General features: G+C 54.3%; 52 protein-coding genes and 5 tRNA genes (1 of these 57 only partly in view). 36 read left to right on the forward strand and 21 right to left on the reverse strand.

Features of this window, described 5'->3' with window-relative positions:
• The 5 genes from sucA to OGV83_RS06725 form a co-directional block, all read left to right on the forward strand.
• Positions 1 to 431 carry the end of a 2-oxoglutarate dehydrogenase E1 component gene (sucA, locus tag OGV83_RS06705; protein ID WP_012133275.1) on the forward strand. Its footprint begins 2,371 nt before the window's first position, so only the last 431 of its 2,802 coding nucleotides appear in the window; its start codon lies off the left edge, out of view; its stop codon occupies positions 429 to 431.
• A gap of 14 nt (positions 432 to 445) precedes the next feature.
• Positions 446 to 1,666: a 2-oxoglutarate dehydrogenase complex dihydrolipoyllysine-residue succinyltransferase gene (gene odhB / locus OGV83_RS06710; protein ID WP_047458082.1), complete on the forward strand. Its 1,221-nt coding sequence runs from the start codon at positions 446 to 448 to the stop codon at positions 1,664 to 1,666.
• A 129-nt stretch (positions 1,667 to 1,795) separates the two neighbouring features.
• Positions 1,796 to 2,962 (forward strand): ADP-forming succinate--CoA ligase subunit beta, encoded by a 1,167-nt coding sequence (gene sucC, locus OGV83_RS06715; RefSeq protein ID WP_012133271.1) that lies wholly within the window; start codon positions 1,796 to 1,798, stop codon positions 2,960 to 2,962.
• Positions 2,962 to 3,831 carry a succinate--CoA ligase subunit alpha gene (sucD, locus tag OGV83_RS06720; protein ID WP_130028158.1) on the forward strand — a complete coding sequence of 290 codons (870 nt, stop codon included), beginning with the start codon at positions 2,962 to 2,964 and terminating at the stop codon, positions 3,829 to 3,831. The genes sucC and sucD overlap by 1 nt, the downstream gene beginning before the upstream one ends.
• 589 nt (positions 3,832 to 4,420) lie before the next feature.
• Complete coding sequence (locus tag OGV83_RS06725; protein ID WP_024130527.1) at positions 4,421 to 5,329, forward strand: LysR family transcriptional regulator; 909 nt, start codon at positions 4,421 to 4,423, stop codon at positions 5,327 to 5,329.
• A gap of 140 nt (positions 5,330 to 5,469) precedes the next feature.
• Here OGV83_RS06725 and cobO read toward each other — a convergent pair whose 3' ends face one another.
• The 10 genes from cobO to OGV83_RS06775 form a co-directional block, all read right to left on the reverse strand.
• On the reverse strand, positions 5,470 to 6,072 hold the full coding sequence (gene cobO / locus OGV83_RS06730) for a cob(I)yrinic acid a,c-diamide adenosyltransferase (protein ID WP_012133266.1): 603 nt from the start codon (positions 6,070 to 6,072) through the stop codon (positions 5,470 to 5,472).
• A gap of 9 nt (positions 6,073 to 6,081) precedes the next feature.
• Positions 6,082 to 7,734, reverse strand: coding sequence for a class I fumarate hydratase (locus OGV83_RS06735; RefSeq protein ID WP_071259700.1), 1,653 nt, complete (start codon positions 7,732 to 7,734; stop codon positions 6,082 to 6,084).
• A gap of 108 nt (positions 7,735 to 7,842) precedes the next feature.
• The gene (locus tag OGV83_RS06740) at positions 7,843 to 9,150 is read right to left on the reverse strand and encodes a dicarboxylate/amino acid:cation symporter (protein WP_012133264.1); all 1,308 of its coding nucleotides are present in this window, start codon (positions 9,148 to 9,150) and stop codon (positions 7,843 to 7,845) included.
• 167 nt (positions 9,151 to 9,317) lie between these two features.
• Complete coding sequence (locus tag OGV83_RS06745; RefSeq protein ID WP_012133262.1) at positions 9,318 to 9,635, reverse strand: DUF4387 domain-containing protein; 318 nt, start codon at positions 9,633 to 9,635, stop codon at positions 9,318 to 9,320.
• Complete coding sequence (locus OGV83_RS06750; protein ID WP_286463320.1) at positions 9,632 to 11,002, reverse strand: acyclic terpene utilization AtuA family protein; 1,371 nt, start codon at positions 11,000 to 11,002, stop codon at positions 9,632 to 9,634. Before OGV83_RS06750 ends, OGV83_RS06745 begins: the two co-directional genes overlap by 4 nt.
• Positions 11,003 to 11,005: 3 nt before the next feature.
• Entirely contained in the window at positions 11,006 to 12,247 is a 1,242-nt protein-coding gene (locus OGV83_RS06755) for a methylaspartate ammonia-lyase (protein WP_012133260.1), read from the reverse strand.
• Positions 12,247 to 13,692, reverse strand: coding sequence for a methylaspartate mutase subunit E (locus OGV83_RS06760; protein ID WP_012133259.1), 1,446 nt, complete (start codon positions 13,690 to 13,692; stop codon positions 12,247 to 12,249). Before OGV83_RS06760 ends, OGV83_RS06755 begins: the two co-directional genes overlap by 1 nt.
• Before the next feature lie 18 nt (positions 13,693 to 13,710).
• Positions 13,711 to 15,099, reverse strand: a complete 1,389-nt coding sequence (glmL, locus tag OGV83_RS06765) for a methylaspartate mutase accessory protein GlmL (RefSeq protein WP_104868910.1) — start codon at positions 15,097 to 15,099, stop codon at positions 13,711 to 13,713.
• Positions 15,099 to 15,548: a methylaspartate mutase subunit S gene (gene glmS, locus OGV83_RS06770; protein ID WP_012133257.1), complete on the reverse strand. Its 450-nt coding sequence runs from the start codon at positions 15,546 to 15,548 to the stop codon at positions 15,099 to 15,101. The genes glmL and glmS overlap by 1 nt, the downstream gene beginning before the upstream one ends.
• 490 nt (positions 15,549 to 16,038) lie before the next feature.
• Positions 16,039 to 16,758 carry a GntR family transcriptional regulator gene (locus tag OGV83_RS06775; protein ID WP_047458069.1) on the reverse strand — a complete coding sequence of 240 codons (720 nt, stop codon included), beginning with the start codon at positions 16,756 to 16,758 and terminating at the stop codon, positions 16,039 to 16,041.
• Between the two features lie 177 nt (positions 16,759 to 16,935).
• On the opposite strand from OGV83_RS06775, the gene mngA reads away from it, so the two are divergent.
• From mngA to pnuC, 20 genes are all read left to right on the forward strand, one after another.
• A complete protein-coding gene (mngA, locus tag OGV83_RS06780; protein WP_286463392.1) occupies positions 16,936 to 18,852 on the forward strand; it encodes a PTS 2-O-a-mannosyl-D-glycerate transporter subunit IIABC in 1,917 nt (638 codons plus the stop codon).
• Between the two features lie 21 nt (positions 18,853 to 18,873).
• Positions 18,874 to 21,507, forward strand: coding sequence for a mannosylglycerate hydrolase (gene mngB, locus OGV83_RS06785; protein WP_286463322.1), 2,634 nt, complete (start codon positions 18,874 to 18,876; stop codon positions 21,505 to 21,507).
• 682 nt (positions 21,508 to 22,189) lie between these two features.
• On the forward strand, positions 22,190 to 23,758 hold the full coding sequence (gene cydA, locus OGV83_RS06790) for a cytochrome ubiquinol oxidase subunit I (protein WP_024130525.1): 1,569 nt from the start codon (positions 22,190 to 22,192) through the stop codon (positions 23,756 to 23,758).
• 15 nt (positions 23,759 to 23,773) lie between these two features.
• Complete coding sequence (cydB, locus tag OGV83_RS06795; RefSeq protein ID WP_012133250.1) at positions 23,774 to 24,913, forward strand: cytochrome d ubiquinol oxidase subunit II; 1,140 nt, start codon at positions 23,774 to 23,776, stop codon at positions 24,911 to 24,913.
• A 14-nt stretch (positions 24,914 to 24,927) separates the two neighbouring features.
• Positions 24,928 to 25,041, forward strand: a complete 114-nt coding sequence (gene cydX / locus OGV83_RS06800; protein WP_003022970.1) for a cytochrome bd-I oxidase subunit CydX — start codon at positions 24,928 to 24,930, stop codon at positions 25,039 to 25,041.
• Entirely contained in the window at positions 25,041 to 25,334 is a 294-nt protein-coding gene (ybgE, locus tag OGV83_RS06805) for a cyd operon protein YbgE (protein WP_012133248.1), read from the forward strand. The genes cydX and ybgE overlap by 1 nt, the downstream gene beginning before the upstream one ends.
• Positions 25,335 to 25,483: 149 nt before the next feature.
• Entirely contained in the window at positions 25,484 to 25,882 is a 399-nt protein-coding gene (ybgC, locus tag OGV83_RS06810) for a tol-pal system-associated acyl-CoA thioesterase (protein ID WP_012133247.1), read from the forward strand.
• Positions 25,879 to 26,571, forward strand: coding sequence for a Tol-Pal system protein TolQ (gene tolQ / locus OGV83_RS06815; RefSeq protein WP_024130524.1), 693 nt, complete (start codon positions 25,879 to 25,881; stop codon positions 26,569 to 26,571). The genes ybgC and tolQ overlap by 4 nt, the downstream gene beginning before the upstream one ends.
• 3 nt (positions 26,572 to 26,574) lie before the next feature.
• The gene (tolR, locus tag OGV83_RS06820) at positions 26,575 to 27,003 is read left to right on the forward strand and encodes a colicin uptake protein TolR (RefSeq protein WP_012133245.1); all 429 of its coding nucleotides are present in this window, start codon (positions 26,575 to 26,577) and stop codon (positions 27,001 to 27,003) included.
• 63 nt (positions 27,004 to 27,066) lie between these two features.
• Entirely contained in the window at positions 27,067 to 28,293 is a 1,227-nt protein-coding gene (gene tolA / locus OGV83_RS06825; RefSeq protein ID WP_047458058.1) for a cell envelope integrity protein TolA, read from the forward strand.
• A gap of 132 nt (positions 28,294 to 28,425) precedes the next feature.
• On the forward strand, positions 28,426 to 29,718 hold the full coding sequence (tolB, locus tag OGV83_RS06830; protein WP_115609480.1) for a Tol-Pal system beta propeller repeat protein TolB: 1,293 nt from the start codon (positions 28,426 to 28,428) through the stop codon (positions 29,716 to 29,718).
• 34 nt (positions 29,719 to 29,752) lie between these two features.
• The gene (gene pal / locus OGV83_RS06835; protein WP_003022983.1) at positions 29,753 to 30,271 is read left to right on the forward strand and encodes a peptidoglycan-associated lipoprotein Pal; all 519 of its coding nucleotides are present in this window, start codon (positions 29,753 to 29,755) and stop codon (positions 30,269 to 30,271) included.
• A gap of 9 nt (positions 30,272 to 30,280) precedes the next feature.
• Complete coding sequence (cpoB, locus tag OGV83_RS06840; RefSeq protein ID WP_012133241.1) at positions 30,281 to 31,069, forward strand: cell division protein CpoB; 789 nt, start codon at positions 30,281 to 30,283, stop codon at positions 31,067 to 31,069.
• 164 nt (positions 31,070 to 31,233) lie between these two features.
• Positions 31,234 to 31,309: transfer RNA gene (locus OGV83_RS06845), tRNA-Lys, on the forward strand.
• A gap of 36 nt (positions 31,310 to 31,345) precedes the next feature.
• Positions 31,346 to 31,421: transfer RNA gene (locus OGV83_RS06850), tRNA-Val, on the forward strand.
• 3 nt (positions 31,422 to 31,424) lie between these two features.
• Positions 31,425 to 31,500: transfer RNA gene (locus tag OGV83_RS06855), tRNA-Lys, on the forward strand.
• Between the two features lie 145 nt (positions 31,501 to 31,645).
• Positions 31,646 to 31,721: transfer RNA gene (locus OGV83_RS06860), tRNA-Lys, on the forward strand.
• A gap of 132 nt (positions 31,722 to 31,853) precedes the next feature.
• Positions 31,854 to 31,929: transfer RNA gene (locus tag OGV83_RS06865), tRNA-Lys, on the forward strand.
• A gap of 397 nt (positions 31,930 to 32,326) precedes the next feature.
• Entirely contained in the window at positions 32,327 to 33,370 is a 1,044-nt protein-coding gene (gene nadA, locus OGV83_RS06870; protein ID WP_024130522.1) for a quinolinate synthase NadA, read from the forward strand.
• Between the two features lie 31 nt (positions 33,371 to 33,401).
• On the forward strand, positions 33,402 to 34,121 hold the full coding sequence (pnuC, locus tag OGV83_RS06875) for a nicotinamide riboside transporter PnuC (protein ID WP_275055155.1): 720 nt from the start codon (positions 33,402 to 33,404) through the stop codon (positions 34,119 to 34,121).
• Here the strand turns inward: pnuC and zitB are convergent.
• Together zitB and OGV83_RS06885 are read right to left on the reverse strand one after the other, a co-directional pair.
• Positions 34,118 to 35,059 carry a CDF family zinc transporter ZitB gene (gene zitB, locus OGV83_RS06880; protein WP_047458052.1) on the reverse strand — a complete coding sequence of 314 codons (942 nt, stop codon included), beginning with the start codon at positions 35,057 to 35,059 and terminating at the stop codon, positions 34,118 to 34,120. The genes pnuC and zitB overlap by 4 nt on opposite strands.
• A gap of 112 nt (positions 35,060 to 35,171) precedes the next feature.
• Positions 35,172 to 35,546 carry a YbgS-like family protein gene (locus OGV83_RS06885; RefSeq protein WP_110494523.1) on the reverse strand — a complete coding sequence of 125 codons (375 nt, stop codon included), beginning with the start codon at positions 35,544 to 35,546 and terminating at the stop codon, positions 35,172 to 35,174.
• A gap of 315 nt (positions 35,547 to 35,861) precedes the next feature.
• Here OGV83_RS06885 and aroG point away from each other — a divergent pair, with 315 nt between their 5' ends.
• The 5 genes from aroG (at position 35,862) to OGV83_RS06910 (ending at position 42,116) form a co-directional block, all read left to right on the forward strand.
• A complete protein-coding gene (gene aroG, locus OGV83_RS06890) occupies positions 35,862 to 36,914 on the forward strand; it encodes a 3-deoxy-7-phosphoheptulonate synthase AroG (RefSeq protein ID WP_012133235.1) in 1,053 nt (350 codons plus the stop codon).
• A gap of 183 nt (positions 36,915 to 37,097) precedes the next feature.
• Entirely contained in the window at positions 37,098 to 39,266 is a 2,169-nt protein-coding gene (locus tag OGV83_RS06895) for a TonB-dependent receptor (protein WP_049009618.1), read from the forward strand.
• Positions 39,267 to 39,277: 11 nt separating this feature from the next.
• Positions 39,278 to 40,264 carry an ABC transporter substrate-binding protein gene (locus tag OGV83_RS06900; protein WP_286463325.1) on the forward strand — a complete coding sequence of 329 codons (987 nt, stop codon included), beginning with the start codon at positions 39,278 to 39,280 and terminating at the stop codon, positions 40,262 to 40,264.
• A complete protein-coding gene (locus OGV83_RS06905; RefSeq protein WP_052194398.1) occupies positions 40,261 to 41,343 on the forward strand; it encodes a FecCD family ABC transporter permease in 1,083 nt (360 codons plus the stop codon). The genes OGV83_RS06900 and OGV83_RS06905 overlap by 4 nt, the downstream gene beginning before the upstream one ends.
• The gene (locus tag OGV83_RS06910; protein WP_286463327.1) at positions 41,340 to 42,116 is read left to right on the forward strand and encodes an ABC transporter ATP-binding protein; all 777 of its coding nucleotides are present in this window, start codon (positions 41,340 to 41,342) and stop codon (positions 42,114 to 42,116) included. Before OGV83_RS06905 ends, OGV83_RS06910 begins: the two co-directional genes overlap by 4 nt.
• 102 nt (positions 42,117 to 42,218) lie before the next feature.
• Here the strand turns inward: OGV83_RS06910 and gpmA are convergent, their stop codons facing one another.
• The 7 genes from gpmA to modE all read right to left on the reverse strand — a co-directional run bounded on the left by gpmA (position 42,219) and on the right by modE (position 49,998).
• Positions 42,219 to 42,971: a 2,3-diphosphoglycerate-dependent phosphoglycerate mutase gene (gpmA, locus tag OGV83_RS06915; protein ID WP_012133230.1), complete on the reverse strand. Its 753-nt coding sequence runs from the start codon at positions 42,969 to 42,971 to the stop codon at positions 42,219 to 42,221.
• Positions 42,972 to 43,192: 221 nt separating this feature from the next.
• Positions 43,193 to 44,233, reverse strand: a complete 1,041-nt coding sequence (gene galM, locus OGV83_RS06920) for a galactose-1-epimerase (protein ID WP_275055151.1) — start codon at positions 44,231 to 44,233, stop codon at positions 43,193 to 43,195.
• Positions 44,227 to 45,375, reverse strand: coding sequence for a galactokinase (gene galK, locus OGV83_RS06925; RefSeq protein WP_275375891.1), 1,149 nt, complete (start codon positions 45,373 to 45,375; stop codon positions 44,227 to 44,229). The genes galM and galK overlap by 7 nt, the downstream gene beginning before the upstream one ends.
• A gap of 3 nt (positions 45,376 to 45,378) precedes the next feature.
• The gene (galT, locus tag OGV83_RS06930) at positions 45,379 to 46,425 is read right to left on the reverse strand and encodes a galactose-1-phosphate uridylyltransferase (protein ID WP_286451403.1); all 1,047 of its coding nucleotides are present in this window, start codon (positions 46,423 to 46,425) and stop codon (positions 45,379 to 45,381) included.
• A 9-nt stretch (positions 46,426 to 46,434) separates the two neighbouring features.
• Positions 46,435 to 47,451: a UDP-glucose 4-epimerase GalE gene (gene galE / locus OGV83_RS06935; RefSeq protein WP_024130520.1), complete on the reverse strand. Its 1,017-nt coding sequence runs from the start codon at positions 47,449 to 47,451 to the stop codon at positions 46,435 to 46,437.
• Between the two features lie 218 nt (positions 47,452 to 47,669).
• Positions 47,670 to 49,142 (reverse strand): molybdate ABC transporter ATP-binding protein ModF, encoded by a 1,473-nt coding sequence (modF, locus tag OGV83_RS06940; RefSeq protein WP_286463328.1) that lies wholly within the window; start codon positions 49,140 to 49,142, stop codon positions 47,670 to 47,672.
• A gap of 67 nt (positions 49,143 to 49,209) precedes the next feature.
• Positions 49,210 to 49,998, reverse strand: coding sequence for a molybdenum-dependent transcriptional regulator (gene modE / locus OGV83_RS06945; protein ID WP_012133223.1), 789 nt, complete (start codon positions 49,996 to 49,998; stop codon positions 49,210 to 49,212).
• 128 nt (positions 49,999 to 50,126) lie between these two features.
• Between modE and OGV83_RS06950 the strand changes: the two genes are divergently transcribed.
• The 4 genes from OGV83_RS06950 (at position 50,127) to modC (ending at position 53,040) form a co-directional block, all read left to right on the forward strand.
• Positions 50,127 to 50,276: an AcrZ family multidrug efflux pump-associated protein gene (locus tag OGV83_RS06950; RefSeq protein WP_024130518.1), complete on the forward strand. Its 150-nt coding sequence runs from the start codon at positions 50,127 to 50,129 to the stop codon at positions 50,274 to 50,276.
• 240 nt (positions 50,277 to 50,516) lie between these two features.
• Complete coding sequence (modA, locus tag OGV83_RS06955; protein WP_012133221.1) at positions 50,517 to 51,290, forward strand: molybdate ABC transporter substrate-binding protein; 774 nt, start codon at positions 50,517 to 50,519, stop codon at positions 51,288 to 51,290.
• Positions 51,290 to 51,979, forward strand: a complete 690-nt coding sequence (modB, locus tag OGV83_RS06960) for a molybdate ABC transporter permease subunit (protein WP_012133220.1) — start codon at positions 51,290 to 51,292, stop codon at positions 51,977 to 51,979. The genes modA and modB overlap by 1 nt, the downstream gene beginning before the upstream one ends.
• Positions 51,980 to 51,981: 2 nt before the next feature.
• Positions 51,982 to 53,040 (forward strand): molybdenum ABC transporter ATP-binding protein ModC, encoded by a 1,059-nt coding sequence (modC, locus tag OGV83_RS06965; protein WP_012133219.1) that lies wholly within the window; start codon positions 51,982 to 51,984, stop codon positions 53,038 to 53,040.
• Here modC and OGV83_RS06970 read toward each other — a convergent pair whose 3' ends face one another.
• The gene (locus tag OGV83_RS06970; protein ID WP_012133218.1) at positions 53,041 to 53,859 is read right to left on the reverse strand and encodes a pyridoxal phosphatase; all 819 of its coding nucleotides are present in this window, start codon (positions 53,857 to 53,859) and stop codon (positions 53,041 to 53,043) included.
• A 163-nt stretch (positions 53,860 to 54,022) separates the two neighbouring features.
• Here OGV83_RS06970 and pgl point away from each other — a divergent pair, with 163 nt between their 5' ends.
• Complete coding sequence (gene pgl, locus OGV83_RS06975; protein ID WP_198448343.1) at positions 54,023 to 55,018, forward strand: 6-phosphogluconolactonase; 996 nt, start codon at positions 54,023 to 54,025, stop codon at positions 55,016 to 55,018.
• Between the two features lie 59 nt (positions 55,019 to 55,077).
• Here the strand turns inward: pgl and OGV83_RS06980 are convergent, their stop codons facing one another.
• A complete protein-coding gene (locus OGV83_RS06980; protein WP_047458020.1) occupies positions 55,078 to 56,016 on the reverse strand; it encodes a LysR family transcriptional regulator in 939 nt (312 codons plus the stop codon).
• 198 nt (positions 56,017 to 56,214) lie between these two features.
• Between OGV83_RS06980 and OGV83_RS06985 the strand changes: the two genes are divergently transcribed.
• Positions 56,215 to 57,270 carry a 4-oxalomesaconate tautomerase gene (locus OGV83_RS06985; protein WP_130028166.1) on the forward strand — a complete coding sequence of 352 codons (1,056 nt, stop codon included), beginning with the start codon at positions 56,215 to 56,217 and terminating at the stop codon, positions 57,268 to 57,270.
• The last annotated feature ends 80 nt before the right edge of the window (positions 57,271 to 57,350 follow it).

The following is a 57,350-nucleotide window of genomic DNA, read 5'->3' on the forward strand; positions in this document are numbered from 1 at the left end:
TGGACGAACTGGCCAACGGCGCCTTCCAGCCTGCGATTGGCGAGGTTGATGAGCTCGATCCGCAAGGCGTGAAGCGCGTGGTGATGTGTTCTGGTAAGGTTTATTACGACCTGCTGGAACAACGCCGTAAAAACGATCAGAAAGATGTCGCCATTGTGCGCATTGAACAGCTCTACCCGTTCCCGCACAAAGCGGTTCAGGAAGCGCTGAAACCGTACGCCCACGTACATGATTTTGTCTGGTGCCAGGAAGAGCCGCTCAACCAGGGCGCATGGTACTGTAGTCAGCATCATTTCCGTGAAGTGATTCCATTTGGGTCTGCTCTGCGTTACGCAGGTCGCCCGGCCTCCGCCTCCCCGGCGGTAGGGTATCTGTCCGTTCACCAGAAACAGCAACAAGATCTGGTTAATGACGCGCTGAACGTCGATTAATTAAAGGATAAATAATGAGTAGCGTAGATATTCTTGTTCCCGACCTGCCTGAGTCCGTAGCGGACGCAACCGTTGCGACCTGGCACAAAAAACCGGGCGATAGTGTCCAGCGTGATGAAGTGCTGGTAGAAATCGAAACTGACAAAGTGGTACTGGAAGTACCGGCATCGGCTGACGGCATTCTGGATGCGGTTCTGGAAGATGAAGGTACGACGGTAACGTCTCGCCAGATCCTGGGTCGCCTGCGTGAAGGCAACAGCTCCGGTAAAGAGACCAGCGCCAAATCCGAAGAGAAAGCGTCTACACCGGCGCAGCGCCAGCAGGCGTCGCTATCCGAGCAGAACAACGATGCCCTCAGCCCGGCGATCCGCCGTCTGTTGGGTGAACACAACCTCGACGCCAGCGCCATCAAAGGCACGGGCGTAGGCGGTCGCATCACGCGCGAAGATGTGGAAAAACATCTGGCGAAGGCACCGGCGAAAGCGGAAGCCAAAGCGCCGGAAGCCGCGCCTGCCGCACAGCCTGCGCTTGGCGCTCGCAGTGAAAAACGCGTCCCGATGACCCGTCTGCGCAAGCGCGTAGCCGAGCGTCTGCTGGAAGCGAAAAACTCCACCGCGATGCTGACCACGTTCAACGAAGTCAACATGAAGCCAATCATGGATCTGCGTAAGCAGTACGGCGACGCGTTTGAAAAACGTCACGGCATTCGTCTGGGCTTCATGTCCTTCTACGTGAAAGCGGTGGTTGAAGCGCTGAAACGCTACCCGGAAGTGAACGCCTCCATTGATGGCGACGACGTGGTGTATCACAACTACTTCGACGTCAGCATGGCGGTTTCCACGCCGCGTGGTCTGGTAACGCCGGTACTGCGTGATGTCGATACCCTCGGCATGGCGGATATCGAGAAGAAAATCAAAGAACTGGCCGTGAAAGGGCGTGACGGTAAGCTGACGGTGGACGATCTGACCGGCGGTAATTTCACCATCACCAACGGTGGCGTGTTCGGCTCGCTGATGTCTACCCCGATCATCAACCCGCCGCAGAGCGCAATCCTCGGCATGCATGCGATCAAAGATCGTCCGATGGCGGTGGATGGCAAGGTTGAGATCCTGCCGATGATGTACCTGGCGCTGTCTTACGATCACCGTCTGATCGATGGTCGTGAATCAGTGGGCTTCCTGGTCGCCATTAAAGAGCTGCTGGAAGATCCGACGCGTCTGCTGCTGGACGTGTAGTCACTTTTTAGTGTCACCTGCCCTGTAGGCCGGATAAGGCGCTGGTGAGATGCCTGATGGCGACGCAGCCGCGTCTAATCAGGCCTACAGGTTTAAAGATAACGATTACCTGAAGGATGGACAGAACACATGAACTTACATGAATATCAGGCAAAACAACTTTTTGCCCGCTATGGCTTACCGGCGCCGGTGGGTTATGCCTGTACTACTCCGCGTGAAGCAGAAGAAGCCGCTTCAAAAATCGGCGCGGGTCCGTGGGTAGTAAAATGTCAGGTTCACGCAGGCGGCCGTGGCAAAGCGGGCGGTGTGAAGGTTGTTAACAGCAAAGAAGAGATTCGCGCGTTTGCGGAACACTGGCTGGGTAAACGCCTCGTGACCTACCAGACAGACGCTAACGGTCAACCGGTCAACCAGATTCTGGTTGAAGCGGCGACTGATATCGATAAAGAGCTGTATCTTGGCGCGGTTGTTGACCGTAGTTCTCGCCGCGTGGTCTTTATGGCCTCCACCGAAGGCGGCGTGGAAATCGAAAAAGTGGCGGAAGAGACCCCGCACCTGATCCACAAAATCGCCCTCGATCCGCTGGCGGGTCCAATGCCGTATCAGGGCCGCGAACTGGCGTTCAAACTGGGTCTGGAAGGTAAGCAGGTTCAGCAATTTACGAAGATCTTTATGGGTCTGGCGACCATTTTCCTTGAGCGCGATCTGGCGCTGATCGAAATCAACCCGCTGGTGATCACTAAGCAGGGCGATCTGATCTGTCTCGACGGCAAACTGGGCGCTGACGGCAACGCGCTGTTCCGCCAGCCGGATCTGCGTGAAATGCGCGACCAGTCTCAGGAAGACCCGCGTGAAGCGCAGGCGGCGCAGTGGGAACTGAACTACGTGGCGCTGGACGGCAACATCGGCTGCATGGTTAACGGCGCAGGTCTGGCGATGGGCACGATGGACATCGTTAAACTGCACGGCGGCGAACCGGCTAACTTCCTCGACGTAGGCGGCGGCGCGACCAAAGAGCGCGTAACCGAAGCGTTCAAAATCATCCTCTCTGACGACAACGTGAAAGCGGTTCTGGTTAACATCTTCGGCGGCATCGTCCGTTGCGACCTGATTGCCGACGGTATCATCGGCGCGGTAGAAGAAGTGGGTGTTAGCGTACCGGTTGTCGTACGTCTGGAAGGCAACAACGCCGAACTCGGCGCGAAAAAACTGGCTGACAGCGGCCTGAATATTATTGCAGCGAAAAGTCTGACGGATGCAGCTCAGCAGGTTGTTGCCGCAGTGGAGGGGAAATAATGTCTGTTTTAATCGATAAAAACACCAAGGTTATCTGCCAGGGCTTTACCGGTAGCCAGGGGACTTTCCACTCTGAACAGGCGATTGCTTACGGCACGCAGATGGTGGGCGGCGTAACGCCAGGCAAAGGCGGCTCCACGCATCTGGGTCTGCCGGTGTTCAATACCGTGCGTGAAGCGGTAGAGGCCACTGGCGCCACCGCAACGGTTATCTACGTTCCGGCGCCGTTCTGCAAAGACTCCATTCTGGAGGCTGTCGACGCGGGCATCAAACTGATTATCACCATCACTGAAGGCATCCCGACGCTGGATATGCTGACCGTGAAAGTCGCGCTTGACGAAGCGGGCGTGCGCATGATCGGGCCGAACTGCCCGGGCGTGATCACCCCTGGCGAGTGCAAAATCGGCATCATGCCGGGCCACATCCACAAGCCGGGCAAAGTGGGCATCGTGTCCCGCTCCGGTACGCTGACCTATGAAGCGGTTAAGCAGACCACTGACTACGGTTTCGGCCAGTCCACCTGTGTGGGCATCGGCGGCGACCCGATCCCGGGCTCTAACTTCATCGATATCCTGAAACTGTTCCAGGAAGATCCGCAGACTGAAGCGATCGTGATGATCGGTGAGATCGGCGGTAGCGCGGAAGAAGAGGCGGCGGCATACATCAAAGAACACGTAACCAAGCCGGTTGTCGGTTACATCGCGGGCGTTACCGCGCCGAAAGGCAAGCGTATGGGTCACGCGGGCGCGATTATCGCGGGTGGTAAAGGTACGGCGGATGAGAAATTCGCCGCGCTGGAAGCCGCAGGCGTGAAAACCGTTCGTAGCCTGGCGGATATCGGCGAAGCGCTGAAAGCCGTAATGAAGTAATTCTCAAAAAGCAGCAATAAGGCCCGACTCCTTCGTGCGACAGGGGAATACCTGAAGCGCGGAGGATGCAGGGCTGGTCCGTTTTCGACATGGTTGGTCACCTTCTGGTGACCTTTTTTTTGCCTGTTTTGCCGCTTAACCGTGTTGAAAATAAGCATCTTGCTGCGGTAAACGTTTACCCGCGCTTATTGTTATTAATATCATCCTGCCAGCAGGTAACGAACAGAAAATTATCAGACACATAAACAGTCGCTTTCTGTTATGCCGCGTGTTAAATCCTCCTTAAATAAACCACAAATAATATTGATTCACCTCGCAACATTTTTTCTCCATAAAACAAGTTAACATGAAAAATTATTAAGAACTTATTAGCACTATTTGCCTGTAATTAACCGCGTTTAAATTGTGTTTATTGTCGGGGTTGAGTATTATTGCTTAATATTTAAACACTGGCAGTGTGCGTAAATCATGGAGTGGATCAATGACATTAGCGGAGAAAATAAAATATAACTCTCGGGGATAATCTGGAGGGTTTGCATTAATTTTTTATAAATTAAACTATTTTTGTACGCTGCATATGGAAGACGTTATGAGAGGAAAGATACCCAAGACCGAATTACTGGTGACTTTTGAAGTGGTGGCGCGTCACGAAAGCTATACCCGGGCAGCAGAAGAGTTGGCGTTGACTCAGAGTGCCGTGTTCCGGCAGGTGAATGCGCTGGAGGATTTTTTACATACCTCGTTATTTAACCATGCCAAAAAGCGAATTTTTTTAAATGCAGCCGGTAAGCATTATCTGAGCATTGTTAAAGAAACACTTAACAAACTTGAACGCGATACCAATACGATAATGACCTGGCAACCCACCGTTCAGGTCATTGAGCTGGCGGTGAACCCAACGTTCAGTACCCACTGGCTGATTCCGAATTTACGTGAATTTAATAAAATAAATCCTGACATTATCGTTAATATTCATTCGCTGGCGAATATTGGCGATTTTCTTAACCGTGAGTATGACGCCGCCATTATGCGGGAAGATTTTTGCTCGCCCTGGTCAGAGGTGGAGTATTTATTTGAAGAGGAAATTTTACCCGTATGCAGTGGCAGCCTTTTACCTCAGCCGAATCAAAAACTGACCGTAGAAGAGTTGCTCAATGAATTTCCCCTTTTGCATCAAAGTACGCGCATCAAAGGCTGGCAGGAATGGTTCGCGCTGTCGGATATCAACAGTCCGCTGGTGAATAAAGGCCCGCGCTTTGATTTATTGTCGATGCTGATTGCCGCCGTGCGTTCTAATCTGGGCGTGGCGCTATTGCCCCGGTTTGCGATCCAGCACGATCTGGATAACGGTGAGATGGTGATTCCCTGCGATGTGCCGATGCGTACAGGGAACCGGTTTATTATGACGTGGCGCGAAGAAAAAGCGGAATCCCGGTATTTACAGATCTTCCGTGACTGGCTGCTGCAAAAATCGGTAATCTCAGCGGTGGAGCGCTGATGCCGGATGGCGGCCAGTGGCCTTATCCGGCCTGCAAACGGTGAGAACTGATGCCGGATGCCGGCCAGTGGCCTTATCCGGCCTACAAACGGTGAGGGCTGTAGGCCTGATAAGCGCAGCGCCATCAGGCAAAGGCGCGGCTACCAGTCTATCCCGGCCTGCGCCTGAATGCCGCTATCGAATGCATGCTTCACCGGGCGGACTTCGCTGACCGTATCGGCGAGTTCCAGTAACTGCGTATGACACCCGCGACCGGTAACGATCACGCTCTGCTGTTCGGGACGATTCACAATCGCGGCGATCACGTCCTGGGTGTCCAGGTAGTGATAAGCCAGCATGTATGTCAGTTCATCCAGCACCACCAGATCGTAACGCGGGTCGGCGAGCATACGCCTGCCTTCCTGCCAGACGGCTTCCGCCGCCTGTATATCCGCTTCCCGGTCCTGCGTCTCCCAGGTAAAACCGGTGCCCATAATGTGAAACTCAACGCCAAGCGGTTGCAGCGTGTTGTATTCACCGTTATCCCACTGACCTTTAATAAATTGCGCGACGCCAACGGTTTTGCCGTGACCGACCGCGCGGGTCGCGGTGCCAAAGGCCGCCGTCGATTTTCCTTTACCGTTCCCGGTGAAAACAATCAGGACTCCTTTCTGTTCCGTGGCCGCTGCCACACGGGTGTCCACCTGTTCTTTCAGTTTTTGCTGCCGCTGGCGGTGCCTGTCAGTATTGGCTCGCGCTTCCATAAATGCTCCTTAATGTCCTGCCGGACAGGTCGCGCAGCGATGTTGCTGCTCAAACTGGCTGAAGAAGTTATTGCCTTTATCATCCACCAGCACAAAGGCGGGCAGGTTTTTGACCTCCATCATCCACACGGCTTCCATCCCCAGTTCGGGATACTCAAGGCAGCGTAAGCTTTTAACGTACTGCTGCGCCAGAAGCGCGGCGGCGCCGCCAATGCTGCCAAGATTGAAGCCGCCATGCTTGTGGCAGGCCTCGGTTACTTGCTGACTGCGGTTGCCTTTCGAAAGCATGATCAAACTGCCGCCCGCCGCCTGGAAGGCGTCAACATAGCCGTCCATGCGCCCGCCGGTGGTCGGGCCGAGCGAGCCGCAGGCCTGTTTTTCCGGCGTTTTGGCTGGCCCCGCGTAATAAACAATGTGATTTTTCATGTAGTCCGGCATCGGTTCGCCGTTATCCAGACGCTCTTTAATTTTGGCGTGCGCGATATCGCGGGCGACGACAATCGGGCCGTTCAGCGACAGTCGGGTGCCGACAGGCAGCGTGGAAAGGTTATGCAGGATCTCGCGCAGCGGACGGTTGAGATCGAGCTGTACGGTCTGGGCGCTGTTTTCCACGCGCAGGGATTCAGGAATAAATTTTCCCGGATTGTGTTCGAGTTTTTCCAGCCAGATGCCGCGCTTGTTGATTTTCGCTTTAATATTGCGGTCGGCAGAGCAGGAGAGCGCCATTGCGATGGGGCAGGAGCCGCCGTGACGCGGCAGGCGGATAACGCGGATATCATGAGCGAAATATTTGCCACCAAACTGTGCTCCGATGCCAAACTCGCGGCTGGCATTGAGCAGGGTTGTTTCCAGCGCCGTGTCGCGAAACGCCTGGCCCAGCTCGTTTCCGCTGGTCGGCAGGGTGTCGTAATATTTGGTTGAGGCCAGCTTCGCCACTTTCAGCGCCTGGTCGGCAGACAATCCGCCAACCACAAAAGCGATATGGTAGGGTGGGCAGGCTGCTGTTCCCAGCGACCGCATTTTTTCGATCAGGAAAGCGGTGAGTTTTTCGGGTTGCAGAATAGATTTGGTTTCCTGAAACAGCGCCGCTTTGTTGGCGGAACCGCCGCCTTTATTGACGAAGAGAAACCGGTATTCGTCACCCGGCGTCGCGCTGATATCAATCTGGGCGGGCAGGTTGGTTTGGGTATTCACCTCGGTGTACATGTCCAGCGGGGCGTTCTGGGAGTAGCGTAAGTTATTTTCCTGGAAAGTGATGTACACGCCTTTGCTCAGGGCTTCGGCATCGTTGCCGCCTGTCCAGACGTGCTGACCTTTGCTCGCCACAATGGTTGCCGTTCCCGTGTCCTGGCAGTTTGGCAGTACGCCTTTCGCCGAGACTTCGGCATTGCGTAACAGTTGCAGCGCGACGTACTTATCATTACTGCTGGCCTGCGGATCGTGCAGGATGCTGGCAATCTGCTTCAGATGCGCGGTGCGCAGGAAAAACGAGGCTTCATAAAATGCCTGTTGGGCCAGCAGAGTCAGCGCTTCAGGCGCGACTTTGATAACCTCTTCACCGTCTAACTCCGTTACCGTAATGTGCTTGTCGCTGAGTAATTCATATTCCGTCGTATCTTTGCTTTGAACAAACGGTTCCTGCCAGACAAATGGTTTAGACATATTAACTTCTCACCTTTAAGTTATTTTTGCCGGACGGCTGTCCGGCCTACAACAATGCGCAAACCGTAGGCCGGATAAGCGTTAGCGCCATCCGGCATCGCTGTGGTATCAGGACATCGCCACTTCTGAGTGTTCGGTTGCCGGGCGCTCCTGTTCCGGGGTTTTGACCGGCGCTTTGCCACGGCAGCCTGCGCCGAAGTGCTCGCCTTCCCAACGACCGACAATCGCCGCACCCATCGCATTACTCATCACGTTGGTGGCAGAACGGCCCATATCGAGGAACGGATCGACGCCCATCAGCAGGATCAGACCGGCTTCTGGAATGTTGAATTGGTTGAGGGTAGCGGCGATAACCACCATTGACGCACGCGGCACGCCTGCCATTCCTTTGGAGGTCAGCATCAGAATCAGCAGCATGGTGATCTGCTCGCCCATGCTCAGTTCAATGTTGCACGCCTGGGCGATAAACACGGTGGCAAACGAGCAGTAGGCCATTGAGCCGACGAGGTTAAAGGAGTAACCGATAGGCAGTACGAAGCTGGCAATCTTGGAAGAGACGCCAAACTTCTCCAGTTTGTCCAGCGTACCAGGGAAAGCCGCCTCCGAGCTGGACGTGGTAAAGGCCAGCAGCGCGGGTTCGAAGATTGCTTTGGTCAGACGACTGATGCACGGCCCGACAATCATTGTCGACAGGCCAATCAGGATCGCCCACAGCATCCCCAGCGTCAGGTAGAACTCGCCCATGAAGATCCCGGCGCTGACCATCACGCCCAGACCGCGTTCAGCAATCAAACCGGAGATGGCGGCAAAGACGGTCAGCGGCGCAAACAGCATCACGTAACCTGTCAGCTTCAGCATGACGTGCACCAGCGAGTCGAGCACTTTAACGATGGCGGCGCCTTTTTCACCAACAGCGGCCAGGCTGCAACCGAGGAAAATGGAGAACACCACAATTTGCAGGATCTCGTTGCGCGCCATCGCATCGATAATGCTGGTGGGCACGGCGTGTGAGATAAAGACTTTCAGCGTGAAGGGTTCAGACTGCACGGCGGCAACCGCGCCTGCGTCGTGTGCCACAAAGTTAATGCCTGCGCCTGGCTGGAACATATTGACGATGACCAGACCCAACGCAATAGACAACAATGAGGCGCAAATAAACAGGAAAAAGGTTTTAGAGAATATACGCCCCAGCGTTTTGGCATCGCCCATTTTGGCGATCCCCACCACTAACGTTGAAATAACCAAGGGGGCAATAATCATTTTTACCATGCGCAAAAATATGGTGGTAAAAATAGAGATGTCCTGGGCGTACGATTTTGCTGTTTCAGCCGATGCCATATTATTAATGGCCACCCCGGCAATCATGCCGAGTATCAGGCCTAATATGATCATTTTGGTTAAACTTATTTTTTTCATGTTTGCTCCATCGGATAATGGTTGGAGAATAATGTGTAGGGCAGCGCATACCCGAACGCAGACAACCGCTCAGGTACGCGCTTGTTATGACCAACCGCATGAATAATCAGGAAAACAGTGATACAGCAAAATCCTGTATCCTGATGGCTGTTGTTGTATTGTTATGACTACAAGTCGAAGGTAATACTTAATAGCGGCGCGTGTTGCTGCGCGCCATAAACATCATTGTCACCAACGTTGCCGGAAATAATATCGCGCGGCATGACAATTTTTACCGCATTTGCCGGATCAAACCAGACAATGCGATGAATAAAATCAGGCTCGACGTTATATAAACGGGCAATAAGCTGCGGCGTTAATTGTTCCGATGCTTTTACCCGCTGATAGTCTTCCCGGGTTTTAAACAAAATATCTAAAACCAGTTCGTACGGTCCGGCGTTTTTGGAACGGATCACCTGCGCCAGTGAGCAAATCGAGTGTTTCATGCCTGAACTCCTTCCGGCGTCACCTGTTCGATGTGGAAATCAAATTGCAGCGCGTCGCTCGCTTCAATCAGGTGATAGATTGAAAACTCATACACTGGCCCGCTTTGAATATCGGAAGGCGAGAACGGGAAGGCGAGGTTGCCCGCTGTCGCAATCCGGTTTTCATAGCCATAGTGCAGGAGGGTGGAACGCACCAGCGAACAGGCGCTGTTGGCGATATCCTGCGTCGGCGCGACCACGTCGAGCAATATGCCCAGTTCGTGCCCGGCGCTCTGCATCGGTTCGTGATTGCCCATCACCCCGTTCTTACCGTACAGGTGGAACGTCATGCGGATGCTGTCATCATTCAGCGAGAGGTTACGTGCCACGCTGGTCTTCACCTCTTCGAGAATGGTGTCAATGCTGGCAATCATGATCGGGTCGCGCGTCCCGGCGATGGTCAGACAGCGGAAGCCCACCTGACGCGCGCCTTCCAGCTTCAGCGCGTACGGCGTCTCTTCGTGACGGGAACCGCTGACGTAGACCTCGCCCTCGTTGACCGCTTTGAAGCTGCACCCTTTCAGATTCAGCACGCCGCCCGGCCCCGGCAGGTAGTACGGATCGGATTTCTCATACAGGGTGTGCGCCGCCGCAGAGGTTTCGGTGAACTTGCGCTTTGGATTGAACGTTTTAAGCGTAAAGCCGTTATCGTCAATGATCCCCATCGCGCAGTCGGAACCGGAACCCGGCGTCGCGGCGATGGCCGCGCACTCAAGGATCTTGCCGCAGTGCAGCGCCAGACCTTCATCAAAGCCCTGCATGATCGGCAGCGCCGCGAAGCAGGCCGGATCGTAAGCGCGTCCGCCCAGCACCACCTGCGCACCGGCTTTCAGCGCCCGCTGGAAAGGTTCGATGCCCATTTGCGCGACGATATAGGTGCTTTGGTCGATCGCGTCGTGGGTCAGTTCCGGGACGAAATCCAGCGCGGTGATTTTGCCGTTATCCAGCGCCTGGTGAACGATCGCTTTATCAACATCTGACGGGATAAGCGCCATCGAAAACGACAGCTTCTCTTCCTGCGCAATCTCAAGGATTATCTGGCGACACCACTCCAGATGCGGCGCCGCGCCGGAGCCTCCGGCAGTGCCGATCACCACCGGGATGTTGTTTTTCACGCCTGCGGTGATCATATAGCGCAGATCGCGTTTCACTCCCGCCCTGTCGGTAAAGGGTTTCCCTGCCCCCAGGTAGTGGGGGCCAGGATCGGAGGAACCGGCGTCAACGGCGATCAGATCCGGCGACTCCTCCATCGCTTTGCGAAAGCTCTCTTCCGGGAAGCCATAGCCCAGAATGGCCGTCGGCGATAAGATCTTAAATGTGCGTGCCATTTCTCAATCCTTTGTCTGCAACAGCGCGATGGTACGGTTCATCTCGTTAAACACGATGTTGAGACCTTCATCGAAGCCCATACCCGGTTTCACCAGCATCCGCATCGGGCGCGCGGCCAGCGCGACATGTACGCAGGTGCGGGCGCTGATCTCGGTTTCGTTACAGGTGCCGCCCTGATAGGCTTCCATCCCGTGTTTGTTGCAATAGAGCACGGCGTCAACGATGTTGTGAATGCCGCCGAGATCCGGGGTTTTGATCTGCACCATGTGGCAACTGCCCGCGTCAGTGAAATCGACGATGTCCTGATAGGTGTTACACCATTCGTCAGCGACAATTTTCACGCCGGAACCGAGGCGGGTCAGCTCTTTGGTGATGGCGGTCAGCAGACGGATCTGATCCGGTTTGTTACCGGCATCCACCGGGCCTTCAATGTACAACGGCAGACCCTGCGCTTCTTTCTCCAGGCTGGCGATGTACTCCGCGCAGCGTACCGGGTCCATATCGAAGATCAGACCGATAGTGCCGTAGACATCAATATGCAGCGTCGGGTGATAGCGTGGGCTGGTGCGCAGGCTCAGGATGCGATCGGACAGCCAGCGTACATACTCACGCAGTTTCTCGCCCTGAAAGCCCAGTTTCTCTTCCACGTTGTTGATCAGCGCATGCGGCAGCACGTCAACGCCTTTGAGGATCATCTTATCGACGGCGATATAGCGATCGTCGCCGCTCTGACCAAATAACGGAATCGCTTCCGGGACGCACGGTAACTGCCATTCATCGCAAACCACTTCTGCTTTCAGACGACCGGACGCCAGCGCGGTGGCGTCGAGCAGCGCCTGCGACAGGCCGTAACGCACGGCGGTGTGCAGCAGATTGCCGTCAATGCGCAGCTTGTCGAAGAAGCGGGCGTTCGGCAGGAACGCATCGACATCACGGCCTTCCAGCAGCGGTTTAATATGATCGTTCAGGAACGGAATAAAGTGCTCCGCCAGGAACAGCGGGTCACGACCACCAGCGCCGGAATACTGCACGGCGGCGCAGTCACCGACCGCTACCGCGCCATTTTCCAGAATCAGCTGTACCGAGATGCACTCGCCCGCCTGACGCACAGAGGTAAAACCGGGCGTGACCGGCGCGCCGGTATAAATGAATCCATCATGACCCGCGCCGTTTTTAATCGCCTGCTGATCGTCGAAATAGAATGAGGAGTAGCCAGCGGTGAAAAGGGCCTGTTTAATTTTCATTATGGTCTTCCTATTAATTGACTGTGGGATACCGCGTTGATGTCATCAACAACCATCTGGAATGAGGGCTTGCGTCCTTCAAAATGGGCGCGCTCAGCGACGTAATCGTGGTGCAGGGCGAGGATATCTTTCGGCAGCGGAACCGCACCGGCTTCAAGGATGCGAATGGCGCCGGAGTTATCGCGAACCGGCAGGATTTTGCCTGCGTTACAGGAGGCCGGGGCGAAAGGGACGTCCAGCACGCCGGCTTCAAAAGCCAGCACCGTGCCGCGCGCCACATCGCCGTTACCCAGCTCAAAGACTTTTTTCAGCACCGCACGGACTTCGCACTTAATCAGTTCGACTTCCTGTTCCACGGCCGCGCACGGCGGGAACTTCTGGTCGCTGACCATATTGAGCATCTGGCGAGAGGCTTTAAGCCCCTGGGCGTTTGCGGCGGCCGTTGGGATACCGAAGGCTTCGTGCGGACTCTTGGTGATCACTTTGGTCGCGCCGGACATACCCGCCACCGCCGCGCCCCAGGAGATAATGGCGAACGCTTTGGATTCATCTTCCGGGAAGCCGCCCATCCACTGGTGGAAGACGGTGCTCAGTTCGTAATCATCAAAGCCGTAGTTCTGGAAATATTCGTGGGACAGTTCGCGCAGTGACTGAATGGCGGCGATATCCTGCGTCAGGCTGCCCACCTGGCCATAGCCGACGGTAATCGACTTCACGCCCTGTTCCAGCGCCAGCAGACCTTCGATGATGGCGACCGCGTGGGACATAAACGGCGGGATCAGCGTGCCGGTCAGCGGGCCGAACGGCTCGCGGTTAATGCGGATGCCGTGTTCTTCATACATTCCCATCAGACGGTCGCAGTACTGCCAGTCGCGAATTGATTTTTCCAGCGTGACGCGCTTGGCGTAAGGAATGTTGTAGGAGATGCCGCCGCCTTCATAGCTGGTGAAGCCGCTGGCCATCGCGATTTCCGCCAGCAGTCGCGCATCCGGCGTACCGTGACGAACCTGAATGGGTTTTTCCAGCGCTTCCGTCATCCGGCGGCAGGCAGCAACGCCGTGGTTGACAACCGGCAGGCCGTTCAGCTTAGAGGTGCCTGCTTCGATGGATTTTTGAATACCGATCGCCGCTTCTTCGTAACGGTTCAGACGGGTATAGGCATCGATGGTGCTGGGAAGCAGATCGCACTCTTCCTGCAACGTTTTGAGCAGCGCGATGTGTTCATCCATCAGCGCCACGCCCGCGCGCGGCTGGCTGAGCGTTTTGCCTTCCTGATCGGCTTTTAACAGGGCGTGAGAAAAGCGTTTTTTCTCTGGAATGGTTTGCTGATACTTCACGCCATCTTCAAAATTCTCGACGTCCTTGCCGGTATGCCAGGTTTGCAATACCTGATGCCGCTCGGTCATGAATTCGTCATGGGTTAATTTTTTATTTCGGAGTTCCATTCGTAGCTGCCTTAGGTTTTATAGGGTTAAACATTGAATACTGGTGCGAGCGGCGAGCTGCGGGTACAGCCTGGCGACGTTCGCCAGCAGAGGAAGCAAGCCTTTTGAATCGCGGTAATAGTCAAACTGCCCGGGTAAGAGAATGCGTCTGCCGTCATCGTCCAGCTCGCGGTATTTCAACCAGCGATGGATGTCGAACTGACTGGCGCGGGAGAGCCATCCGCCGGAACCGACAACTTTGCGAACGGTGGTGAGGTCGCGCCCCATCTGTAAGTCGACGTTGCCCACGCAGGTGCAGACCTGCTTTTTGGTGCCCGCGTGACGTTCGCTGGCATAACCCACGCACAGCCCTGCCAGCAGGGCGTCGAAGAATTTCTCTTCGTCGCTGCGGGGAAGGTAATCGGGGTGGGACACCAGGTGGCGCAGATAGCCGTAGAACGCCTCCTGACGCTCAGGCTGTTGGGCAAACACGACGTTTACCATCTCCTGGGTGCTTTCTCCGACCACAAGGGCAGAGACGCGCATCCCGAGATCGCCTTCAACGGTGCGTTTGACGAACGGTTCCGGCACGCCATGCAGCACGGTATCGGGAGAGAGCATATTGGCGCAGGCGGAGTACACGTCGGTGGTGGCGCCGCCCATATCGATCAGCATGAACTCTTTCCATGCGCTGTCGATGTCGCTGATGGCTTTAACCAGCTCGTAGACGGTCCACGGTGTTGGCATCGGCTCTTCGCCGGTTTCGCTAACAATCACGTCCAGCCCTTTGCCTTTCACGATGCGGGACAGGAACAGATCGCAAATGGCCTGGCGGGCGGCATACGGATTCGGGTGATCGAGGTCGGGCAGAATGTTGTCTACCGTGGTCAGATCTTTGTGCCCCAGAATGGCCTGTACCTCATCCTGAATGTCACGGTTTCCGGCATAAATAATCGCGCAATCCAGATTTGAGTTCGCCAGCGCGCGCGCATTCGCCAGGCCGTAGCTTTCTTCGCCGCCATCCGTACCGCCGGTAAACAGCAGGATGTCCGGCGGCGAGTTTTCTAACGCCTGGATGTCATGGCGGTTGAGCTTATACGCGTAATATTGCGCGATCTTCGCCCCCGCTGAGTGGGCAGTAACTTTTGCGGATTCCAGCGTGATAGACGGCACCAGCCCCATAGCGGCGACGGCGAGCCCGCCTTTTGCCGATGAGGAGTATTTCAACTGCACTTCGCCGCTTTTCAGCAACGGACGGGCATCGGCGACATTCAGCACCTGATTCAGGCTGGCAAAAAAACCGTCTGCCAGATGGTATGTGGTGGTTGGCGTCAGGACATGGTTCACCAGGGTTAACGCATCCCCCTCCCTGGCGAAGAGGGCGGCTTTGGTCCATGTCGAGCCGATATCGACAGAGACGATTTGCATCAGATGGCCTCTTCAAGGCAGCGCTGTTCAACACCATGACGCGGGTTAATGTCCCCGGCCATTAACCGGCACACATCTTCCAGATCATGACTTGGCGCGAAGACGCGGTTAAAGCCCATCTCTTTAAACTTCGCTTCCACGTCGGCAAAGTCATGTTTACCCACCACCAGATTGCCGCCGACATAGAGCAGAATGTCACCAATACCGCGTTCGATGCAGCGTTCACGTAAACCGAGGCAGTCGATATCGCCGTGGCCGTAAATGGATGACACGACAATCGCATCGGCGCCGGTTTCGATTGCGGCATCAATATATTCATCCTGGCTTACCATGACCCCCAGATTGATTACGCGAAAATCATGGGCAGTAAAAACGCGATCCAAAACTTTATTGCCTACTGCATGGCAGTCAGCACCAATGACGCCAATAACAAGTGTTGATTTTTTCATGAGTAATCCTCTGTAGAGCTGATGAACAAAAGGTAAGAGTCTTCGTTTAATATTGCGCACTCAGGTTTCTGCAACCTTTTAATAGTCATGGAGTGTCTGTGCAGGCGGGAAGGGATGCAATTGATCTATTTTCAAAATATCTTTCTTAAAAATAATGTTCTTAATTAATCATTAGAAGGGTGTTTGTTATCAATGAGTTATTATTGATTGTCCAGCTCTGGTTAATTTAATTGGAACAGGGAGTTAATAAATAATATGCTGTGTTTGTGATCGCGGTCTTATTTATTTTTGCAAACGGTTATTGAGAGATAAATATAATACAAAGGCAAAACTGTGAGTTAAATAACGGAACGGAAATGGATGTTTCTATAGGAACACGGTTCATTGTTAATGAAAGGATAAATATGATAATAATTTGTTCTTTCTTACCGGGCGGATTATTTGTGAGCCCGGTAGCATATTGTCACAATACCGTGAACAGAAAACATGATCAGCGCTGTTTTCTGCGCGCGATCAACGTAAATTTATAATCATCAGTATTAAACGCATTACGGCTATATTCAAATACCTGACCGTCTTTCAGAAATCCGCGAGAGACTTTCTCCAGGATCGGTTTACTTGCGCTGATCGCCAGCGTGCGGCTCATTTCTTCGGTTGGCATGATCGGGATCAGCTCCTGCTCGCTGCGATCAATGACCATCTGCTTCACCTCTTCAATAAAGTGATACTTGGAATTTTCCATCACCTGCCAGGTCAGGTCGGGAAAGAGCGCCAGCGGCATCCATGTCTCTTCGAGAGCGACGGGTTTTTGCTTAATGTAACGCACGCGTTTTACGTGCCAGACCCGGTTGTTCTCCGCCAGTTGTAACTGGTTGCGCAGAAAGTCGTCCGCCGGGATCACTTCAAAAACCAAAACGTCACTGTGGGTGTCAACATGGCGATCGGCGAGTTTTTCGTAAAAGCTGGTTAACTGGTAAATGTCGTAATTGACCCGCTCTTCTTTCACATAGGTCCCGCTGCCCTGAATGCTTTCGATGATCTGCTGTTCGGTCAGTTGCTTGAGCGCCTGGCGTACCGTGACCCGGCTCACGCCAAACGCATGCTGCAATGCCTGCTCGGTGGGTAACGCGTCGCCTGCTTTCAGTTCGCCACGTTCAATCTGCTCGCGGATTCGGTCGGCAATCTGTCGGTATAACGGTTTTTGGCTCATCTTTTTACTTTTGTATGAATGAATTAATACGACTTCGTTGATTATGCCCGATCAATATCTCTTGTAAATAATACAAATTAAATACAAATTATTTTACGTAAGTGAAAATGATCACATAAATGTATTGTTTCATCTGGCACAATTTCTGAAACATACAATGACAGTGTGAGGACTATGATGAACCTGACGACGTTAACCCACCGCGATGCGTTATGCCTGAACGCCCGGTTTGGCAGTCGTGAAGAGGCTATTCACGCGTTAACCCAGCGGCTTGTGCAACTGGGGAAAATTTCAGATTCCGATGCTTACCTTGAAGAAGTCTTTTTGCGTGAAAGTCAGGGGCCAACGGCGTTGGGAGAAGGGCTGGCGGTGCCGCATGGTAAAACGTCGGCGGTTAAAGAAGCGGCATTTGCCGTGGCCACCCTGCGCGAACCCATGATGTGGGAAGGGGTTGACGGGCCGGAAGCGGTGACGCTGATTTTTCTGCTCGCCATTCCGCCAGGCGAAGCGGGAAGCACCCATATGCAGTTGCTGACCGCACTCACCACGCGACTGGCGGATGATGACACCCGCGCGAGGATTCTGGCAGCGACCACGGCGGATGAGCTACTGTCGGCGCTGGACGACCAATATCAGGAAAGCGCTTTTCAGCCCTTACGGGATGCGCCGACCATCGTCTGCGTAACGGCGTGCCCGGCGGGGATTGCGCACACCTATATGGCGGCGGAGTATCTGGAAAAAGCGGGACGCAAACTGGGCGTGAACGTGTATGTGGAAAAGCAGGGCGCTAACGGAATTGAAGGCCGTCTTACCGCGCAGCAGCTCAACGCGGCAAAAGCCTGCATTTTCGCCGCAGAGGTGGCGATAAAAGAGAGTGAGCGCTTTGCGGGCATTCCTGCGCTGTCGGTGCCCGTCGCCGAACCTATCCGCCATGCCGAAGCATTGATCCAACAAGCGCTGGCGCTGGAGCCCGTGCAGGGCGATCGCGCGGTTTACCAGGAAACGGCAGCGCCTAAGAGTCTGAAAACGGAGTTAAAACAGGCGCTGTTGAGCGGCATCTCGTTCGCCGTGCCGCTGATTGTCGCCGGAGGAACCGTACTGGCCGTGTCGGTGCTGCTGGCGCAAATGCTCGGCTTGCAGCATCTCTTCGATCAGGAGAACTCCTGGCTGTGGATGTACCGCAAGCTGGGCGGCGGGATGCTCGGCATCCTGATGGTGCCGGTGCTCGCCGCTTATACCGCCTATTCGCTGGCGGATAAACCCGCGCTGGCTCCCGGATTCGCCGCCGGCCTTGCCGCCAATATGATTGGCTCCGGCTTTCTCGGCGCGATCGCGGGTGGCTTGATCGCCGGATATCTGATGCGCTGGGTGAAAAACCATCTTCGCCTGAGCAGCAAATTCAACGGCTTCCTGACCTTCTATCTGTATCCGGTCATCGGCACCTTAGGCGCGGGCAGCCTGATGCTGTTTGTGGTGGGCGAGCCCGTTGCGTGGATCAACAACGCGCTGACCGCCTGGCTTAATGGGCTGAGCGGCGCCAATGCGCTGCTGCTTGGCGCGATTCTCGGCTTTATGTGTTCTTTCGATTTGGGCGGGCCGGTCAATAAAGCGTCTTACGCGTTCTGCCTTGGGGCGATGGCGAACGGCGTCTACGGCCCGTATGCCATTTTCGCCTCGGTCAAAATGGTGTCCGCCTTCACCGTAACGGCATCAACGATGCTGGCGCCGAGGCTGTTCAAAGAGTTTGAGATCGAAACAGGAAAGTCGACCTGGCTACTGGGGCTGGCGGGCATTACGGAAGGGGCAATCCCGATGGCGATTGAAGATCCGCTGCGGGTTATCGGTTCTTTTGTTCTGGGGTCAATGGTGACGGGTGCGATTGTTGGCGCGATGAACATTGGTCTTTCGACGCCGGGCGCAGGCATTTTTTCACTCTTTCTTTTGCATGACGCCGGATACGGCGGTTTCGTCGCCGCCGCAGGCTGGTTTGGCGCAGCGTTAGTGGGGACAGCGATATCGACCACCATCCTGCTGTTCTGGCGTCGTCATGCGGTAAAGCAGGGCAAGTATCTGACTAACAATGTGTTGCCATAAACGAACTAACAGGAAACGAAGATGAAAGCAGTATCTCGCGTTCACATTACGCCGCATATGCACTGGGATCGTGAATGGTATTTCACCACGGAAGCGTCACGTATTTTGCTGGTCAACAATATGGAGGAGATCCTGACCCGCCTGGAGCAGGATGCAGAGTATAAATATTATGTCCTTGACGGGCAGACGGCGGTGCTGGAGGACTATTTCGCCGTCAAAGCGGAAAATAAAGCGCGGGTAAGAAAGCTGGTGCAGGCCGGAAAACTGATTATCGGCCCGTGGTATACCCAAACGGATACCACGCTGGTATCCGGGGAGTCGATCGTGCGTAATCTGATGTACGGTATGCGCGACTGCCAGGCGTTTGGCGAACCGATGAAAATTGGCTATCTGCCGGATTCGTTCGGCATGTCGGGGCAGCTTCCGCATATCTATAACGGTTTCGGTATTACCCGCGCCATGTTCTGGCGTGGTTGTTCGGAACGCCATGGCACCGATAAAACCGAGTTTTTATGGCAAAGCGCGGATGGCAGTGAAGTGACGGCGCAGGTGCTGCCGCTGGGCTACGCGATTGGTAAGTACTTACCGGAGGACGAGGCCGGGCTGCGTAAACGTCTCGACAGCTACTTCGATGTGCTGGAGCGCGCGTCGCTGACCAAAGAAATTTTGCTGCCGAATGGCCACGATCAAATGCCGTTGCAGCAAAATATCTTTGCGGTGATGGATAAACTGCGCGAAATCTACCCGCAGCGTAAGTTTGTGATGAGCCGCTTTGAAGAGGTGTTTGAACACATAGAAGCCCGTCGCGAGCAGCTTGCCACGCTGAAAGGCGAGTTTATTGATGGCAAATATATGCGCGTTCATCGCACCATTGGTTCGACGCGGATGGACATCAAAATCGCCCATGCGCGCATTGAGAACAAAATCGTCAACATTCTTGAGCCGCTGGCGACGCTGGCCTGGACGCTGGGGTTTGAGTATCACCACGGCCTGCTGGAGAAAATGTGGAAAGAGATTCTGAAGAATCACGCCCACGACAGCATCGGCTGCTGTTGCAGTGACAAAGTACACCGCGAAATTGCCTCCCGTTTCGAGCTGGCTGAGGATATGGCCGACAACCTGATCTGTTTTTATCAGCGCAAAATCGCCGACAACATGCCGCAGAGCGATGCCGACAAACTGGTGCTGTTTAACCTGATGCCGTGGCCGCGTGAAGAGGTGATTAACACCACGGTACGCCTGCGCGCCAGCCAGTTCTCTCTGCGGGATGATCGGGGCAACGCCATTCCTTATTGCATTCGCCATGCCCGGGAGATCGATCCCGGTTTAATTGACCGCCAGATTGTGCATTACGGTAACTACGAGCCGTTTATGGAATTTGATATCCAGATCCAGCAGATTATCCCTTCAATGGGCTATCGCACGCTTTATATCGAACCGAACGCAGCGGGCAATGTGGTGAGCCCGACGGTTTCATCAGACGCGCTGCTGGAGAACGCGTTCTGGCAGATTACGGCGAATGATGACGGTACGCTGAACCTGCGCGATAAAGACAGCGGCGTGCGTTATCAGCGCATACTGGCGCTGGAAGAGGGGTCAGACGATGGCGATGAGTACGATTACTCCCCCGCCAGAGAAGAGTGGCTGCTTACTTCGACGACGGCAAAACCGGAATATGAAGTGATTCATGGCGCGTGGCAGAGCAGGGTTGTCATTCGCTATACCCTGGCGGTTCCGGCGAATCTTGCCGAACGCAGCGCGCGGCAGCGCAACGGAACGTTAGGCGTGGAGATCGCCGTCACCCTGAGCCATAACAGCAGACGCATTGATGTTGAGGTGGCGCTGGATAATCAGGCTGACGATCACCGCGTGCGGGTGTTAATCCCCACGCCGTTCACGACGGATGTTGTGCTGGCGGACACCCAGTTTGGCGCAGTGACGCGTCCGGTACAGGACAGCGCGATGGAAAACTGGCAGGAAGAGGGGTGGAAAGAGGCGCCGGTGCCGGTCTGGAATATGCTGAACTATGCGGCGCTTCAGGAAGAGAGAAATGGCCTTGCGCTCTTCACGGAGGGATTACGTGAATTTGAAGTTATCGGCGAAGGGAAGAAAACGTTCGCCTTGACGCTCCTGCGTGGGATGGGGCTGCTGGGGAAAGAGGATCTACTGCTGCGACCAGGGCGGCCTTCCGGCATCAAAATGGCGGTGCCGGATTCACAAATGCGCGGAATGCTGCGCAGTCGGTTTAGCCTGTTCAGCTATAGCGGAACGCCTTTTAGCGCCGGTGTCGCGCAACAGGCGAAGGCGTGGCTGACGCCTGTTCAGTGCTATAACAAAATTCCCTGGGATGCGATGAAACTCAACAAGGCCGATGTTTGCGTACCGGAACATTACAGCCTGTTAACGATGTCGCCGGTGGGCTGCCTGTTAAGCGCGCTGAAAAAAGCAGAGGATCGCGATGATGTCATCCTGCGCCTGTACAATCCGTCCGAAACAACCTCATGTGATGCCACCGTTGCCTTTGGCAGAGCCGTTAGCGCATGTACAGAGACCATGATGGATGAACAGGCGTGCCCTGCGAAAGGAGAGGGTGCAAGTGGGGCTGGCCTCTTTCTGCCGGGGCAGTCCCGAACGTTTAGCTACACGCTTGCCTGAATCTCAGACAAACAGATTAAAGCCACGCTTAGCGTGGCTTTATTGTTAACGGAATAATAACAATCCGGTGTTAATTTCAATGGGCTCAAAAGTAAAATATTTGTGATTATTTTCATGGCAAATTGACCCTGTGGAAAATTACGCTGAAGCGTCTACGCTAAATAGTTGCAGACGGCAAAAGAATGTCGTCGATGATAACGTTAAATGAAATGCTGTTTTTTTATATATACCTTTCTATTAGATAACCGCCAACACCCTCAGAGATACATATGCGCAACATTGTTTTCACTGTGTTTACGCATTGTATACACCGTTAACGAATTTTGGTGTTTTTGATTTAAATCAATGTTTAATGCTTGGAAAAAGATGTCAAAACACGATAAATTGTCGCCGATCAAATTGGCCTGAAACCGGTAAATTAGCTATAAATTGATCAATGTCGAAAAATGCAAATTTGACTCAATAAAAACCTGTTTATTGTAGGGATTTTACGGCGTAATATATTTGCGGGATCAATTTAGGTTTTTTATTAACATGTTTGTAACTTTTTATCATTGCTGTTTCCTCTGATGATGAAACGGCAACGGTGAAGGGGAGCAAATAAATTTTATTGGGGCATGCGTGTGACCCTTTCTAACGGGGTTCACTCTCGGAGTCTTCATGCGATGAGCAAGGAGTCATGATGTTAGATATAGTCGAACTGTCGCGCTTACAGTTTGCCTTGACCGCGATGTACCACTTCCTGTTTGTGCCGCTGACGCTCGGTATGGCGTTCCTGCTGGCCATTATGGAAACGGTATACGTCCTTTCCGGCAAACAGATTTATAAAGATATGACCAAGTTCTGGGGCAAGTTGTTTGGTATCAACTTCGCTCTGGGTGTGGCTACCGGTCTGACCATGGAGTTCCAGTTCGGGACTAACTGGTCTTACTATTCCCACTATGTAGGGGATATCTTCGGTGCGCCGCTGGCAATCGAAGGTTTGATGGCCTTCTTCCTCGAATCCACCTTTGTAGGTCTGTTCTTCTTTGGCTGGGACCGTCTGGGCAAAGTCCAGCATATGTGTGTCACCTGGCTGGTGGCGCTGGGTTCCAACCTGTCTGCGCTGTGGATACTTGTGGCGAACGGCTGGATGCAGAACCCTATCGCATCGGATTTCAACTTCGAAACCATGCGTATGGAGATGGTGAGCTTCTCCGAACTGGTGCTTAACCCGGTTGCGCAGGTGAAATTCGTTCACACTGTGGCGTCTGGCTATGTGACCGGTGCAATGTTCATCCTCGGTATCAGTGCTTACTACCTGCTGAAAGGCCGCGACATCGCGTTCGCTAAACGCTCCTTTGCTATCGCCGCCAGCTTCGGTATGGCTGCTGTGCTGTCTGTTATCGTGCTGGGTGACGAATCCGGCTACGAAATGGGCGACGTGCAGAAAACCAAACTCGCCGCGATTGAAGCGGAATGGGAAACCCAGCCAGCGCCTGCTTCCTTCACCCTGTTCGGTATCCCGGATCAGGAGACGCAGGAAAACAAACTGGCTATCCAGATCCCTTACGCGCTGGGTATTATCGCGACTCGCTCCGTCGATACGCCGGTCATCGGTCTGAAAGACCTGATGGTGCAGCATGAAGAACGTATCCGTAGCGGGATGAAAGCCTACGCGCTGCTGGAAGAACTGCGTGCCGGTTCTACCGACCAGGCCGTTCGCGACCAGTTCAATAACGTGAAGAAAGATCTGGGCTACGGTCTGCTGCTTAAACGCTATACGCCGAACGTCACTGACGCGACCGAAGCGCAAATTGAGATGGCGACCAAAGACTCCATCCCACGCGTTGCGCCGCTGTACTTTGCGTTCCGTATCATGGTTGCGTGCGGCTTCCTGCTGCTGGCGATCATCGCGCTCTCCTTCTGGAGCGTCATTCGTAACCGCATCGGTGAGAAAAAATGGCTGCTGCGCGCGGCGCTGTACGGCATCCCGCTGCCGTGGATTGCTGTAGAAGCAGGCTGGTTCGTTGCCGAATATGGTCGTCAGCCGTGGGCGATCGGTGAGGTGCTGCCAACCGCCGTGGCGAACTCGTCACTGACGGTCGGTGACCTGCTGTTCTCCATGATCCTGATTTGCGGCCTGTATACCCTGTTCCTGGTGGCGGAGCTGTACTTAATGTTCAAGTTTGCACGCCGTGGCCCAAGCAGCCTGAAAACCGGTCGCTATCACTTTGAGCAGCCCAATGTGGCCTCTCAGCCGGCACGCTAAGACAGGAGTCGTCAAATGATCGATTATGAAGTATTGCGTTTTATCTGGTGGCTGCTGGTTGGCATTCTGCTGATCGGTTTTGCGGTTACCGATGGCTTCGACATGGGGGTGGGCATGCTCACCCGTTTCCTCGGTCGTAACGACACCGAGCGTCGAATTATGATCAACTCCATCGCCCCGCACTGGGATGGTAACCAGGTGTGGCTGATCACCGCCGGTGGCGCGCTGTTCGCCGCCTGGCCGATGGTTTACGCTGCGGCGTTTTCTGGTTTCTATGTGGCGATGATCCTCGTGCTGGCGTCCTTGTTCTTCCGTCCGGTCGGTTTTGACTACCGTTCCAAGATTGAAGACACCCGCTGGCGCAACATGTGGGACTGGGGCATCTTCGTGGGGAGCTTTGTGCCGCCGCTGGTTATCGGCGTGGCGTTCGGCAACCTGTTGCAGGGCGTACCGTTCCATATCGACGAGTATCTGCGTCTGTACTACACCGGTAACTTCTTCCAACTGCTGAACCCGTTTGGCCTGCTGGCAGGTATCGTCAGCGTAGGGATGATCATTACCCAGGGCGCGACCTATCTGCAAATGCGTACCGTGGGTGAGCTGCACCTGCGTTCCCGCACGACGGCACAGGTAGCCGCGCTGGTTACGCTGGTGTGCTTCGCGCTGGCGGGCGTATGGGTGGTTTACGGTATTGATGGTTATGTCGTGACTTCCGCGATGGATCATCACGCCGCATCTAACCCGCTGACCAAAGAAGTCGCGCGTGAAGCCGGTGCGTGGATGGTGAACTTCAACAGTACGCCGATCCTGTGGCTGGTTCCGGCGCTGGGCGTGGTTCTGCCGCTGCTGACTATCCTGACCTCCCGTATGGAGAAAGGAGCATGGGCATTCCTGTTCTCTTCTCTGACCCTGGCCTGCATCATCCTGACTGCCGGTATCGCAATGTTCCCGTTTGTGATGCCTTCCAGCACCATGATGAATGCGAGCCTGACCATGTGGGATGCGACCTCCAGCCAGAGAACGCTGAACCTGATGACCTGGGTTGCGTTGGTGTTTGTACCGATCATTCTGATCTACACCAGCTGGTGTTACTGGAAAATGTTCGGCCGCATCACTAAAGAACATATTGAAAGCAACACCCACTCTCTGTACTAAGTAAGGAGCTAAAAATGTGGTATTTCGCATGGATTCTGGGAACGCTTCTTGCCTGTGCATTTGGGATAATCACTGCGCTGGCGCTTGAGCACGTAGAATCAGGTAAAGCCGGACAAGAAGACAGCTAATGACCAGTATTATCGCAACGTTGTATGCGGTAATGGATAAGCGCCCATTACGGGCGCTTTCCTTTATGCTGGCGTTAGTGTTAGCAGGCTGCATCTTCTGGGACCCGACGCGTTTCGCGGCGAAAACAAGCGAGCTGGAAATCTGGCATGGTTTTCTGCTGATGTGGGCCGTCTGTACGGGCGTGATTCATGGCGTAGGATTTCGTCCTCGCGCCGTTCACTGGCAGGGGATCTTTTGCCCGCTGCTCGCCGATATCGTGCTTATTGTTGGTCTGATTTTTTTCTTCTTTTGAATAAGAAGTATCCTTAAAAATTTATGGGTTTTCATAAGCCCATAAATTTTTACTCTCCCTTAACTTCCCCCCATTCCCAAGCCTCATCCGCGCGCGTATAGTAGCAACGTTTAAAAGCGTTAACTTTTTTTGCATTACCGGGATGTACAGTGAATATATTTCGATGGCCGGTTCGTGTCTATTATGAGGATACCGACGCCGGTGGTGTGGTTTACCACGCCAGTTACGTCGCTTTTTATGAAAGAGCACGCACAGAGATGCTGCGTCATCATCACTTCAGTCAACAGGTGCTGTTGGCTGAACGGGTTGCCTTCGTGGTGCGTAAAATGACGCTGGAATATTATGCGCCTGCGCGACTCGACGATATGCTCGAAGTCCAAACTGAAATTACGTCAATGCGTGGCACCTCTTTGGTTTTCACGCAACGCATTGTCAACGCAGAGAACAACGTGCTCAACGAAGCGGAAGTTCTGATTGTTTGCGTTGATCCACTCAAAATGAAGCCTCGTGCGCTTCCCAAGTCTATTGTCGCGGAGTTTAAGCAGTGACTGACATGAATATCCTTGATTTGTTCCTGAAGGCAAGTCTTCTGGTTAAACTTATCATGTTGATTTTGATTGGTTTTTCAATCGCATCCTGGGCTATCATCATCCAGCGGACTCGTATTCTTAACGCTGCGGCGCGCGAAGCGGAAGCGTTCGAAGATAAATTCTGGTCTGGAATCGAGCTGTCTCGCCTGTATCAGGAGAGCCAGGGGCGTCGTGATAGCCTCGCGGGTTCGGAACAAATCTTCTATAGCGGGTTCAAAGAGTTTGTGCGTCTGCATCGTGCAAACAACCATGCGCCGGAAGCGGTTGTTGAGGGGGCGTCTCGTGCGATGCGTATCTCCATGAACCGTGAGCTGGAAACATTAGAGACGCACATTCCTTTCCTCGGCACCGTAGGTTCCATCAGTCCGTATATTGGTCTGTTTGGTACGGTATGGGGGATTATGCACGCGTTTATCGCCCTCGGTGCGGTGAAACAGGCGACGCTGCAAATGGTGGCGCCGGGTATCGCGGAAGCGCTGATTGCAACGGCTATCGGTCTGTTTGCGGCGATTCCAGCGGTTATGGCCTACAACCGCCTGAATCAGCGCGTGAACAAGCTGGAACTGAATTACGACAACTTTATGGAAGAGTTCACCGCCATTCTGCACCGTCAGGCGTTTACCAGTAGCGAGAGCAACAAGGGGTAAGCCATGGCCAGAACGCGTGGACGAGGTCGTCGCGATCTCAAGTCCGAAATCAACATTGTACCGTTGCTCGACGTACTGTTGGTGCTGTTGCTGATTTTCATGGCGACGGCGCCGATCATTACCCAGAGTGTGGAAGTCGATCTGCCGGACGCGACCGAGTCGCAGGCCGTCAGCACCAATGACGATCCGCCGGTCATTATTGAAGTTTCCGGTATTGGGCAATACAGCGTGGTGGTTGAGAAAGACAGGATGGATCAGTTGCCGCCAGAGCAGGTTATTGCCGAAGCGAAAAGTCGCCTGGAGTCCAATCCGAAAACGGTCTTCTTAATCGGTGGCGCGAAAGACGTGCCTTACGATGAAATAATTAAAGCGCTGAACTTGTTACACAGTGCGGGCGTGAAATCGGTTGGCTTGATGACGCAGCCTATCTGATCTTCTGCGTCTCCGGGACGTAAAGATAGCAAGTAACAGGCGCACAGTTTTTGGGAACCGAGAGTGTCAAAGGCAACCGAACAAAACGACAAGCTCAAACGGGCGATAATTATTTCAGCGGTACTGCATGTCATCTTATTTGCAGTGCTGATCTGGAGTTCGTTCGATGAGCATATAGAGGCTTCAGCCGGGGGCGGCGGTGGTTCTTCCATCGACGCCGTCATGGTCGATCCCGGCGCAGTTGTTCAGCAGTACGATCGTCAGCAGCAGCAACAGGCGAGCGCGAAGCGTGCGGCGGAACAGCGTGAAAAACAGGCGCAGCAGCAAGCTGAAGAGCTTCGCGAGAAGCAGGCGGCTGAACAGGAACGACTGAAGCAACTTGAGAAAGAACGTTTAGCCGCGCAGGAACAGGCGCGCGAGCAGGCGGAACAGCAGAAACAAGCGGAAGCGGCCGCGAAGAAAGCGCAGGAGCAGCAGAAACAGGCTGAAGAAGCGGCGGCGAAAGCCGCAGCGGATGCGAAAGCGAAAGCGGACGCGCAGGCTAAAGCAGCGGCGGAAGCGCAGAAGAAAGCGGAAGCTGAAGCGGTAAAAGCGGCTGCTGATGCGAAGAAGAAAGCCGAAGCTGAAGCGGCAAAAGCCGCCGCCGACGCGAAGAAAAAAGCGGAAGCCGAGGCGGCTAAGCAGGCTCAGGCAGAGGCCGCGAAGAAAGCCGCAGCAGAAAAGGCTGCTGCTGAAAAAGCGGCCGCAGAGAAGAAAGCTGCCGCCGACAAAGCCGCCGCTGAGAAAGCGGCAGCAGCAAAAAAAGCTGCTGCTGAGAAGGCTGCTGCCGATAAGAAAGCTGCGGCAGATAAAGCGGCTGCTGCGAAGAAAGCCGCAGCCGAAAAAGCCGCTGCCGCATCTGGCGTCGATGACCTGTTGGGCGATTTAAGCTCCGGTAAGAATGCGCCGAAAACCGGTGGCGGAGCGGCAGGAAGCAATGCTTCTCCTGCGGGGAGTGGTAATACTAAAAACAATGGCGCATCAGGCGCGGATATCAGCAACTATGCCGGGCAGATTAAATCGGCCATTGAAAGTAAGTTTTACGACGCATCGTCCTATGCAGGTAAAACCTGTACGCTGCGTATAAAACTGGCGCCAGACGGCCTGTTGCTGGATATTCAGTCTGAAGGTGGCGATCCCGCGCTTTGTCAGGCAGCGCTTGCTGCGGCCCGACAGGCGAAGATTCCAAAACCACCAAGCCAGGCGGTATACGAAGTGTTTAAAAACGCACCTCTGGACTTTAAACCGTAAGCTAAACTTTCCCCGTCACGGCGGGGAAAGGCACGCAACGAGAGTCGCTGGGTTCTGGTAGTTTTGTGTATTTGAGTTTGTTAACATTCTGCTAAATTATCGTGGGCTTTCCGCCCGGATAAGGGAGATATGATGAAGCAGGCATTACGAGTAGCATTTGGTTTCTTAATGCTGTGGGCAGCGGTGCTGCACGCAGAAGTACGTATCGAGATCACCCAGGGGGTGGACTCGGCGCGCCCGATTGGCGTTGTGCCATTCCAGTGGGCAGGGCCGGGAGCTGCGCCTGAAGATATTGGCGGCATCGTTGGCGCTGACCTGCGCAACAGCGGTAAATTCAATCCGTTGGATCGTTCTCGTCTGCCGCAGCAGCCGGGTACGGCGCAAGAAGTTCAGCCGGCGGCATGGTCTGCGCTGGGTATTGATGCGGTTGTTGTCGGCCAGGTGACTCCGAATCCTGACGGTTCCTACAATGTTGCTTATCAGCTGGTTGACACCGGCGGCGCACCGGGTACTGTACTGGCGCAGAACTCTTACAAAGTGAACAAGCAGTGGCTGCGTTATGCTGGCCATACTGCAAGTGATGAAGTGTTTGAGAAGCTGACCGGCATCAAGGGCGCATTCCGCACCCGTATCGCTTACGTTGTGCAGACTAACGGCGGCCAGTTCCCGTATGAGTTGCGCGTGTCTGACTACGATGGCTACAACCAGTTCGTGGTTCACCGTTCTCCGCAGCCGCTGATGTCTCCGGCGTGGTCTCCTGACGGCTCTAAACTGGCCTACGTGACCTTCGAAAGCGGTCGTTCCGCGCTGGTTATCCAGACGCTGGCTAACGGGGCTGTGCGTCAGGTTGCGTCGTTCCCGCGTCACAACGGCGCGCCTGCGTTCTCGCCGGATGGCAGCAAACTGGCGTTTGCGTTGTCTAAAACCGGTAGCCTGAACCTGTATGTGATGGACATTGGTTCTGGTCAGATTCGTCAGGTGACGGATGGTCGCAGCAACAACACCGAACCAACATGGTTCCCGGACAGCCAGAACCTGGCCTTTACCTCTGACCAGGCCGGTCGTCCGCAGGTGTATAAAGTTAACGTGAACGGCGGTGCTCCGCAGCGTATCACTTGGGAAGGTTCGCAAAACCAGGATGCGGATGTGAGCAGCGACGGTAAATTTATGGTAATGGTAAGCTCGGCGAATGGTCAGCAGCACATTGCCAAACAAGATCTGGTAGCGGGTGGCGTACAGGTTCTGTCGTCAACGTTCCTGGATGAAACGCCAAGTCTGGCACCTAACGGCACTATGGTAATCTACAGCTCTTCTCAGGGGATGGGATCCGTGCTGAATTTGGTTTCTACAGATGGGCGTTTCAAGGCGCGTCTTCCGGCAACTGATGGTCAGGTTAAATCCCCTGCCTGGTCGCCGTATCTGTGATAATAATTAATTGATTAGTAAAGGAATCATTGAAATGCAACTGAACAAAGTGCTGAAAGGGCTGATGATCGCTCTGCCTGTTATGGCAATTGCTGCATGTTCTTCCAACAAGAACGCCAGCAATGACGGCAGCGAAGGCATGCTGGGTGCAGGCACTGGTATGGATGCGAACGGCAGCGGCAACATGTCTTCTGAAGAGCAAGCGCGTTTGCAGATGCAGCAATTGCAGCAGAACAACATCGTTTACTTCGATCTGGACAAGTACGATATCCGTTCTGACTTCGCGGCAATGCTGGATGCGCACGCTAACTTCCTGCGTAGCAACCCGTCTTACAAAGTCACCGTAGAAGGTCATGCGGACGAACGTGGTACTCCTGAGTACAACATCTCCCTGGGCGAACGCCGTGCTAACGCTGTTAAGATGTACTTGCAGGGTAAAGGCGTTTCTGCTGACCAGATCTCCATCGTTTCTTACGGTAAAGAAAAACCCGCAGTACTGGGTCACGACGAAGCGGCTTACGCTAAAAACCGTCGTGCCGTACTGGTTTACTAAGAGAATTGCATGAGCAGTAACTTCAGACATCACCTGTTGAGTCTGTCGTTACTGGTTGGCATAGCGGCCCCCTGGGCCGCTTTTGCTCAGGCGCCAATCAGTAGTGTCGGCTCAGGCTCGGTCGAAGACCGCGTCACTCAACTCGAGCGTATTTCGAATGCTCACAGCCAGCTTTTAACCCAACTCCAGCAACAACTCTCTGATAATCAGTCCGATATTGATTCCCTGCGTGGTCAAATCCAGGAAAGTCAGTATCAGCTGAATCAGGTTGTTGAACGGCAGAAGCAGATCCTGCTACAGATGGACAGTCTGAGCAGCGGTAGCGCAGCGACGCCGTCGGCGGGCGGCGAGCAAAGCGGGGCGGCAACCGCAACACCTGCGCCTGGCGCGGGCGCGGCGACGTCAGGTGCGCCGGTACAAAGCGGCGACGCCAATACCGATTACAATGCGGCAATTGCTCTGGTGCAGGATAAGTCCCGCCAGGATGATGCGATTGTGGCGTTTCAGAACTTCATCAAAAAATACCCGGACTCAACTTATCAGCCGAATGCCAATTACTGGCTCGGCCAGTTGAATTACAACAAGGGTAAAAAAGATGATGCCGCATTTTATTTTGCCTCGGTAGTCAAAAACTACCCGAAGTCACCAAAAGCGGCTGACGCGATGTACAAAGTCGGCGTCATCATGCAGGACAAAGGCGACGCGGCAAAAGCCAAAGCGGTTTATCAGCAGGTTATCAGTAAATACCCTGGCACTGATGGCGCAAAACAAGCGCAAAAACGTCTTAACGCGATGTAATGCACACCACGCGACCAGAAATCGCGTTATTTCTGGTCTCGTCGTGCGATTCCTAAGCAGTTGAGTGATCTACATCGAAATTTTTGTTGCGCTGAAATCTGAAATCAGTAATATATGCCGCCGTTGCCAGGGGATATCAAACAAACCGAAAGCAGCGCAAAAGTGGGTCGTTAGCTCAGTTGGTAGAGCAGTTGACTTTTAATCAATTGGTCGCAGGTTCGAATCCTGCACGACCCACCACTAATTTAGTTAGTAAGCAGTATCCAGCGTAGTATCGGGTGATTAGCTCAGCTGGGAGAGCACCTCCCTTACAAGGAGGGGGTCGGCGGTTCGATCCCGTCATCACCCACCACTCGGGTCGTTAGCTCAGTTGGTAGAGCAGTTGACTTTTAATCAATTGGTCGCAGGTTCGAATCCTGCACGACCCACCAGTTTTAGCATCACACTCAGATGTTAAGCGTGAAGGATAACGTTGCATCAGCAACGGCCCGAAGGGCGAGGCGAAGCCGAGTCATCCTGCACGACCCACCAATTTTAAATTGGTGCCGAGTAAAATCTTTCAGGTAACACCCGTATGGGTCGTTAGCTCAGTTGGTAGAGCAGTTGACTTTTAATCAATTGGTCGCAGGTTCGAATCCTGCACGACCCACCAGTTTTAAAGGTGGTTACTGGTAGAGAACGTGAAGGATAACGTTGCGTCAGCAACGGCCCGAAGGGCGAGGCGAAGCCGAGTCATCCTGCACGACCCACCATCCTGAATGATTAAGCAGTAAAATCCCGCAAGGGGTCGTTAGCTCAGTTGGTAGAGCAGTTGACTTTTAATCAATTGGTCGCAGGTTCGAATCCTGCACGACCCACCAATTTTAACATTGCACTCAGATGTTAAACGTGAAGGATAACGTTGCGTCAGCAACGGCCCGAAGGGCGAGGCGAAGCCGAGTCATCCTGCACGACCCACCAATGTAAAAAGGCGCCCTAAAGGCGCCTTTTTACTATGCGCAGAATTTGTGCCTGATGGCGCTGCGCTTATCAGGCCTACAGCGATACACTCGTTCAGGTCGGATAAGACGTCAGCTGGCGACTCGTAGGCCGGATAAGGCGCTTGCGCCGCCATCCGGCATTATCAAGCGCAATTGTTGTGACTTTTGCCAGCCAATCGGCTATCTTGTTTAGCATATAAAACAAATTTAACCGATTGTGGCGTGGGTTACGCTTTATATCGGTTATTTCGTTAAGCCAGTAAAACGAGAAAGCATGATGAGCGTAATGTTTGACCCGGAAGCCGCAATCTATCCGTTTCCGCCGAAACCGACCCCGCTAAGCGTGGATGAAAAGCAATTCTACCGCGAGAAAATCAAACGTCTGCTGAAAGCGCGCGATGCCGTCATGGTGGCGCACTATTACACCGATCCCGAAATCCAGCAACTGGCTGAAGAAACCGGAGGATGCATTTCCGACTCGCTGGAGATGGCGCGATTTGGCGCGAAACATCCTGCCTCCACGTTGCTGGTCGCTGGCGTCCGTTTTATGGGCGAGACGGCCAAAATTCTCAGCCCGGAAAAAACCATCCTGATGCCGACTCTACAGGCGGAATGCTCGCTGGATCTGGGTTGTCCGATTGACGAATTTAGCGCGTTTTGCGACGCCCACCCGGATCGCACGGTAGTGGTTTACGCCAACACGTCTGCTGCCGTCAAAGCCCGCGCTGACTGGGTTGTTACCTCCAGTATCGCCGTTGAACTGATTGAACATCTGGACAGTCTGGGCGAGAAAATTATCTGGGCGCCGGATCGCCACCTGGGACATTACGTGCAAAAGCAGACCGGCGCGGATGTGCTCTGCTGGCAGGGGGCCTGTATCGTTCATGATGAATTTAAAACCCAGGCGTTGACCCGGATGAAAGGTTTGTACCCGGATGCCGCCGTGCTGGTGCATCCTGAGTCGCCACAATCGATTGTCGATATGGCGGATGCCGTCGGGTCTACCAGCCAGCTGATTAATGCCGCCCGCACGCTGCCGCATAAGCAGCTTATTGTGGCGACCGACCGGGGAATTTTCTATAAAATGCAGCAGGCGGTGCCTGATAAAGAGTTGCTTGAAGCGCCGACAGCCGGAGAAGGGGCGACCTGCCGTAGCTGCGCGCATTGTCCGTGGATGGCGATGAACGGCCTTAAGGCAATTGCTGAGGGGTTAGAGCAGGGCGGGCAGGCCCATGAGATTCACGTTGACCAGGCGTTGCGAGAAGGGGCGTTGCTGCCGCTCAACCGTATGCTGGAATTTGCGGCTACACTACGAGCGTAAAACGTAAAACGTAAAACGCTCTGGGGGAAAGATGGATTTTTTTAGCACACAGAACATTCTGGTTCATATTCCAATTGGCGCTGGCGGTTACGACCTGTCATGGATTGAAGCTGTCGGCACCGTTGCGGGGTTGCTGTGTATCGGGCTTGCCAGCCTGGAAAAGATCAGCAACTATTTTTTCGGCCTGATTAACGTGACGCTATTCGCGATCATCTTTTTTCAGATCCAACTCTACGCCAGCCTGTTGCTTCAGGTATTTTTCTTTGCCGCCAATATTTACGGCTGGTATGCCTGGTCCCGCAAAACAAGCCAGCATGAGATTGAATTGAAAATTCGCTGGCTGCCGCTGCCAAAAGCGCTGGCCTGGCTGGCGGTATGCGTGGTGGCGATAGGCCTGATGACCGCGTATATCGATCCGGTATTTGCTTTCCTGACTCGCGTCGCCATCAACCTGATGCAGGCGCTGGGATTGTCGGTCGCCGTGCCGGAATTGCAGCCTGATGCCTTCCCGTTCTGGGACTCCTGCATGATGGTGCTGTCGATTGTGGCGATGATCCTGATGACGCGCAAGTACGTCGAAAACTGGCTGCTGTGGGTGATTATCAACGTGATAAGCGTGGTGATCTTCGCACTGCAAGGCGTCTATGCGATGTCGCTGGAGTATCTGATCCTGACCTTCATCGCCCTGAATGGCAGCCGGATGTGGATCAACAGCGCGCGCGAACGAGGCTCACACGCGCTTTCCAGTTAGTGGTGATGATGCGAATGGCCGGATAGCCCCTGATTCAGGTGGCAGTCCGGCCCGTTGCACGGCTGATATTCCATCTGAATGGTGGCGTGCTCAATCTGGTAATGGTGAATCAGGAAATGCTGGATGCGCGCCAGCAACGCGTCATGATCGTGCGGCGGGATCACCTGCACATGCAGCGTCATCACGGGTTTTTCTCCTATCATCCAGACATGGACGTGATGCACATTGCGTACTTCGGGAATATCCCGGCTGAGATGGCGACGCAACGCCGCGATATCCAGCGAAACCGGCGCGCCTTCCAGTAATTCATTTACGCTGTCTTTTAACAGACGCCAGGCGCTGCGTAACACCAGTATGGAAACCAGGATCGAGAGAATCGGGTCCGCTGGCGTCCAGCCTGTCCAGATGATAATCAGTGCGGCAAAAATGGCGCCGACCGATCCCAGTAAATCCCCCATCACATGCAGCGCGGCGGCACGCACATTGAGGTTTTTTTCTTCATTCCCCCGGTGCAGGAGCCAGAACGCGAACACGTTGGCGAGCAAACCCGCCACTGCGATAGTCATCATCATGCCGCCTGCGACAGGGCGTGGCGTATAGAAGCGCTGAATGGCTTCCCAGACGATTAAAAGAGTAATCACCACTAATGCGATGGCGTTAACAAACGCGGCCAGCGTTGTCAGTCTCAGCCAGCCGAAAGTGTGGCGAATGGTTGGAGGACGACGGGAAAACTGTACGGCCATCAGAGCGAACAACAGGGCTGCGGCATCGGTAAGCATATGCCCGGCGTCGGCCAGCAGCGCCAGCGATCCTGAAAGAATGCCGCCCACCACTTCAACCAGCATAAATCCGGCGGTGACACAAAATGCGAACAGCAACCGACGCGCGTTCTTATCTTCCGGCAGATGCGAAGCAGTATGAGAGTGTGAATGTGCCATCGTGTCATCCCTTTGTTATTTTCATTATTACTGTATGACATCATACAAGTTTTGGGCTGACAAAATAAAAAGGAGAGCGTCAGCCCTCCCGTTACCTGGCCTTTTTTCAGGCTTACTGCGTGGTGCCATCGGTTTTAGTATCAACGTCGTTGTTGATGCCGTCGCCGGTCTCCACTTTCTTATTCACGTCCGGGCAGCGGCCGTCCTTACACATGGTGTTTTTATGCACTTCATCGGAGGTCATGCCGTCGTGGTTCATTGATGAGCCATCCGGGTGAAGCATGGTGCCGCCGGAATTAATCTGGCTGTTGTCCACATTGTTTGGCGCGATGTTTTCGCGGGCGTCAGGGGCGACCTGTCCGGCATCCGCCGAAGAGTTTGCCTGTCCGTTGTTGGACTGCGTATTCGCGTCAGCGGCCAACGCTGCGCCACTGGCAAGGCTGAGTATGGCAGTAAGAAAAAGTGTGGCCAGTTTTGTCATTTTCATAAGATGCTCCTGTTATGGTCGATATGTCGGATAACTCTTCCAACAGTGCATGTGCCAGTAAAATCTCAGAGAGGGGTTAAAGATCCCGCACTGGCGATTTAGCCCAGCAGAGAATCTTGAAAAAACTCACAAAAAGAGTGTTTGCAGTTAAAAATTGTAGGTTAGATCTCGTTTTTCGCTACTTTCTGGCGTTTTTTTTCCTAATTCCAGGATTAGTCCGTTCGAAGTGTAAAAGTCAGTTTACACTTTTTAGCCAAAGAGATAGATTGAAGGGATTGCATTTAATTAGATAAGTATGGCAACACTGGAATAATCATGAATTATCAGAACGACGATTTACGTATTAAAGAGATCAACGAGTTATTACCGCCAGTCGCACTCCTTGAAAAATTTCCCGCTACAGAGAATGCAGCAAACACCGTTGCCCATGCCCGCAAAGCGATTCATAAAATCCTGAAAGGGAATGACGATCGCCTGCTGGTGGTGATTGGGCCGTGCTCAATTCATGATCCGGTTGCCGCCAAAGAGTATGCCGCTCGTTTAATGACGCTGCGTGAAGAGTTAAAAGGCGAGCTTGAAATTGTCATGCGCGTCTATTTTGAAAAACCGCGCACCACGGTGGGCTGGAAAGGGCTGATCAACGATCCGCATATGGATAACAGCTTCCAGATTAACGATGGCCTGCGTATTGCCCGCAAGTTATTGCTCGACATTAACGACAGCGGATTACCTGCTGCGGGTGAGTTCCTTGATATGATCACCCCGCAATACCTGGCGGATCTGATGAGCTGGGGCGCGATTGGTGCACGTACCACGGAGTCTCAGGTACACCGCGAGCTGGCCTCCGGTCTTTCCTGCCCGGTCGGCTTTAAAAATGGCACCGACGGCACCATCAAAGTAGCGATTGACGCCATCAATGCCGCCGGTGCGCCTCACTGCTTCCTCTCCGTCACTAAGTGGGGGCACTCCGCCATTGTGAATACCAGCGGCAACGGCGACTGCCACATTATTCTGCGTGGAGGCAAAGAGCCAAACTACAGCGCGCAACATGTGGCAGAAGTAAAAGAAGGTCTTGCTAAAGCGGGGCTTGCGCCGCAGGTTATGATCGATTTCAGCCATGCGAACTCCTCCAAACAGTTTAAAAAGCAGATGGACGTTTGTGCGGATGTTTGCCAGCAGATTGCGCGTGGCGAAAACGCGATCATTGGCGTGATGGTGGAAAGCCATCTGGTGGAAGGTAATCAGAGCCTGGAAAGCGGCGAACCGCTGACCTACGGTAAGAGCGTTACCGACGCCTGCATCGGCTGGGAAGATACGGATGCGCTGCTGCGTCAGTTGTCGAATGCGGTGAAAGCCCGTCGCGGATAATTCCTCCTGCCAACGCACGTTGCGCAATTGAAAAACCGGCAAATCAGGCCGGTTTTTTTCTACTAACTGTTTGTAATCCAAAAGAGTTAGTTCTTTGTTTAAAAGTTTTGATGTGATCGTGATCAACTTTTTACACTTATATCGGTCGTAATATAAATTTTTACATAACGATTGATAATACAAATGAATAAGCCCACTCAACTGGCAACGCTGTTGCCTCTTCTCATTTCCCTGGCGCCGCACAGCGCACATGCGGCAAACACCTCTGAAGATGAAATTATCGTCACCAGCCAGCCTTCTGCCGATACCACGCATGCCGCTTCCGGCGCTGGATTCAAAACCAATGATATCGATGTCGGGCCGCTGGGCAATAAAGCCTGGGTTGATACACCGTATTCGACCACGACCGTCACCAAAGAGATGATTGAGAACCAGCAGGCGCAAAGCGTGAGCGAACTGCTGAAATACTCGCCCAGCACACAAATGCAGGCGCGCGGCGGCATGGATGTCGGCAGACCGCAGAGCCGGGGGATGCAGGGCAGCGTGGTTGCCAACAGCCGCCTGGATGGGTTGAACATCGTCTCAACCACCGCTTTCCCCGTTGAGATGCTGGAACGCCTGGATGTGCTCAATAGCCTGACCGGCGCGCTGTACGGCCCGGCAAGTCCGGCCGGGCAGTTTAATTTTGTCGCCAAACGCCCAACGGAAGAGACGCTGCGCAAAGTCACTCTGGGTTATCAAAGCCGGAGCGCCTTCACCGGGCATGTTGATTTGGGCGGACACATTGATGATGACAACCGTTTTGGCTATCGCGTGAATGTGCTGAATCAGGAAGGTGAAGGGAATCTGGATGACAGTACGCTGCGCCGTAAGTTGCTTTCCGTGGCGCTGGACTGGAATATTCAGCCAGGCACGCAATTGCAGCTGGATGCCAGCCACTATGAGTTTATTCAAAAAGGCTATCCGGGAAGCTTCAGCTATGGCCCGAACATTAAATTGCCTTCCGCCCCCGATCCCAAAGATAAAAATCTGGCGCTCAGCACGGCCGGGAACGATCTGACAACCGACACGGTGAGCACGCGTCTTATTCATTATCTCAATGATGACTGGTCCGTAACGGCGGGCGTTGGCTGGCAGCAGGCGGATCGTGCGATGCGTAACGTATCCAGCAAAATTATCAATAACCAGGGCGATATCAGCCGTTCGCTGAAAGACTCTACTGCCGCAGGACGTTTTCGCGTACTGAGCAATACCGCCACGCTTAACGGTCATGTTGATACCGGTTCTGTCGGGCATGATATTGCGCTCTCGACCACCGGTTATGTCTGGTCGCTGTACAGTGCGAAAGGGACGGGGCCGTCTTATAGCTGGGACACCACCAATATGTACCACCCCTCTGAGATGTACGAAAAGGGCGATGGCAAAATCATAACCGGTGGGGATCGTTATAAATCCAGCGTCAACACGCAACAGAGCATTACCCTTGGGGATACCGTGACTTTCACGCCGAAATGGTCGGCGATGTTCTACTTGAGCCAGAGCTGGATTCAGTCGCAGAACTACAATAAAAGCGGTCATAAAACCGGCCAGATTGATGAGAACGGTTTAAGCCCGAATGCGGCGTTGATGTATAAAATCACCCCGAATGTGATGGCCTACGTCAGCTATGCGGAGTCGCTGGAACAGGGCGGGACGGCGCCAACCAATAGCGACGTGAAAAATGCCGGGCAAACCCTCGACCCGTATCGCAGCAAACAATATGAGATGGGGCTAAAAGCCGATGTCTCCGGGATGAATCTGGGGGCGGCGTTGTTCCGTCTTGAGCGTCCATTTGCCTATGTCGATCCCGGCGATAACGTCTATAAGGAACAGGGGAACCAGGTCAATAACGGTCTGGAGCTGACGGCCTCCGGTAATGTCTGGCAAGGGCTGAATATCTACAGCGGCGTGACGCTCCTCGATCCGAAACTGAAAGATACGGTGAGCGATACCACCAGCGATAAACGGGTGGTAGGCGTACCGAAAGTGCAGGCGAACATGCTGGCGGAGTACAGCTTACCGTCGATGCCGGAATGGGTATACAGCGCTAACGTTCACTATACCGGCAAGCGTGCCGCCAACGATACCAACACCGCATGGGCCAGCAGCTACACCACCTGGGACCTGGGCACCCGCTACACCACGAAAATCAGCAACGTGCCGACCACCTTCCGCGTGGTGGTTAACAACGTGTTCGATAAACACTACTGGGCATCAATCTTCCCGTCAGGCACCGATGGCGATAACGGTTCACCCAGCGCCTTTATCGGCAGCGGGCGTGAAGTTCGCGCCTCCGTCACGTTTGATTTTTAAAGGATGGAGTCATGACGCTAACCCGCATTTTCCCCGCGCTGGCCTGGCTGGTGGCGGGGAGCCTGTTTGCCGCGCAGCCGCACAGCGATGTGCGCATCGCTTCGCCGTGGCCGGCGCAAAACACCATCATCACCATGCTGGGGTATGGCGATAATATTGTTGGCACGTCGATGATTGCAAAGACGATTCCGCTTTTTCGCCAGAGTCTGCCGCGTATTGAGAATGTCGCCGTTGTCAGCGTCAACAGCGGTCACGAACTGGACCCCGAGCAGATCATCTCGCTCGGTACGCAACTGTTGTTTGTGCCGAAATCGATGACGGTGCCGAGGGCGTTGCTGCTCCAGCAGGCGGGGGTGCGCGTACTGGCGTTTGAGGCGAACTCCATGCAGGCGCTGACCGCCCGGGTGCATAAAACAGCGGAGGTGCTGGGGCCGGATGCGCAGGATAAAGCGCAGCGGTATCAGCAGTATTTTGACCGCAATGTGGCGCGGGTAAAGGCGCGCTTAAGCGATCTTCCTGAAGATCAGCGAATGACCCTCTATCACAGCATGGGCAATCCGCTGACCACTTCCGGCAGGCCGTCGCTTAATCAGGACTGGATGGATCTGGCCGGTGCAAAAAACGTCGCCGAGCGCTGGTTTAGCCACAAGCAAAACCGGACGGGGGAAGTCGCTCTTGAGCAGATTGTCGCGGCAAATCCGGCGGTGATTGTCGCCATGAATAAGCGGGATGCGGATGCCATCCTGACTTCTCCCCAGTGGGCGCAGGTGGACGCCGTGATTCATCATCGCGTGTATGTGAACCCGAAAGGGATGTTCTGGTGGTGTCGGGAGACCAGCGAAGAGGCGTTACAATTCCTCTGGCTGGCAAAAACGCTCTATCCGCAGCGCTTTGCCGATGTGGATATGCGCAAGGAGACCCGCCGCTTTTACCAGGACTTCTTTGGCATTACACTCAGCGACGCGCAGATTAGCGATGTGCTCAATCCGCCGAAATGACTCTACAGGTAAGGAACGTTATGTCGCTATCCGCTAATGCTCCGTCGATCGACGATCGCTACCGTCTTGTGGTACGCAAGCGGTTGATGCTGGCGCTGCTGATTATTGCGGCGATAGTCGCCTCGCTGGTGCTGGACTCTACGCTTGGCCCGTCTGGTCTGTCGCTCGGCGAGCTCTGGCAAACGCTGCTGCACCCGGCAAGCGTTAATGCGGGGACGCGCGTTATCGTCTGGGATATCCGTTTACCCTATGCGCTGATGGCGTTACTGGTGGGAATGGCTTTGGGGCTGGCGGGCGCCGAAATGCAGACAATCCTGAACAACCCGCTGGCGAGTCCGTTCACGCTGGGCGTTTCTTCCGCAGCGGCCTTTGGCGCTGCGCTGGCGATCGTGTTGGGTATCGGCATTCCCGGCGTTCCTGCCGCCTGGTTTATTCCCGCGAATGCCTTTGCTTTTGCGCTGCTGTCCGCCCTGCTGCTGGACGGGATTACTCGCTGGACGCGCGTGGCGACCTCTGGCGTGGTGCTGTTCGGTATCGCGCTGGTGTTTACCTTTAATGCGCTGGTGTCGATGATGCAGTTCGTTGCCGATGAGGACACGCTACAGGGGCTGGTGTTCTGGACGATGGGCAGCCTGGCGCGCGCGTCGTGGGAAAAGCTCGGCGTGCTGGCGTTGGTGTTTGCCATTGTGCTGCCGTGGTCGATGCGTAGCGCCTGGCAATTGACGGCGCTACGGTTGGGGGAAGATCGGGCGATGAGTTTTGGCATTGACGTGCGGCGCCTGCGCCTGTCGTCTCTGCTGCGCATCAGCCTGCTATCGGCGCTGTCGGTGGCGTTTGTCGGGCCAATCGGTTTTATCGGTCTGGTCGCGCCGCACATTGCGCGAATGCTGTTTGGTGAAGATCACCGGTTCTATCTGCCGGGCAGCGTGTTGACGGGGGGGCTGGTGCTGTCGCTGGCCTCGATCGCGTCGAAGAATATTGTTCCTGGGGTGATCATCCCGGTAGGCATCGTAACGTCGCTGGTGGGTGTGCCTTTCTTCCTGAGCATTATTTTGCGCCACCGGGGGAGCATGTCATGAGCGGGTTGATCCTCAAGGGAATAAGCGCCGGTTATCCGAAACACCCGGTTATTCGCGATCTCAGCGTGCCTGAGCTGCCGCGCGGTAAAATTACCGTTCTGCTGGGGCCGAACGGCTGCGGGAAATCAACGTTATTACGCGCGCTGGCCGGGCTGAATAAAGCCCGTGGCGAGGTCATGCTGGACGGTGAGAACCTGATGTCGCTGCCGTTTGCCCGGCGTGCGGAAAAGGTGGTGTTTTTACCGCAGTCGCTGCCGCAGGGCGTACATCTGCATGTGCTGGAGTCAATTATTGTGGCGCAGCGGACGTCCGGCGGGCGGGATGGCGCGAACAGCCACTCGCAGGTGCTGGCAATCCTGGATCAACTCGGCATTGCGCATCTGGCGCTGCACTATCTTGACCAGCTTTCCGGCGGCCAGCGGCAACTGGTGGGGCTGGCGCAGTCTCTGATTCGCTACCCGGAACTTTTGTTGCTGGACGAGCCGCTTAGCGCGCTGGATCTGAACTATCAGTTTCACGTTATGGATCTGATCGCGCGGGAAACGCGGGCGCGCAATATGGTGACGGTTGTGGTGGTGCATGACATTAATATCGCGCTACGCCACAGCGAACATGTGCTGATGCTGAAGGAGGGCAAACTGGTGGCCAGCGGCGCGCCGGAAGCGGTTATTACCGCAGAAAGCCTGGCGGAAGTGTATAACGTTCGGGGTCGTGTGGAACGTTGTTCACAGGGCAGGGCGCAGGTGGTGCTCGACGGGGTTATCGGGGTTTAAGTGCATGTATTGCCGGATGGCGGCTTACGCCTTATCCGGCCTACGGGACGCATATTGCCAACCCGTAGGCCCGATAAGCGAAGCGCCATCAGGCAAATCAGATTACTTCGCTTTACCCTGGTTCGCCACGGCCGCCGCTTTTGCCGCGATCTCGTCAGCGTTACCCAGATAGTAATGTTTGATCGGTTTGAAGTTTTCGTCGAACTCGTACACCAGCGGTACACCGGTCGGGATGTTCAGTTCGAGAATCTCTTCTTCGCTCATGTTATCCAGGTATTTCACCAGCGCACGCAGAGAGTTACCGTGAGCGGCGATGATGATGCGCTCACCGCTTTTCATGCGCGGCAGAATGGTTTCGTTCCAGTAAGGGATCACGCGATCGATAGTCAGCGCGAGGCTTTCAGTCAGCGGTAGCTCTTTCTCGGTCAGTTGCGCATAACGCGGATCGTGGCCCGGGTAACGCTCGTCATCTTTGGTCAGCTCCGGCGGGGTTACGGCAAAACCGCGACGCCACTGTTTAACCTGCTCATCACCGTATTTTTCAGCGGTTTCCGCTTTGTTCAGACCCTGTAGTGCGCCGTAGTGACGTTCGTTCAGCTTCCAGGATTTTTCAACCGGCAGCCAGGCCTGATCCAGTTCGTCCAGGACGTTCCACAGCGTGTGGATGGCACGTTTCAGCACGGAGGTATAAGCAAAATCGAAGCTATAGCCTTCCTCTTTCAGCAGTTTACCTGCCGCTTTTGCTTCACCCACGCCTTTCTCGGACAGGTCAACATCGTACCAACCGGTGAAACGGTTTTCGTTGTTCCACTGACTTTCGCCGTGACGTACCAGAACCAGCTTAGTTACAGCCATACTCTCACTCCTCAAGCTTTATTGAATGATAATAATTCTCATTATATTGCCGTGACAGGTCAGCGGCAACGCTTACGCATAACCATAGCGAAAATAGTGACGCAGTGTAAGGTTCTTGTGAACCCGGAGTTGCGATTTTGTCTTTGAGTGGTGGGGATTTGAGCAAAGCGACGCGCCACAGGCCCGATAGCTGGCACCATCGGGCCTGTTATGGCTCATCGTCAGGCCGGAATAAACTGATATTCCGTCAGGCTGGCGTACTCGTCGCCGGGATGCAACACGCAGTCAGGTTGCGGCCATTCCGGGTGGTTCGGGCTGTCTGGCAGAAATTCGCTCTCCAGCGCCAGGCCTTGCCAGTCGGCATAAGGTTCAGGCCCGCGCGACGGCGTGCCGCCCAGATAGTTGCCGGAATAGAATTGCAGCGCCGGAGCGGAGGTATAAACTTTCATCTGCAATTTCTCATCCTGCGACCACAGAAGCGCGGCTGGCTGGCTGGCATCGCCTTTGGTCTGCAATAAGAAGGCGTGATCGTAACCTTTTACCTTGCGCTGATCGTCATCGGCAAGAAACGCGCTGGCGATGGTTTTTGCGCTGCGGAAGTCGAACGAGGTTCCGGCAACGGATTTCAGCCCGTCGCGTGGAATACCGCTTTCATCAACCGGTAGGTACGTATCAGCCAGAATCTGTAGCTTGTGCTGGCGTACGTCTGACTGCTCGCCGTCCAGGTTAAAGTAAACGTGATTGGTCAGGTTCACCGGGCAGGGCTTATCTACCGTCGCTCGATAGGTAATGGAGATTCGGTTATCGTTGGTGAGACGATACTGCGCGGTGGCGCAGAGATGGCCGGGGAAGCCCTGATCGCCATCGTCAGACGTCAGTGCGAACAGCACCTGACGATCGTTCTGGTTGACTATCTGCCAGCGACGTTTGTCAAAGCCGTCCGGCCCGCCGTGCAGTTGGTTTTCACCCTGGCTCGGCAGCAGGCTGACGGTTTCACCCGCCCAGGTGTAACGGCTGTTGGCAATGCGATTGGCGTAGCGGCCAATCGATGCGCCAAGAAAGGCGGCCTGATCCTGGTAATATTCCGGGCTGGCGCACCCCAGCAACGCTTCACGGACGCTGCCATCGGTTAGCGGGATACGGGCGGAAAGTAGTGTGGCGCCCCAGTCCATCAGTGTGACCACCATCCCTGCATCGTTGCGCAGGGTGAGCAGGCGGTACGGCTGACCATCGGGCGCCAGTGCGGGCGTTTCGTTTAGCACTGTCCGGCTCCTTGTGAGGGTTTGCATACGTAAAACGTTTCTTTGATTCCGGTTTTCGCTTCATACTGCGTGGCCACGGCCTGCTGTACGGCAGGAACCAGCGTTTCCGGGATCAACGCGACGACGCAGCCGCCGAAGCCGCCGCCGGTCATGCGTACGCCGCCTTTATCGCCGATGGTCGCTTTCACAATTTCGACCAGCGTGTCGATCTGCGGGACGGTGATTTCGAAGTCATCGCGCATTGAGGCGTGAGATTCCGCCATCAATTCACCCATGCGTTTCAGGTCACCTTTCTCCAGCGCGCTGGCGGCTTCAACGGTACGGGCGTTTTCGGTCAGTACGTGGCGAACACGTTTGGCGACAATCGGGTCCAGCTCGTTGGCCACCGCGTTGAACGCCGCAAGGCTGACATCGCGCAACGCCGGTTGCTGGAAGAAACGCGCGCCCGTTTCACACTGCTCGCGGCGGGTATTGTACTCGCTGCCCACCAGCGTACGTTTAAAGTTACTGTTGATGATCACCACCGCCACGCCTTCCGGCATGGAAACCGCTTTCGTACCCAGCGTGCGGCAGTCAATCAGCAGGGCATGATCTTTTTTACCCAGCGCGGAGATCAGCTGATCCATAATGCCGCAGTTACAGCCGACGAACTGATTCTCCGCTTCCTGGCCGTTGAGCGCGATTTGCGCGCCATCCAGCGGCAGGTGGTACAACTGCTGGAATACGGTGCCGACCGCGACTTCCAGCGACGCAGAAGAACTGAGTCCCGCGCCCTGCGGCACGTTGCCGCTGATAACCAGATCCGCGCCGCCAAATGCGTTATTTCGTTTTTGCAGATGCTTCACCACGCCGCGCACGTAGTTTGACCACTGCTGGCTGTCGTGGGTAACGATCGGCGCATCAAGGGAGAATTCATCAACCTGGTTGTCGTAGTCAGCCGCAATCACGCGCACTTTGCGATCGTCACGCGTGGCGCAGCTAATCACCGTCTGGTAGTCGATAGCGCAAGGCAGCACGAAGCCGTCGTTGTAATCGGTGTGCTCGCCGATCAGATTGACGCGACCAGGCGCCTGAATGGTATGGGTAGCAGGGTAGCCGAAAATTTCTGCAAACAGAGATTGTGTTTTCTCTTTCAGACTCATTATTTAAACTCCTGATTCGCGAAAATGAATGTCGCTGACCGCGCGCAGACGCTCCGCCGCTTGTTCTGCCGTCAGATCGCGCTGGGTCTCCGCCAGCATTTCATAACCGACCATAAATTTACGGACGGTCGCGGAACGCAGCAGCGGTGGATAAAAGTGCGCGTGCAGCTGCCAGTGCCCGTTCTCTTCACCGTTAAACGGCGCGCCGTGCCAGCCCATGGAGTAGGGGAAGGAGCACTGGAACAGGTTGTCATAACGACTGGTCAGCTTTTTCAGCGCCAGCGCCAGGGAGTCGCGCTGATCGTCGGTCAAATCGGTAATGCGCAGCACATGCGCTTTGGGCAGCAGCAGCGTTTCAAACGGCCAGGCTGCCCAGTAAGGCACGACCGCCAGCCAGTGCTCGGTTTCAACCACCGTACGGCTGCCGTCCGCCAGTTCGCGCTGCGCATAATCCACCAGCATTGGGGAGTGATGCTCGGCGAAGTAGGCTTTTTGCAAACGATCTTCACGCTCGGCTTCGTTCGGCAGGAAGCTGTTGGCCCAAATCTGGCCGTGCGGATGCGGGTTGGAGCAGCCCATCGCCGCGCCTTTATTCTCAAAAACCTGCACCCAGGGGTAGATTTTTCCCAGATCGGCAGTCTGTTCTTGCCAGGTTTTGATGATGTCGGTCAGCGCGGGGAGGCTCAGTTCTGGCAGCGTCTTGCTGTGATCGGGAGAAAAGCAGATCACGCGGCTGGTGCCGCGGGCGCTCTGGCAACGCATTAACGGGTCATGGCTGTCCGGCGCGTCCGGGGTGTCAGACATCAGCGCGGCAAAGTCATTTGTAAAGACATAGGTGCCGGTGTAATCCGGGTTTTTATCTCCGGTTACGCGCGTATTGCCCGCGCACAGGAAGCAGTCCGGGTCATGGGCGGGAAGCGCCTGCTGAGATGGCGTTTCCTGCGCCCCCTGCCAGGGGCGCTTTGCGCGATGTGGTGAAACCAGAATCCACTGTCCGGTTAGCGGGTTAAAACGGCGATGTGGATGATCGACAGGATTAAATTGCGTCATGACATGTCCTTAGTCTGGATATCCCTGCGGATGGCGTGATTGCCAACGCCAGGTGTCCTGTGCCATTTCGTCAAGTGTGCGGGTTACGCGCCAGTCCAGTTCGCGGTCGGCTTTGCTGGCGTCCGCCCAGTAGGCCGGAAGGTCGCCTTCACGGCGTGGGGCAAAATGATAAGCAACGGGTTTACCGCAGGCTTTGCTGAAAGCGTTAACCACATCCAGCACGCTGTTGCCAACACCGGCGCCAAGGTTGTAAATATGCACGCCTTGTTTACCAGCCAGTTTTTCCATCGCGGTTACGTGGCCGTCGGCAAGATCCATCACATGGATGTAATCACGCACGCCGGTGCCGTCTTCGGTAGGGTAGTCGTTGCCAAAGACCGCGAGCGATTCGCGACGGCCAACGGCGACCTGGGCGATGTACGGCATCAGGTTGTTAGGAATGCCCTGCGGGTCTTCGCCCATATCACCTGACGGATGCGCGCCGACCGGGTTGAAGTAGCGCAGCAGGGCGATGCTCCAGTCCGGCTGCGCTTTTTGCAGGTCGGTCAGGATCTGTTCGACCATCAGTTTACTTTTGCCATATGGGCTCTGCGGCGTGCCGGTCGGGAAGCTTTCGACATAAGGAATTTTGGGCTGATCGCCGTAGACGGTGGCGGAGGAGCTGAAGATGAAGTTTTTGACATTGGCGGCGCGCATGGCGCTGATTAAACGCAGCGTACCGTTGACGTTGTTGTCATAGTATTCCAGCGGTTTGGCGACGGATTCGCCCACGGCTTTCAGACCGGCAAAGTGAATGACGGCGTCAATCGCGTGGTCATGCAGAATTTCAGTCATCAGCGCTTCGTTACGAATATCGCCTTCAACGAAAGTTGGGTGCTTACCACTTAATCGCTCAATAACAGGCAGTACGCTGCGCTTACTGTTGCAGAGGTTATCAAGGATGATGACATCGTGACCGTTTTTCAGTAACTGTACACAAGTATGACTTCCAATGTAACCGCTACCACCGGTGACCAGTACTCTCATAATTCGCTCCGTTAAGCCTATGGTATGGAATAACCATAGCATAACAAAGATGCGAAAAGTGTGACATGGAATATATTAGTGGAATCGTTTACACTTCGGTTTTTTCACCCGCCGATGACTGTTATTTAATGATAAATCATATGCTTTAAGAATGATTGCGCCTTTTATCTGAAAAAGCAGTGAAAAAAGGGGCGTGGTCGCACGCCCCCAATGAACCGCTAACGCAGCGTCGTCTGTTGGTAGCGGTAACTCTCGCCTTCCGGTACAAACTCCAGCCGATGGGTAATGCAGCCTGGGGCGTCTTCCGCGTGATGGGAGACAAACAGCAACTGCGTTTCTCCCTCGCTAATCAGTACATCGACAAAGCGGCGAACGAGTTGACGATTCAGCGGGTCCAGGCCTTGTAATGGCTCATCAAGAATCAGCAGCGTAGGGTGTTTGACCAGCGCACGGGCGATCAGCGCCAGCCGTTGTTGCCCCCAGGACAGGCTGTGGAAAGGCGCATCCGCAGTGCGTTTGTCCATTCCCAGAATATCCAGCCATTGCTGCGCCAGCTTGTGCTGCCTGTCGGAAACCGCCTGGTAGATGCCAATTGAGTCAAAGTAACCGGAGAGAATGACATTACGCACCGTGGTGCTGACGCGATAATCCAGATGCAGGCTACTGCTGACATAGCCGATATGTTTTTTGATATCCCAGATTGTTTCACCACTCCCGCGACGGCGGCCAAACAGCGTCAGGTCGTTGCTGTATCCCTGCGGATGGTCGCCGGTGATTAAACTTAGCAGGGTGGATTTTCCCGCGCCGTTAGGCCCGACAATCTGCCAGTGTTCACCCGGATTCACCTGCCAGCTCAGATGCTTAAGAATAGGGCGGTCGTTATAGGAGACGACGCCATCGTTGAGAATAATGCGCGCCGCGCCGTCCGGCAGGGCGTGACGGGCAGAAGGTTCATCCGGCTCGGGCAACTTTACGCCTTCCAGTCGTTCGCTATGCGCGAGTTGGGCAATCAGCGCCCGCTGGAGCAAATCCGCTTTTTCCCCCGTTTCCGTTAACGTGCAGTCGGCAAGGACTCCCGCATACTGAACGAATTCGGGGATCTCATCGAAGCGGTTTAACACCAGCACCAGCGTGTAGCCCGACTGGTGCAGCGTGGCGAGAAGATTCGCCAGTTGCTGGCGGGAGGCGACATCCAGCCCGTCAAACGGCTCATCGAGGATTAATAAATCCGGCTCTGACATCAGCGCCTGACAAAGCAGCGTTTTGCGCGTTTCGCCCGTAGAAAGGTATTTAAAACGTCTGTCGAGCAGAGAAGAAATGCCAAACTGCTGCGCCAGTTCAGCGCAGCGGGCGGGATCGCTCACCTCATCCTGAATGATTTCTGCCGTAGTACGTCCGGTGTCGTCTTCGCCAGGGCTGAGCAGGTCGGTGTTATTGCGCTGCCATTCATCGCTGACCAGTTTTTGCAACTGTTCGAATGAGAGGCGGGTGACGCGCGCGAACTGAGACTGGCGCTCGCCTTTCAGTAGCGTCAGTTCTCCCGCCAGCGCGCGGGCCAGCGCCGATTTCCCGCTTCCATTGGTGCCGACAAAAGCCCAGCTATCTCCCGCCTGCAACGTCAGCGCACTTAACTGAAGCGTTTTTGTGTCGCTCAGGCGAAACGTACCTTGCGAAATATGCAATGATGACATTTTGTATCCCATTTTTTGCAGCGATGAATGACAGGGATACGTGTTCAAAGAACAGATGTCAATGCACTTAGCACAACGTAGCGATAATCACTCTGTCAGCATTAAAATATGCCGTCACGTTAGCACCTTCTTCCAGCGTGGCGGTCTCTTCAACGGGCAGGGTGGCGCATAACGTCTGGCCGTCAGGTAATGTCATGAGAACTTCGCACTGCTCGGCGCCGCGTTCAATATGGCTGATGGTTCCCTGAAGCTGGTTGTCGGCAGCCCGGGCAATCGCCTCGTCCTGGGTAATGCCAACCCACGGCGCTTTCAGCAGGATCAGGACTTCTTTACCTTCATCAAGGCCAAGACGCTCGCCGCTTTGCGCAGTGATGGCGACCTTCAGTCGCGTTTCGCCGTCGGCCAGCAGCACATCGACATGCTGTTGAACCTGATCGTGATCGCGTGCGGTAATGGTGCCGAACCACTGGTTACGGGCGCTGGTTTGCAAAGAGAAACGGGAAATGGCGGCCAGCAGGCTGTCGAGCGGCAGGGCGTCGTCGTCGCTCAGCACGTCGAACGCTTTTTGCTGAATCTGGGCGAGCAAATCGTAAAGCTGGATCAGGCGCTGACCGTAGCGGGTCAGTATCGCGCCGCCGCCGCCTTTGCCGCCCGTTGCGCGCTCGACGAGCGTCTGCTCGCTGAGTTGGTTCATCTCGTTAATGGCATCCCAGGCGCTTTTGTAGCTGATGCCCGCATCTTTCGCCCCCTGGCTGATGGAGCCGGAAAGCGCGATATGCTTGAGCAGCGAAATGCGGCGGGGGTCCGCAAACAATTTTTGTTGAAGTTTGAGTGTAAGGAGGATTTCGGCCTGCATAACAAGATCCTGGCAAAAGGGTTATTGTGACGGAAAACCGCTTCCGCGCAAAGTCGACCGCACAAAAGGGGAGTGCTTTTCTCATTTATGCAGTTAGAATATCAAAAGAATCCTATCTGGAGTTGACCATGTTAGAGTTATTGAAAAGTCTGGTATTCGCCGTAGTCATGGTTCCGGTGGTCATGGCCATCATTCTGGGGCTGATTTACGGTCTGGGTGAAGTGTTCAACATTTTCTCCGGTATCGGTCAGAAAGACCAGTCCAGACAAAACCATTGATTTTTAAACGCCCGCTCAGTCGGGCGTTTTACTTTCTTCGACTTTCAGGCCGCATTTTTGTTGGCTGTGCCTGTGAGTCTCAGCGCAACCCGAAATCCATTGGGTAGCGCCCCTCAAGATCCTGCTTTTTCTGCCGATATTTTCTTTGCGTAACCTCAATTGGGTATCAATAACTTCTGGGAAAAACCTTATTTTCTCGCTATATTTGCGCCTACATAACGACACTCAAAGGAGTTACAGATGGCACGTACATGGTTACGCCTGTTTGCTGGGGCAACATTATCTCTGACTGTTGCCGGACATGCGCTGGCGGATGAAGGGAAAATCACCGTATTCGCGGCGGCTTCGCTGACCAACGCAATGCAGGATATTGCGGTTGAATACAAAAAAGAGAAGAACGTTGACGTTGTCTCTTCATTTGCCTCTTCTTCTACGCTGGCTCGCCAGATTGAAGCGGGAGCGCCAGCGGATCTGTTTATCTCTGCTGACCAGAAATGGATGGACTACGCGGTAGACAAAAAAGCGATTGATACCGCAACGCGTGAAACGCTGCTTGGCAACAGCCTGGTTGTGGTCGCGCCAAAAGCCAGTGAACAGAAAGACATCACCATCGACAGCAAAACCAACTGGACGACTCTGCTGAATGGCGGTCGTCTGGCGGTGGGCGACCCGGAACACGTTCCGGCTGGCATTTATGCAAAAGAAGCGCTGCAAAAACTGGGCGCATGGGATACCCTGGCGCCGAAACTGGCTCCTGCGGAAGACGTGCGTGGCGCACTGGCGCTGGTGGAGCGTAGCGAAGCGCCGCTGGGCATCGTTTACGGTTCTGATGCCGTTGCCAGCAAAGGCGTGAAAGTGGTTGGCACGTTCCCGGAAGATTCCCATAAGAAAGTGGAATACCCGATCGCGATTGTTGATGGACACAAAAACGCAACGGTCAGCGCGTTCTATGACTACCTGAAAGGACCGCAGGCTTCCGAAATCTTTAAACGTTATGGATTTACGACGAAGTAATGATACTGACTGATCCAGAATGGCAGGCCGTTCTACTGAGCCTGAAAGTTTCTTCCCTGGCCGTGTTGTTTAGTCTGCCGTTTGGGATCTTTTTTGCCTGGTTGCTTGTGCGATGCAAGTTTCCAGGCAAAGCGTTGCTCGACAGCGTACTGCATCTGCCGCTGGTTTTACCGCCCGTGGTGGTCGGTTATCTGCTGCTTATCGCGATGGGCCGACGCGGATTTATTGGTCAGTGGCTTTATGACTGGTTCGGCATTACCTTTGCCTTTAGCTGGCGAGGCGCCGTGCTGGCGGCGGCGGTGATGTCTTTCCCGTTAATGGTTCGCGCTATTCGTCTGGCGCTTGAAGGGGTCGACATTAAGCTGGAGCAGGCCGCCAGAACGCTGGGCGCAGGACGCTGGCGTGTTTTCCTCACCATTACGCTACCGCTGACATTGCCTGGCATCATCGTCGGGACCGTGCTGGCGTTTGCCCGTTCGCTCGGCGAGTTCGGCGCCACCATCACTTTCGTGTCTAACATTCCGGGTGAAACCCGCACCATTCCTTCCGCGATGTATACCCTGATCCAGACCCCTGGCGGCGAAAGCGCGGCGGCGAGATTGTGCATTATTTCTATTGTGCTGGCGCTGATCTCATTGTTGATTTCGGAATGGCTGGCGCGTATCAGCCGTGAGCGCGCGGGGAGATAAACATGCTGGAACTCAATTTCTCCCAGACGCTGGGCACCCACTGTCTGACGCTCAATGAAACGCTACCTGCCAATGGGATCACCGCTATTTTTGGCGTTTCCGGCGCCGGGAAAACATCGCTGATCAATGCCATCAGCGGACTGACGCGCCCGCAAAAAGGGCGCATTGTGCTCAATGGTCGCGTGCTTAATGATGTTGAAAATGGCATCTGCCTGACGCCGGAAAAACGGCGCGTCGGTTATGTGTTCCAGGATGCCCGACTGTTTCCGCATTACAAAGTGCGTGGCAATCTGCGCTATGGCATGGCGAAAAGCATGGCCGGACAGTTCGACAAGCTGGTGGATTTGCTCGGTATCGAACCTTTGCTGGAGCGTTTGCCTGGCAGCCTTTCCGGCGGGGAAAAACAGCGTGTGGCGATTGGCCGCGCGTTGCTGACCGCGCCGGAGCTACTGTTGCTTGATGAGCCGCTGGCTTCGCTGGATATTCCGCGCAAACGCGAACTGCTGCCGTATCTGCAACGCCTGGCGCGCGAAATTAATATCCCCCTGCTGTACGTCAGCCACTCGCTGGACGAGATTTTACATCTGGCAGACAGAGTCATGGTGCTGGAAAACGGGCAGGTGAAAGCGTTTGGCGCGCTGGAAGAGGTCTGGGGCAGCAGTGTGATGCACCCGTGGCTGCCGAAAGAGCAGCAGAGCAGCATCCTGAAAGTGAGCGTGCTGGAGCATCATCCGCATTATGCAATGACCGCGCTGGCGCTGGGCGATCAGCACCTGTGGGTCAACAAACTGGAAGAGCCGCTGCAAACCGTGCTGCGTATTCGTATTCAGGCCTCGGACGTGTCGCTGGTATTACAGCCACCGATGCAAACCAGTATCCGTAATATCCTGCGGGCAAAAGTGGCAAACTGTTATGACGATAACGGGCAGGTGGAAGTCCAGCTTGAAGTCGGCGGGAAAACGCTGTGGGCGAGAATCAGCCCGTGGGCCAGGGATGAGCTGGGCATCAAACCTGGCCTGTGGCTGTACGCGCAAATCAAGAGTGTTTCAATTACCGCCTGATTACAGCAGGTGGGTATAAATAAACTTCGCAATGCTGTCCGTGGTGTTATCGCCGATCACGATATTCGCCCGTGTTTTCACCGCGTCGTCAGCATTGCCCATCGCGACGCCGGTGCCTGCCGCTTCCAGCATACTGATATCATTGTAGTTATCGCCAAACGCCACCACATTCTCCATCGACCAGCCCTGCGCTTCAATCCATTGGGTAAGGCGCTTCCCTTTGCTGTTCCCTTTACGCGCGATATCCACCTGATCGTGCCAGGACCATTCGCACTCCAGACCCAGTTGATGCTCAACCTGCTGCACGAACTGTTGCAGTTTTGGCAGATTTTCATCGGTCAGCGCGAATTTCCAGACGGCGTTGACGTCGCGTGCCGACTGCGCCAGCGACGGCACCTGAGTAAAGGTCGGGCGCTGTTCCGGCGGCAGCGTCTGCGCCCAGTTAGCGGTACGGATCACATGGCCGGTCGGGCGTTCATAAACCATCGCGTCATCAACGTACATCAGACCGTGAATCTGATGCGCATCCAGCAGATCAATCAATTGCAATGCCTGATCGACAGGCAGCGGATCGGCTTCAAGAACATTTTTTGCTTGATAATCATACAAGTAAGTGCCGTTACAGCAAATTGCAGGTGTATCCAGCGCCAGTGCCTGATAAAAAGGATGAATCGCAACGTGATGACGGCCAGTGACGATGATAAGTTGGTAGCCTGCCTCTCTGGCGCGAGAAAGCGCCTCAAGCGAGGAGGGGAGCAATGTTTTTTTCGGCGTCAGTAAGGTGCCGTCTAAATCCAGGGCAATCACACGAGCGGTCATAGGGAGTTCCAGATTAAGGTTGAGAATTTTGCCTGTGGGAATGGTACACCGAGACGGTTGGCCGGACAAAATTCTGAGCGTTAATTCAGCATTCACCGTTAAAAGCGTCTACGTTAAGCTGTATTCCGCAATTGCAGACAGTTGCCATAAGGAAGGAGTAGTCATGAAGCAAACCGTTTATACCGCCAGCCCTGAGAGCCAGCAAATTCACGTCTGGAGCCTGAATCATGACGGCTCGCTGAAGCTGGTGCAGGTGGTTGATGTACCGGGGCAGGTTCAGCCGATGGTGGTCAGCCCTGATAAGCGCTATCTCTATGTTGGCGTCCGTCCTGAGTTCCGCGTGCTGGCTTACCGTATTGCGCCAGATGACGGCGCGCTGACCTTCGCGGCGGAGTCCGCTCTGCCGGGTAGCCCAACCCATATCTCTACCGATCATCAGGGCCGTTTTGTGTTTGTTGGCTCGTACAATGCCGGTAACGTCAGCGTGACCCGTCTGGATGATGGCCTGCCGGCTGGCGTGGTGGATGTCGTTGAAGGGCTGGAAGGGTGCCACTCAGCGAATATCTCGCCGGATAACCGGACGCTGTGGGTGCCTGCGCTGAAGCAGGATCGCATTTGCCTGTTTACGCTCAGTGACGACGGCAAACTGGTCGCCCAGGAACCGGCGGAAGTCACCACCGTTGAGGGGGCCGGGCCGCGCCATATGGCGTTCCACCCGAACCAGCAATATGCCTACTGCGTGAATGAACTGAACAGCTCTGTTGATGTCTGGGAGCTGAAAGATCCGCACGGCAATATTGAATGCGTGCAGACGCTGGATATGATGCCTGCCGATTTTTCTGACACGCGTTGGGCGGCGGATATCCACATTACGCCGGATGGCCGTCATCTGTATGCCTGCGACCGTACCGCCAGCCTGATTACCGTTTTTAGCGTTTCTGAAGACGGCAGCGTACTGACGAAAGAGAGCTTCCAGCCGACTGAAACGCAGCCGCGCGGCTTTAACGTCGATCATAGCGGTAAGTACCTGATTGCCGCCGGGCAGAAGTCACACCATATTGCGGTGTATGCCATTGCCGGTGAGCAGGGGCTGCTGACGGAGAAAGGCCGTTATGCGGTAGGCCAGGGGCCAATGTGGGTCGTGGTTAACGCGTATTAATATTCCGTGACGTTGTGCCCGGTGGCGCTCGCTTACCGGGCCGTCGGCCGGATACGGCGTTATTGTTGCCGCTGTGGTTCAGCAAAGGGCGTCCACAGCGTGTCTTTATCATCGGCCCAGACATTCAAAAGCAGAGAGAAAAAACGCTCTGCCGGAGGAGAGAGAACGGCGTCTTTGCGCCGGATAATCCCTAACGTGCGTCTGATAACGGGTTCGATCAACGGGATTCCGATAAGCGTGGGATGCACTGTCTGAGGCATTGCCAGCCCCGGTAGCGCAGAAATACCCAGCCCGGCCTCAACCAGGCCAAGCGAGGTTGATAAATGACGAACCTCGTAAAACCAGTCCAGCTTCCAGGGTTTATCCGCCAGATTGTGCTCAATAAGCAGCCTGTTACCGCTGGATGACCGCACGCCAATCAATTTGTAGCCCACCAACTCCTGCCATTCGACCAGTTGCTTACTGGCTAAGGGATGGTTTCGTCGACAGGCCAGAACAAACGGTTCATTCACCAGCGGGGTGAAGTCAATAGCAGAATTTGTGATGCTGTTCATATTTATGCCGAAATCAGCTTCGTTACCCAACACCGATTCCATGCAGTTGTTCGTACCTTTTTCAAGAATTCGTATTTTGATATTGGGGTACAACTCATTAAACTTTCCGATAGCAAGGGGTAAAAAATAGAAAACAGCGGTCGGAATACAGGACAATGTGATCGTGCCGTGGTGATAAGCATTCATTTCGCGAACATTAAAAAGAGCTTCATCCAATTTTCTTATTAATTCTCTGGCTTCCGGTAACAGCATCCTCCCCGCTTTTGTTAATTCTACTTTACGTGTTGTTCTCTCAAAAAGCAGGGTATGTAAATCATCTTCCATCTTTTTTATTCTGCGAGTTAATGCAGGTTGCGTAATGTTAAGTAATTTAGCGGCTTTGTTAAATGATCCTGCCTCTGCCAGTGTGACAAATGCCTTCATACTTGATAATTCGTGTTTCATCATAACTCCAGAAAATAGAATCCAGGGATTCCCTGATTTGCTGCCCCAGGAGAGAAAAACGTAGTTTATATGTAAATTATCCGTCTTGATTAATGCAAATAAATTATCAATCATAAATTTAAAGTCATTAGCCTCTCTATTCTGCGCGTGCAACCATGTCCTCATTAACGCTAATGTTTTTTAATTGAGGGCAATGTTATGAAAAAAATTCCCTGCACGTTGATGCGAGGGGGAACATCCAGAGGGGCGTTTTTATTAGCAGAACACCTTCCTGAGGAGAGACAGCGGCGCGATGCCATATTGATGGCAATTATGGGATCGGGGAATGAGCTGGAAATAGATGGCATTGGCGGCGGTAATCCGTTGACCAGTAAAGTGGCCATTATCCGTCGTTCGGATGACTCAAAAGCAGATATCGACTATTTATTTGCTCAGGTTCTGGTACATGAACACCGCGTTGATACCACGCCGAACTGTGGAAATATGCTTTCCGCGGTAGGCGCATTTGCGATTGAACATGGCTTAATTGAGACTACGCCGCCCGTCACGCGCGTGCGTATACGTAATGTAAATACAAATACGTATATCGAAGCGGACGTGCAGACGCCGGACGGCGCCGTTGAGTACGAAGGCCAGGCAAAAATCGATGGCGTACCGGGAACGGCCGCGCCCGTGGCACTCACGTTTTTGAACGCTGCTGGCGCCAAAACCGGGCAAATTTTTCCGACCGGTCATCGTGTCGATCATTTTGATTCCGTTGCCGTCACCTGTATTGATATGGCGATGCCGGTGGTTATTATCGCTGCCGAAGATGTCGGTAAAACGGGTTATGAATCCCCTGCGGAACTTGATGCCGATACTGAATTATTGCGCCGCATTGAATCCATCCGTTTGCAGGCGGGTAAAGCGATGGGGTTAGGCGACGTCAGCAATATGGTTATTCCTAAACCGGTGCTTATTTCCCCGGCCAGACGGGGCGGGACGATCAATGTGCGCTATTTTATGCCGCACTCCTGCCATAAGGCGCTGGCGATTACTGGTGCTATCGCGCTTGCCAGTAGTTGTGCGACAGAAGGGACGGTCGCCCACCGGATGACGCAATTGACGGACTATGGCGATATAAATATCGAACACCCGGGCGGGTGCCTTGATATTCATTTAACAAATGAAGGTAATGAGCCTTCTTCAATACGTGCTTCTGTTATTCGCACAGCAAGAAAGATTTTTGCAGGTGAAGTTTATATTCCTGAATGATGTTGATCTCATTTCGCTGTGATTAAGGAAAATTAAACAATGCCTTTTCTGTATAACGAATACAGATAAATCAGGGTGCA

It is taken from the genome of Citrobacter sp. CK189, assembly GCF_030333505.1.
Lineage (GTDB): Bacteria > Pseudomonadota > Gammaproteobacteria > Enterobacterales > Enterobacteriaceae > Citrobacter_B > Citrobacter_B koseri.

Coding starts and splice junctions, on each gene's coding strand:
- mngA (WP_286463392.1), top strand. CDS start 16,936: ATGAACCTGACGACGTTAACCCACCGCGATGCGTTATGCCTGAACGCC.
- sucC (WP_012133271.1), top strand. CDS start 1,796: ATGAACTTACATGAATATCAGGCAAAACAACTTTTTGCCCGCTATGGC.
- modB (WP_012133220.1), top strand. CDS start 51,290: ATGATACTGACTGATCCAGAATGGCAGGCCGTTCTACTGAGCCTGAAA.
- glmS (WP_012133257.1), bottom strand. CDS start 15,548: ATGAAAAAATCAACACTTGTTATTGGCGTCATTGGTGCTGACTGCCAT.
- OGV83_RS06755 (WP_012133260.1), bottom strand. CDS start 12,247: ATGAAAATTAAACAGGCCCTTTTCACCGCTGGCTACTCCTCATTCTAT.
- pgl (WP_198448343.1), top strand. CDS start 54,023: ATGAAGCAAACCGTTTATACCGCCAGCCCTGAGAGCCAGCAAATTCAC.
- cydB (WP_012133250.1), top strand. CDS start 23,774: ATGATCGATTATGAAGTATTGCGTTTTATCTGGTGGCTGCTGGTTGGC.
- cpoB (WP_012133241.1), top strand. CDS start 30,281: ATGAGCAGTAACTTCAGACATCACCTGTTGAGTCTGTCGTTACTGGTT.
- tolB (WP_115609480.1), top strand. CDS start 28,426: ATGAAGCAGGCATTACGAGTAGCATTTGGTTTCTTAATGCTGTGGGCA.
- pnuC (WP_275055155.1), top strand. CDS start 33,402: ATGGATTTTTTTAGCACACAGAACATTCTGGTTCATATTCCAATTGGC.
- modC (WP_012133219.1), top strand. CDS start 51,982: ATGCTGGAACTCAATTTCTCCCAGACGCTGGGCACCCACTGTCTGACG.
- cydA (WP_024130525.1), top strand. CDS start 22,190: ATGTTAGATATAGTCGAACTGTCGCGCTTACAGTTTGCCTTGACCGCG.
- gpmA (WP_012133230.1), bottom strand. CDS start 42,971: ATGGCTGTAACTAAGCTGGTTCTGGTACGTCACGGCGAAAGTCAGTGG.
- cydX (WP_003022970.1), top strand. CDS start 24,928: ATGTGGTATTTCGCATGGATTCTGGGAACGCTTCTTGCCTGTGCATTT.
- OGV83_RS06760 (WP_012133259.1), bottom strand. CDS start 13,692: ATGGAACTCCGAAATAAAAAATTAACCCATGACGAATTCATGACCGAG.
- OGV83_RS06745 (WP_012133262.1), bottom strand. CDS start 9,635: ATGAAACACTCGATTTGCTCACTGGCGCAGGTGATCCGTTCCAAAAAC.
- OGV83_RS06905 (WP_052194398.1), top strand. CDS start 40,261: ATGACTCTACAGGTAAGGAACGTTATGTCGCTATCCGCTAATGCTCCG.
- OGV83_RS06980 (WP_047458020.1), bottom strand. CDS start 56,016: ATGAAACACGAATTATCAAGTATGAAGGCATTTGTCACACTGGCAGAG.
- modF (WP_286463328.1), bottom strand. CDS start 49,142: ATGTCATCATTGCATATTTCGCAAGGTACGTTTCGCCTGAGCGACACA.
- OGV83_RS06985 (WP_130028166.1), top strand. CDS start 56,215: ATGAAAAAAATTCCCTGCACGTTGATGCGAGGGGGAACATCCAGAGGG.
- modA (WP_012133221.1), top strand. CDS start 50,517: ATGGCACGTACATGGTTACGCCTGTTTGCTGGGGCAACATTATCTCTG.
- OGV83_RS06970 (WP_012133218.1), bottom strand. CDS start 53,859: ATGACCGCTCGTGTGATTGCCCTGGATTTAGACGGCACCTTACTGACG.
- ybgE (WP_012133248.1), top strand. CDS start 25,041: ATGACCAGTATTATCGCAACGTTGTATGCGGTAATGGATAAGCGCCCA.
- tolR (WP_012133245.1), top strand. CDS start 26,575: ATGGCCAGAACGCGTGGACGAGGTCGTCGCGATCTCAAGTCCGAAATC.
- sucD (WP_130028158.1), top strand. CDS start 2,962: ATGTCTGTTTTAATCGATAAAAACACCAAGGTTATCTGCCAGGGCTTT.
- galE (WP_024130520.1), bottom strand. CDS start 47,451: ATGAGAGTACTGGTCACCGGTGGTAGCGGTTACATTGGAAGTCATACT.
- aroG (WP_012133235.1), top strand. CDS start 35,862: ATGAATTATCAGAACGACGATTTACGTATTAAAGAGATCAACGAGTTA.
- OGV83_RS06885 (WP_110494523.1), bottom strand. CDS start 35,546: ATGAAAATGACAAAACTGGCCACACTTTTTCTTACTGCCATACTCAGC.
- galK (WP_275375891.1), bottom strand. CDS start 45,375: ATGAGTCTGAAAGAGAAAACACAATCTCTGTTTGCAGAAATTTTCGGC.
- cobO (WP_012133266.1), bottom strand. CDS start 6,072: ATGGAAGCGCGAGCCAATACTGACAGGCACCGCCAGCGGCAGCAAAAA.
- OGV83_RS06750 (WP_286463320.1), bottom strand. CDS start 11,002: ATGGCACGCACATTTAAGATCTTATCGCCGACGGCCATTCTGGGCTAT.
- odhB (WP_047458082.1), top strand. CDS start 446: ATGAGTAGCGTAGATATTCTTGTTCCCGACCTGCCTGAGTCCGTAGCG.
- pal (WP_003022983.1), top strand. CDS start 29,753: ATGCAACTGAACAAAGTGCTGAAAGGGCTGATGATCGCTCTGCCTGTT.
- OGV83_RS06775 (WP_047458069.1), bottom strand. CDS start 16,758: ATGAGCCAAAAACCGTTATACCGACAGATTGCCGACCGAATCCGCGAG.
- OGV83_RS06950 (WP_024130518.1), top strand. CDS start 50,127: ATGTTAGAGTTATTGAAAAGTCTGGTATTCGCCGTAGTCATGGTTCCG.
- modE (WP_012133223.1), bottom strand. CDS start 49,998: ATGCAGGCCGAAATCCTCCTTACACTCAAACTTCAACAAAAATTGTTT.
- OGV83_RS06735 (WP_071259700.1), bottom strand. CDS start 7,734: ATGTCTAAACCATTTGTCTGGCAGGAACCGTTTGTTCAAAGCAAAGAT.
- zitB (WP_047458052.1), bottom strand. CDS start 35,059: ATGGCACATTCACACTCTCATACTGCTTCGCATCTGCCGGAAGATAAG.
- galT (WP_286451403.1), bottom strand. CDS start 46,425: ATGACGCAATTTAATCCTGTCGATCATCCACATCGCCGTTTTAACCCG.
- mngB (WP_286463322.1), top strand. CDS start 18,874: ATGAAAGCAGTATCTCGCGTTCACATTACGCCGCATATGCACTGGGAT.
- OGV83_RS06910 (WP_286463327.1), top strand. CDS start 41,340: ATGAGCGGGTTGATCCTCAAGGGAATAAGCGCCGGTTATCCGAAACAC.
- OGV83_RS06725 (WP_024130527.1), top strand. CDS start 4,421: ATGAGAGGAAAGATACCCAAGACCGAATTACTGGTGACTTTTGAAGTG.
- OGV83_RS06740 (WP_012133264.1), bottom strand. CDS start 9,150: ATGAAAAAAATAAGTTTAACCAAAATGATCATATTAGGCCTGATACTC.
- OGV83_RS06895 (WP_049009618.1), top strand. CDS start 37,098: ATGAATAAGCCCACTCAACTGGCAACGCTGTTGCCTCTTCTCATTTCC.
- nadA (WP_024130522.1), top strand. CDS start 32,327: ATGAGCGTAATGTTTGACCCGGAAGCCGCAATCTATCCGTTTCCGCCG.
- OGV83_RS06900 (WP_286463325.1), top strand. CDS start 39,278: ATGACGCTAACCCGCATTTTCCCCGCGCTGGCCTGGCTGGTGGCGGGG.
- glmL (WP_104868910.1), bottom strand. CDS start 15,099: ATGCAAATCGTCTCTGTCGATATCGGCTCGACATGGACCAAAGCCGCC.